Origin of the sequence: Sphingomonas sp. Leaf230 (assembly GCF_001421745.1) — a bacterium.
GTDB lineage: Bacteria > Pseudomonadota > Alphaproteobacteria > Sphingomonadales > Sphingomonadaceae > Sphingomonas.
The window spans coordinates 1-56175 of the sequence record NZ_LMKW01000012.1; the positions used below are offsets into that span (position 1 = coordinate 1).

Annotated in this window: 55 protein-coding genes, 1 tRNA gene and 1 pseudogene (1 of these 57 only partly in view); 24 read left to right on the plus strand and 33 right to left on the minus strand. The window is 65.4% G+C overall.

Annotated elements, in window-relative coordinates; all coding sequences use genetic code 11:
* Nucleotides 1-46 precede the first annotated feature (46 nt).
* The 3 genes and pseudogenes from ASE82_RS15950 to ASE82_RS20415 all read right to left on the minus strand — a co-directional run.
* Nucleotides 47-502, minus strand: a complete 456-nt coding sequence (locus ASE82_RS15950) for a hypothetical protein (protein WP_056065519.1) — start codon at nt 500-502, stop codon at nt 47-49.
* A gap of 75 nt (nt 503-577) precedes the next feature.
* The gene (locus tag ASE82_RS20165; protein WP_443025117.1) at nt 578-2629 is read right to left on the minus strand and encodes a TonB-dependent receptor domain-containing protein; all 2052 of its coding nucleotides are present in this window, start codon (nt 2627-2629) and stop codon (nt 578-580) included.
* Between the two features lie 656 nt (nt 2630-3285).
* Nucleotides 3286-3942, minus strand: a pseudogene (locus ASE82_RS20415) (carboxypeptidase-like regulatory domain-containing protein); the annotation flags it as partial.
* On the opposite strand from ASE82_RS20415, the gene ASE82_RS15960 reads away from it, so the two are divergent.
* Complete coding sequence (locus tag ASE82_RS15960; RefSeq protein ID WP_056066022.1) at nt 3889-4680, plus strand: enoyl-CoA hydratase/isomerase family protein; 792 nt, start codon at nt 3889-3891, stop codon at nt 4678-4680. The pseudogene ASE82_RS20415 and the gene ASE82_RS15960 sit on opposite strands and share 54 nt — an antisense overlap.
* 81 nt (nt 4681-4761) lie before the next feature.
* Here the strand turns inward: ASE82_RS15960 and gorA are convergent, their stop codons facing one another.
* From gorA to pgi, 3 genes are all read right to left on the minus strand, one after another.
* A complete protein-coding gene (gene gorA, locus ASE82_RS15965) occupies nt 4762-6135 on the minus strand; it encodes a glutathione-disulfide reductase (RefSeq protein ID WP_235524764.1) in 1374 nt (457 codons plus the stop codon).
* Between the two features lie 106 nt (nt 6136-6241).
* Nucleotides 6242-6619, minus strand: a complete 378-nt coding sequence (locus ASE82_RS15970; RefSeq protein WP_056065523.1) for a DUF4174 domain-containing protein — start codon at nt 6617-6619, stop codon at nt 6242-6244.
* A 179-nt stretch (nt 6620-6798) separates the two neighbouring features.
* Complete coding sequence (gene pgi, locus ASE82_RS15975) at nt 6799-8289, minus strand: glucose-6-phosphate isomerase (RefSeq protein WP_056065526.1); 1491 nt, start codon at nt 8287-8289, stop codon at nt 6799-6801.
* Nucleotides 8290-8414: 125 nt separating this feature from the next.
* Between pgi and lepB the strand changes: the two genes are divergently transcribed.
* The 3 genes from lepB (at nt 8415) to era (ending at nt 11092) form a co-directional block, all read left to right on the plus strand.
* Nucleotides 8415-9236, plus strand: a complete 822-nt coding sequence (lepB, locus tag ASE82_RS20175; RefSeq protein WP_056065529.1) for a signal peptidase I — start codon at nt 8415-8417, stop codon at nt 9234-9236.
* Nucleotides 9233-9895, plus strand: coding sequence for a ribonuclease III (gene rnc / locus ASE82_RS15985; protein WP_056065532.1), 663 nt, complete (start codon nt 9233-9235; stop codon nt 9893-9895). The genes lepB and rnc overlap by 4 nt, the downstream gene beginning before the upstream one ends.
* A gap of 273 nt (nt 9896-10168) precedes the next feature.
* A complete protein-coding gene (gene era / locus ASE82_RS15990; protein WP_435368543.1) occupies nt 10169-11092 on the plus strand; it encodes a GTPase Era in 924 nt (307 codons plus the stop codon).
* A gap of 284 nt (nt 11093-11376) precedes the next feature.
* Here the strand turns inward: era and ASE82_RS15995 are convergent, their stop codons facing one another.
* A complete protein-coding gene (locus ASE82_RS15995; protein ID WP_056065535.1) occupies nt 11377-12108 on the minus strand; it encodes an NAD-dependent deacylase in 732 nt (243 codons plus the stop codon).
* A 172-nt stretch (nt 12109-12280) separates the two neighbouring features.
* On the opposite strand from ASE82_RS15995, the gene ASE82_RS19560 reads away from it, so the two are divergent.
* The 5 genes from ASE82_RS19560 (at nt 12281) to ASE82_RS16015 (ending at nt 16710) form a co-directional block, all read left to right on the plus strand.
* Nucleotides 12281-12694 carry a hypothetical protein gene (locus ASE82_RS19560; RefSeq protein ID WP_156348934.1) on the plus strand — a complete coding sequence of 138 codons (414 nt, stop codon included), beginning with the start codon at nt 12281-12283 and terminating at the stop codon, nt 12692-12694.
* A 250-nt stretch (nt 12695-12944) separates the two neighbouring features.
* Nucleotides 12945-13739 carry a hypothetical protein gene (locus ASE82_RS16000; RefSeq protein ID WP_056065538.1) on the plus strand — a complete coding sequence of 265 codons (795 nt, stop codon included), beginning with the start codon at nt 12945-12947 and terminating at the stop codon, nt 13737-13739.
* Between the two features lie 217 nt (nt 13740-13956).
* Nucleotides 13957-15474, plus strand: coding sequence for a fumarate hydratase (locus tag ASE82_RS16005; RefSeq protein WP_056065541.1), 1518 nt, complete (start codon nt 13957-13959; stop codon nt 15472-15474).
* A 44-nt stretch (nt 15475-15518) separates the two neighbouring features.
* Nucleotides 15519-16145: a hypothetical protein gene (locus tag ASE82_RS16010; RefSeq protein ID WP_056065544.1), complete on the plus strand. Its 627-nt coding sequence runs from the start codon at nt 15519-15521 to the stop codon at nt 16143-16145.
* Between the two features lie 70 nt (nt 16146-16215).
* Nucleotides 16216-16710 carry a DUF2501 domain-containing protein gene (locus ASE82_RS16015; protein WP_056065547.1) on the plus strand — a complete coding sequence of 165 codons (495 nt, stop codon included), beginning with the start codon at nt 16216-16218 and terminating at the stop codon, nt 16708-16710.
* Between the two features lie 788 nt (nt 16711-17498).
* Here the strand turns inward: ASE82_RS16015 and ASE82_RS16020 are convergent.
* The gene (locus tag ASE82_RS16020; protein WP_235524765.1) at nt 17499-18080 is read right to left on the minus strand and encodes a hypothetical protein; all 582 of its coding nucleotides are present in this window, start codon (nt 18078-18080) and stop codon (nt 17499-17501) included.
* A gap of 112 nt (nt 18081-18192) precedes the next feature.
* On the opposite strand from ASE82_RS16020, the gene ASE82_RS16025 reads away from it, so the two are divergent.
* A complete protein-coding gene (locus tag ASE82_RS16025; RefSeq protein WP_056065550.1) occupies nt 18193-18570 on the plus strand; it encodes a PRC-barrel domain-containing protein in 378 nt (125 codons plus the stop codon).
* A 51-nt stretch (nt 18571-18621) separates the two neighbouring features.
* Here ASE82_RS16025 and uvrB read toward each other — a convergent pair whose 3' ends face one another.
* A complete protein-coding gene (gene uvrB, locus ASE82_RS16030; protein ID WP_056065553.1) occupies nt 18622-20820 on the minus strand; it encodes an excinuclease ABC subunit UvrB in 2199 nt (732 codons plus the stop codon).
* Between the two features lie 166 nt (nt 20821-20986).
* On the opposite strand from uvrB, the gene ASE82_RS16035 reads away from it, so the two are divergent.
* Nucleotides 20987-21817, plus strand: coding sequence for a ferredoxin--NADP reductase (locus ASE82_RS16035; RefSeq protein ID WP_056065556.1), 831 nt, complete (start codon nt 20987-20989; stop codon nt 21815-21817).
* Nucleotides 21818-21992: 175 nt separating this feature from the next.
* Nucleotides 21993-22379: a VOC family protein gene (locus ASE82_RS16040; protein WP_056065559.1), complete on the plus strand. Its 387-nt coding sequence runs from the start codon at nt 21993-21995 to the stop codon at nt 22377-22379.
* A gap of 273 nt (nt 22380-22652) precedes the next feature.
* Here the strand turns inward: ASE82_RS16040 and ASE82_RS16045 are convergent, their stop codons facing one another.
* The 7 genes from ASE82_RS16045 to ASE82_RS16075 form a co-directional block, all read right to left on the minus strand.
* Nucleotides 22653-23831, minus strand: coding sequence for an MBL fold metallo-hydrolase (locus tag ASE82_RS16045; RefSeq protein WP_056065562.1), 1179 nt, complete (start codon nt 23829-23831; stop codon nt 22653-22655).
* Nucleotides 23832-23892: 61 nt separating this feature from the next.
* Nucleotides 23893-24315, minus strand: coding sequence for a DUF4345 domain-containing protein (locus ASE82_RS16050; RefSeq protein ID WP_056065565.1), 423 nt, complete (start codon nt 24313-24315; stop codon nt 23893-23895).
* On the minus strand, nt 24312-24770 hold the full coding sequence (locus ASE82_RS16055; protein WP_056065567.1) for a DUF2721 domain-containing protein: 459 nt from the start codon (nt 24768-24770) through the stop codon (nt 24312-24314). The genes ASE82_RS16050 and ASE82_RS16055 overlap by 4 nt, the downstream gene beginning before the upstream one ends.
* Before the next feature lie 111 nt (nt 24771-24881).
* A complete protein-coding gene (locus ASE82_RS16060) occupies nt 24882-27221 on the minus strand; it encodes a TonB-dependent receptor (RefSeq protein ID WP_082441614.1) in 2340 nt (779 codons plus the stop codon).
* An 88-nt stretch (nt 27222-27309) separates the two neighbouring features.
* Nucleotides 27310-28569: an MFS transporter gene (locus ASE82_RS16065; protein ID WP_056065570.1), complete on the minus strand. Its 1260-nt coding sequence runs from the start codon at nt 28567-28569 to the stop codon at nt 27310-27312.
* A 347-nt stretch (nt 28570-28916) separates the two neighbouring features.
* On the minus strand, nt 28917-29984 hold the full coding sequence (locus ASE82_RS16070; RefSeq protein ID WP_056065573.1) for an LLM class flavin-dependent oxidoreductase: 1068 nt from the start codon (nt 29982-29984) through the stop codon (nt 28917-28919).
* Nucleotides 29981-30874: an aldo/keto reductase gene (locus ASE82_RS16075; protein ID WP_056066039.1), complete on the minus strand. Its 894-nt coding sequence runs from the start codon at nt 30872-30874 to the stop codon at nt 29981-29983. The genes ASE82_RS16070 and ASE82_RS16075 overlap by 4 nt, the downstream gene beginning before the upstream one ends.
* Nucleotides 30875-30916: 42 nt before the next feature.
* Between ASE82_RS16075 and ASE82_RS16080 the strand changes: the two genes are divergently transcribed.
* From ASE82_RS16080 to ASE82_RS16090, 3 genes are all read left to right on the plus strand, one after another.
* The gene (locus ASE82_RS16080) at nt 30917-32005 is read left to right on the plus strand and encodes a Gfo/Idh/MocA family protein (RefSeq protein ID WP_056066042.1); all 1089 of its coding nucleotides are present in this window, start codon (nt 30917-30919) and stop codon (nt 32003-32005) included.
* Between the two features lie 42 nt (nt 32006-32047).
* On the plus strand, nt 32048-33061 hold the full coding sequence (locus tag ASE82_RS16085; protein WP_056065576.1) for a zinc-binding alcohol dehydrogenase family protein: 1014 nt from the start codon (nt 32048-32050) through the stop codon (nt 33059-33061).
* A 71-nt stretch (nt 33062-33132) separates the two neighbouring features.
* Complete coding sequence (locus ASE82_RS16090) at nt 33133-34164, plus strand: aldo/keto reductase (RefSeq protein ID WP_056065580.1); 1032 nt, start codon at nt 33133-33135, stop codon at nt 34162-34164.
* A 2-nt stretch (nt 34165-34166) separates the two neighbouring features.
* Here the strand turns inward: ASE82_RS16090 and ASE82_RS20290 are convergent, their stop codons facing one another.
* Nucleotides 34167-34295 (minus strand): hypothetical protein, encoded by a 129-nt coding sequence (locus ASE82_RS20290; protein ID WP_268795441.1) that lies wholly within the window; start codon nt 34293-34295, stop codon nt 34167-34169.
* Nucleotides 34268-34342 (minus strand) — tRNA-Thr (locus ASE82_RS16095). Before ASE82_RS16095 ends, ASE82_RS20290 begins: the two co-directional genes overlap by 28 nt.
* An 89-nt stretch (nt 34343-34431) precedes the next feature.
* Here ASE82_RS16095 and ASE82_RS19890 point away from each other — a divergent pair.
* Nucleotides 34432-34569, plus strand: coding sequence for a hypothetical protein (locus ASE82_RS19890; RefSeq protein ID WP_165895508.1), 138 nt, complete (start codon nt 34432-34434; stop codon nt 34567-34569).
* Between the two features lie 6 nt (nt 34570-34575).
* On the opposite strand, the gene ASE82_RS16100 is transcribed toward ASE82_RS19890, so the two are convergent.
* Nucleotides 34576-36384 (minus strand): aminopeptidase P family protein, encoded by a 1809-nt coding sequence (locus ASE82_RS16100; protein ID WP_056065583.1) that lies wholly within the window; start codon nt 36382-36384, stop codon nt 34576-34578.
* A gap of 621 nt (nt 36385-37005) precedes the next feature.
* On the opposite strand from ASE82_RS16100, the gene ASE82_RS16105 reads away from it, so the two are divergent.
* Nucleotides 37006-39060, plus strand: coding sequence for a S9 family peptidase (locus tag ASE82_RS16105; RefSeq protein ID WP_056065586.1), 2055 nt, complete (start codon nt 37006-37008; stop codon nt 39058-39060).
* Nucleotides 39057-39479: an acyl-CoA thioesterase gene (locus tag ASE82_RS16110; protein WP_082441616.1), complete on the plus strand. Its 423-nt coding sequence runs from the start codon at nt 39057-39059 to the stop codon at nt 39477-39479. The genes ASE82_RS16105 and ASE82_RS16110 overlap by 4 nt, the downstream gene beginning before the upstream one ends.
* A gap of 152 nt (nt 39480-39631) precedes the next feature.
* Here the strand turns inward: ASE82_RS16110 and ppc are convergent, their stop codons facing one another.
* From ppc to ASE82_RS16125, 3 genes are all read right to left on the minus strand, one after another.
* Nucleotides 39632-42307, minus strand: a complete 2676-nt coding sequence (ppc, locus tag ASE82_RS16115; RefSeq protein WP_056065592.1) for a phosphoenolpyruvate carboxylase — start codon at nt 42305-42307, stop codon at nt 39632-39634.
* Nucleotides 42308-42412: 105 nt separating this feature from the next.
* The gene (locus ASE82_RS16120; protein ID WP_056065595.1) at nt 42413-42787 is read right to left on the minus strand and encodes an EF-hand domain-containing protein; all 375 of its coding nucleotides are present in this window, start codon (nt 42785-42787) and stop codon (nt 42413-42415) included.
* Between the two features lie 25 nt (nt 42788-42812).
* A complete protein-coding gene (locus tag ASE82_RS16125) occupies nt 42813-43379 on the minus strand; it encodes an HNH endonuclease (RefSeq protein ID WP_056052248.1) in 567 nt (188 codons plus the stop codon).
* A 92-nt stretch (nt 43380-43471) separates the two neighbouring features.
* On the opposite strand from ASE82_RS16125, the gene gluQRS reads away from it, so the two are divergent.
* Nucleotides 43472-44323 (plus strand): tRNA glutamyl-Q(34) synthetase GluQRS, encoded by an 852-nt coding sequence (gene gluQRS, locus ASE82_RS16130; protein ID WP_056065599.1) that lies wholly within the window; start codon nt 43472-43474, stop codon nt 44321-44323.
* Between the two features lie 290 nt (nt 44324-44613).
* Here gluQRS and ASE82_RS16135 read toward each other — a convergent pair whose 3' ends face one another.
* Nucleotides 44614-44964, minus strand: coding sequence for a DUF3147 family protein (locus tag ASE82_RS16135; RefSeq protein WP_056065602.1), 351 nt, complete (start codon nt 44962-44964; stop codon nt 44614-44616).
* An 83-nt stretch (nt 44965-45047) separates the two neighbouring features.
* Here ASE82_RS16135 and ASE82_RS16140 point away from each other — a divergent pair, with 83 nt between their 5' ends.
* The 4 genes from ASE82_RS16140 to egtD all read left to right on the plus strand — a co-directional run bounded on the left by ASE82_RS16140 (nt 45048) and on the right by egtD (nt 48317).
* Entirely contained in the window at nt 45048-45278 is a 231-nt protein-coding gene (locus ASE82_RS16140) for a twin transmembrane helix small protein (protein ID WP_056052241.1), read from the plus strand.
* A gap of 160 nt (nt 45279-45438) precedes the next feature.
* A complete protein-coding gene (locus ASE82_RS16145) occupies nt 45439-46023 on the plus strand; it encodes a cob(I)yrinic acid a,c-diamide adenosyltransferase (protein ID WP_056065605.1) in 585 nt (194 codons plus the stop codon).
* A gap of 48 nt (nt 46024-46071) precedes the next feature.
* Nucleotides 46072-47340 carry an ergothioneine biosynthesis protein EgtB gene (gene egtB, locus ASE82_RS16150; RefSeq protein ID WP_082441618.1) on the plus strand — a complete coding sequence of 423 codons (1269 nt, stop codon included), beginning with the start codon at nt 46072-46074 and terminating at the stop codon, nt 47338-47340.
* Entirely contained in the window at nt 47340-48317 is a 978-nt protein-coding gene (gene egtD, locus ASE82_RS16155; protein WP_056065608.1) for an L-histidine N(alpha)-methyltransferase, read from the plus strand. The genes egtB and egtD overlap by 1 nt, the downstream gene beginning before the upstream one ends.
* 39 nt (nt 48318-48356) lie before the next feature.
* On the opposite strand, the gene ASE82_RS16160 is transcribed toward egtD, so the two are convergent.
* The 4 genes from ASE82_RS16160 to ASE82_RS16175 form a co-directional block, all read right to left on the minus strand.
* Nucleotides 48357-48578 carry a hypothetical protein gene (locus tag ASE82_RS16160; protein WP_056065611.1) on the minus strand — a complete coding sequence of 74 codons (222 nt, stop codon included), beginning with the start codon at nt 48576-48578 and terminating at the stop codon, nt 48357-48359.
* Nucleotides 48579-48660: 82 nt separating this feature from the next.
* Nucleotides 48661-48963: a hypothetical protein gene (locus tag ASE82_RS16165; RefSeq protein ID WP_056065614.1), complete on the minus strand. Its 303-nt coding sequence runs from the start codon at nt 48961-48963 to the stop codon at nt 48661-48663.
* A 146-nt stretch (nt 48964-49109) separates the two neighbouring features.
* Nucleotides 49110-49481: a hypothetical protein gene (locus ASE82_RS16170; RefSeq protein ID WP_056065616.1), complete on the minus strand. Its 372-nt coding sequence runs from the start codon at nt 49479-49481 to the stop codon at nt 49110-49112.
* A complete protein-coding gene (locus tag ASE82_RS16175) occupies nt 49478-50167 on the minus strand; it encodes an EI24 domain-containing protein (RefSeq protein ID WP_056065618.1) in 690 nt (229 codons plus the stop codon). The genes ASE82_RS16170 and ASE82_RS16175 overlap by 4 nt, the downstream gene beginning before the upstream one ends.
* A gap of 540 nt (nt 50168-50707) precedes the next feature.
* Here ASE82_RS16175 and ASE82_RS16180 point away from each other — a divergent pair.
* On the plus strand, nt 50708-51706 hold the full coding sequence (locus ASE82_RS16180) for an adenosine kinase (RefSeq protein ID WP_056065620.1): 999 nt from the start codon (nt 50708-50710) through the stop codon (nt 51704-51706).
* A 130-nt stretch (nt 51707-51836) separates the two neighbouring features.
* Here ASE82_RS16180 and ASE82_RS16185 read toward each other — a convergent pair whose 3' ends face one another.
* From ASE82_RS16185 to hisA, 6 genes are all read right to left on the minus strand, one after another.
* On the minus strand, nt 51837-53447 hold the full coding sequence (locus ASE82_RS16185; protein ID WP_056065623.1) for an amino acid permease: 1611 nt from the start codon (nt 53445-53447) through the stop codon (nt 51837-51839).
* A gap of 111 nt (nt 53448-53558) precedes the next feature.
* Nucleotides 53559-53936 carry a histidine triad nucleotide-binding protein gene (locus ASE82_RS16190; protein ID WP_056065626.1) on the minus strand — a complete coding sequence of 126 codons (378 nt, stop codon included), beginning with the start codon at nt 53934-53936 and terminating at the stop codon, nt 53559-53561.
* Between the two features lie 115 nt (nt 53937-54051).
* On the minus strand, nt 54052-54369 hold the full coding sequence (locus tag ASE82_RS16195; RefSeq protein WP_056065630.1) for a phosphoribosyl-ATP diphosphatase: 318 nt from the start codon (nt 54367-54369) through the stop codon (nt 54052-54054).
* Between the two features lie 32 nt (nt 54370-54401).
* Nucleotides 54402-54578, minus strand: coding sequence for a hypothetical protein (locus ASE82_RS19895; protein ID WP_200910741.1), 177 nt, complete (start codon nt 54576-54578; stop codon nt 54402-54404).
* A 4-nt stretch (nt 54579-54582) separates the two neighbouring features.
* Complete coding sequence (gene hisF, locus ASE82_RS16200; protein WP_056065634.1) at nt 54583-55356, minus strand: imidazole glycerol phosphate synthase subunit HisF; 774 nt, start codon at nt 55354-55356, stop codon at nt 54583-54585.
* A 217-nt stretch (nt 55357-55573) separates the two neighbouring features.
* Nucleotides 55574-56175 carry the 3' portion of a 1-(5-phosphoribosyl)-5-[(5-phosphoribosylamino)methylideneamino]imidazole-4-carboxamide isomerase gene (hisA, locus tag ASE82_RS16205; protein WP_056066049.1) on the minus strand. Its footprint extends 136 nt past the window's final position, so only the last 602 of its 738 coding nucleotides appear in the window; its start codon lies off the right edge, out of view; it ends in the stop codon at nt 55574-55576.

The window sequence follows — 56175 nt, forward strand, 5'->3', positions numbered from 1 at the left end:
CCCGGCCCTTGCGGGAAGCTGTAGCGGTGGTGGCCGGTGCGCTCGGTCAATCGCTCTCACTCCTTCCCTCGATGCACGAGGTCAGGTCGACCCCGATCCAGGCATCGTACGTGAAGGGGCTGCAAATCTCATCTGCTGTCAAAATGCAGCCGCCGCGATACACCATCTTGCGCGCCTGTTCGCGCGTGATCCAGCCGTTGACGACGCCGATCGGATAGGCGGTCAACGCGAACCCGACGGCGGCGATCGACGAGAAGGACGGCGTCGGCCAGCGATCGAGCGCCAGCCCGGTGACCGGGTCGGTCGTGTCCCAGAAATACAGGAACGCACGCTCCTGCAGATTGTCGATCAGCGGGTTGGCGGACGGCGGCGGTGCAGGCGGCGCCGTGCCTGTAACGCTCTCGATCGCCTTGACCAGCGGCCGCCCGACCGATGTGCATCCCGCGGTAAGTCCACCGAGCGAGATCGCCCCGGTGCCGAGAAACTGCCGTCGATCGAGCATCCGAACTCCTGATCAGGGTACGCCACGACCATTAGGTCAGGCGGGCAACTGGAAGGGTCGCCCGTCCATAACGCATCAGAACCTGTAACCAACCCTGAACTGGATCCGCCGCGGGAGCGTCAGCGTGCTCGTGCCGATCCGTGCAGGCTCGAGCGGATCGGTCGCCTGGCCGGTCGCCGGATCGATCGTGTTGTTGAACGACGCGTCGAACCCTTCGAAGTTCTTGTTGTTGAACGCGTTGAGCAGGTCGACCGCTGCCTCGAACTGATCCTCCTTGCCGAGCACGCTGAAGCGCTTGGCAAGCGTCAGGTTGACCTCGCAATAGGCGAACACGCCCTTGATGCAGTTCTTCCGCGGATAGCGCGCGGTGAAGCGGTTGAAGCCCGAATCCGCGCCGTTGGTCGCATCGGTGACCTGGAACGCCTGGCCGCTGCCCAGCGTGTTCAGCATCGAGAACTGGAAGCCGAGCGGCAGGTCGACCATGCCCGAGATGACGACCCGGTGACGTTCGTCGCCGGCACGCGGGCGCCAGCCATAGGCGTCCGGCGTGATCGCATCGAGGCTGAACAGGTCGCCGCCGTCCTGCTCGCCCTTCGAGAAGGTGTAGGCGACGTTCAGGCCCCAGCCCGACGACTTGGTGTAGTTCTTGTCGAGCGTGAAGTAGATCGCCTTGTACCGCGTATCGAGTCCGTCGAGGCCCACGATCGCGTTCGCATAGCCGAACGGTTGCAGCGGCGCGGTGTTGCAGCAGCCACCGAGCCCGTTCAGGGTCCGCGTCGCAAAGATGTTGGTATAGCCGTTGCGCCCGCGGATGTAGGATGCGGTCAACGCGGCCTGGAAGATTCCGACCTTCTGGCGAATGCCGATGCTCGCCTGGTCGTTGACCGGTGGGCGCGCGTCGTTCTTCACCGCGAACAGTTCCGGCAGCCCTTGCGTCGAGGTGGCAGCGAGCTGCAACAGCCCGTCGCGCGTCATATAGGCGGGGTTCCACTGGACGGTCGGTAGGCCCTCGCGCGGCGCGCCGTTTGGCGAGAAGCGGAACACGCCGATCGGGTTGATCGTGCGGCTGACCTCGTCGACCGTGTTGTTGAAGTTATTGCGATCGTAATAGCGCCCGATCCCGCCGAAGATGACCGTCGTCTGGTCGTCCTTCAGATCGTACGAAAACCCGAATCGGGGGGCGATTGCGCCAGCGAACGGACTGCGGTTGCTGCCGTCGGTGATGTAGTTTTCTGGATCGAAATACGACGTCGTGGGCAGCGCGCGCAGCGCGGCGGCGGCGTTGGCGGGCGTACGATACTCGTTATTGAAGCCGTTCGTTTCGTAATCCCAGCGGACGCCGACGTTGAGCTGGAGCTTGCTCGTCACGTCCCAGTCGTCCTGCACGTACAGACCGATCTGCGTGTTCGAAGCGAGGATTTTGCCGCTGCCGAGGCCCAGTCGTGCTTCGGCCGGCGACGCGAAGGTCAGCCCGTTCTGCGGCTCGCGCCGATAGGTGTAACGCGGCTGGATGAACGACTGGTTGTCGAACTCGATATCGGTGATCTCGACGCGGGCGCCTGCCTTGAACGAATGGTTCTGAAGGCCGGTGTAGGTGACGTCGTCGCGCAGCGTGTAGCCCTGCTGGACCTCACGGCGGGTCGAATCCTTCCCGCCGAAGATGATCACGCCATCATAGTCGTAGGTCGGAAGATCGGGATTGAGCGACGTCGGATTGAACGTGTAGCTCAGGTAATTGGCGTTGAACTCGTTGATGAAGTTGCTGCCGGTATAGGTCCATTTGTACAGATAGGTGTCGACGACGTTGATCTTGTTCTCGGCGTTTTCATACGAGACGTTGCCGCCGAAATTCTGGATGTCGGTTTCCTGGCGTCGGCTGAACGACAGGTCCATCACCTGGTTGCTGTCGGGAGTCAGCGTCAGCTTGCCGAAGTAGAAATCGCCACGGAACGGACTGACGAACGCGCCTTCGAAGTCGCTCAGGCGACGCCCGGAATTGGCCTCGAAATCGGCGACCGCCGCGGTCGATCCGGTGCTGTCGACGTTGAACGCGCGATCCTGGTCGTTGCCTTCGTAGGTCGCGAAGAAGAACAGCTTGTCCTTGATGATCGGGCCGCCGAGCGACACGCCGTATTGCTTGCGCTTGAAGGCGGTTCGGGGCGATTATTGGCCTTGTCGAGGTAGGATTTCTCGCCGAGGCTCTTGTCGGTATACTGGCCGAACGCCTCGCCGTGGAACTCGTTGGTGCCCGACTTGGTGACGGCGGTGATGATCGCGGCGCCGGCCTGCTCGTACTCGGCCTTGTAGTTCTGCGTCAGGACGCGGAATTCCTGCACCGCCAGCTGGCCGAACGGGTTGCCGCGGCTGTTCTGCTGGCCGGCGACGCCGCCCTCGCGCAGCTTGTTCTTCAGGCTGACGCCGTCGATGAACACGTTGACCTGGCTGGCGGTCGACGCGCCCGACTGGAACCCCTTGTTGGTCTCGCTGTCGTTGTATTTCACGCCCGGCGCCAGCGCTGCGAACGACAGGAAATTGCGATCGGTCTGCGGCAGGTTGCGAATCTGCTGCTGGCTGACGTTGGTCGCGACTTCGCTGGTCCTGGTCTCGACCAGCCGCCCGCCGGTAACCACGATCTCCTGGCCGTCGCCTGTGGCCGGAGCCGAGCCGCCGGTCGTGGCGCCGGTTGCGTCGGTGTTCGCAGCCGGCGCCGCCGCCGCCGGGGCGAGCGTCGCGTCGAGCGTCGCGGACTGGCCGATCGAGACGATGATGCGCTGTACCGATACGTCGCCGTTCGTACCCGTGACGGTGATCGTGTACTGCGCCGGCCGCAGCCCGTTGAGGATGTAACTCCCGTTCGCTGCCGTCACCGTGCGGAAGCTCTGGTTGGTCCCCCCGTTCACCGCCACCACCGCCGCGCCGGCCACCGCCGCGCCCGCCGCATCGCGGACCTGTCCGCGGATCGCGGCGGTCGTCGTCTGCGCGGTTGCGGTGGTCGGCAGGGCGACTGCCGATCCGAGGATCGTCGTCGTCACCAGCGCAGCGCGCAGCGCCGCGACCATCGTGGTCTTCATGTCGAATAGTCCCCTGTGCTGGACGGGATCGGCAAATGGCTGGGCACAATCGGGGCTGTCCTGCCGATGGCAGTGCCGAATGCTGCTGTTCGCGACGGTCGCGACCCCATGCCCTGGACCTCTCCGGTTGCCGCTCCCGATGAAGACGGCCCCGGCGCCATGATCTTTGTCGCGCTGCCGGGATCGAGGCTCTACGCTCGCTTCTCGAACTCTGCCAATGGCTGGACGACGTTGGGCGTGGATTCGGCGACGGTCCGTGTCATAATCGCCACAATCCATGTTTGTGGCCCATGTTCGACAGTAATGAGGCTGAAGATGACCAATGATCCCTTGGGTTTTTCCGGCGTCGACGTCACCCGCGACGGGCATGTCGCCATCGTCACGTTCGCGCGGCCGCCGCACAACTTCGCCGATCTCGCGCTGATCGAGGCGATCGGGGCTGCGTTCGCCGCCGCGGATGCCGACCGCGAGGTGCGCGCGATCGTGCTACAATCCGAGGGCAAGGTGTTCTGCGCGGGGGCGGACCTCGTCAACGCCAATCCGGTCGCCGCGGACCGGGCTGAGGGCGAGCGCAACCCGTTCTACGTCGCCGCCGCCAAGCTGTTCGCCGTCGAGACGCCGGTCGTTGCCGCGATCCAGGGTGCAGCGGTCGGGGCAGGGCTCGGCCTCGCGCTCGTCGCCGATTTTCGCGTGGCCTCGCCCGAGGCGAAGTTCGTCGCCAACTTCGTCCAGATCGGCTTCCACCCCGGCTTCGGTATCTCCGCGGTCCTGGAACGTGTGATCGGACGCCAGCGCGCGCTGCTCATGACCCTGACCGCGCGTCGTATCCGCGCCGAGCAGGCGGAGGCCTGGGGGCTGGCGGACGCGGTGGTACCCGCGGACCAGTTGCGCGCGGAGGCGTTGTCGCTGGCAAGGGAGATCGCGGCAGGCGCGCCACTCGCGGTCGGCTCGACGCGAAAGACGATGCGCGGAGACCTGTTCGCGCTGGTCCAGTCACAGACCGATCACGAACTCGCTGAACAAGCCTGGTTGCAGAAGACCAACGACTTTGCCGAAGGTGTCAGCGCGGTGAGCGAACGCCGTCCGGGCAATTTCACGGGCACCTGAAAAAATGTTCCCCCGCGAAGGCGGGGGCCCAGACTGGGCTACCGCCTTCGCGGCAGAACAAGCTTGAAGCGGGGCCGCCCCTCACTTCATCAAGACAAGCTCTTCCGCCATCGTCGGATGCAGCGCGACCGTCGCGTCGAAATCGGCCTTGGTCAGCCCCGCCTTCACCGCCACCGCAGCAGATTGCAGGATCTCCGGACAGTCCGGCCCGATCATGTGAATGCCGACCACCCGGTCGGTCTCGCCATCGCAGATCATCTTATACAGCGAACGCTCGTTGCGGCCCGCCAGCACGTTCTTCATCGGCCGGAAATCGCTCGAATACACCCTGACCGAGCCGAGTGCTTCCCGCGCCTGCGACTCGGTCATCCCGACACCCGCCATCGGCGGGTGGCTGAACACCGCGGCGGGCACGTTGGCGTAATCGACGCGTGTCGGCTTGCCACCAAAGAACGTGTCAGCAAACGCCTGCCCCTCGCGGATCGCGACCGGAGTCAGCTGAATCCGGTTGGTGACGTCGCCGACCGCGAAGATCGACGCGCAGCTCGACATGTTGTCCTCGTCGACGACCACGGCGCCCGCCGCGTCCATCTCGACGCCCGCGGTTTCGAGCCCGAGGCCCTTTGTGTTCGGCAGGCGCCCGGTAGCGAACAGCACAAGGTCGACGACGATCGGCTCATGACCGCTCATCTTGACCGTCAGGCAACCGTCCGAATCCTTCTCGATGCTCTCGAACGCGGCATTGAAGCGGAAATCGATGCCCTTGCTCATCGAGATCTGGAGCAGGCGGTCGCGGATCGATTCGTCATAACCGCGCAGGATCACATCGGTACGGTTCACGAGAGTGACGTGCGATCCGAACTGGTGAAAGATCCCTGCGAACTCGTTGGCGATATACCCTGCGCCGGCGATCAGCACGCGCTTCGGCACGTCGTCGAGGTGGAAGACTTCGTTCGAAGTGATGCCGTGCTCGGCACCGGGGAATTCGGGCACCAGCGGATGCGCACCAACCGCGATCAGGATCTTCGCCGCCGTCTTCACATTGCCGTCGGCAAGCGTGACTTCGTTCGGCCCGGAGACGACCGCACGCTGGTGGATGATGTCGACGTGATTGTTCTGCAGCGTGGTCGTGTAGGCGCCGTTGATCCGGTCGACCTCCTCCATCACGTTGTCGCGCAGCGTCGGCCAGCTGAACGCGCAGTTGTCGGGCACCTGCCACCCAAACCGCTTGGCGTCCTTCAGGTCCTCGGCGAAATGCGCGCCGTAGATCAGCAGCTTCTTTGGCACGCACCCGCGAATCACGCAGGTCCCGCCGACCCGGTATTCCTCGGCGACCGCGACGCGGGCACCGTGCGCAGCGGCAACGCGCGATGCCCGCGTGCCGCCCGAGCCGGCGCCGATGACGAACAGGTCATAGTCGAATTGGGTATCGGTCACGGATGTGGTCTCGGTCACGGGCAGTCCTCGTAGGTCGCGTGCCGCGGGGCGGCTTTGCATGCCATCTGGGGCAGGGGGCGCGGGGCGGCAACCCCGGCGCGGCGATCACGCTGATCGGCTCAGCCTATCGCTGCCCCGCCTTGCGCATCGGCATCGCATCGATCGTCGCCTCCAGCGCGGCGGCGGGGAAGGGCTTGGCGCTACGCAGTTTCTCGCCGCCGTCCTTGCCGACCAGGATCGCCATGAACCCATCGGGGAGGCGGTATTTGTGACGGATCGATGCGGGGGTGTCGCCCGCCCCGCGGACTTGATCGCCGACAACCTCAACGACGGTGAGGTCTCGCTTGTCGGCGTTGCTCTTCCATCCGGCGAGGATGCGGCGTTGCTCAGCGAGCGTGGGGTCTCCCGGGCTCGGGGCGGAGACGATCAACACGCGCCGCTCCCACTTCATCTGCGCAATGGTGGGAGAGGCGGCGAGCGCTACGGCAAGGAAGATCGACATGAAGGTGAAACGCGCGAGTAACGCGAGCGCTCCTCCCCCATACCACCCCGGCGAAGGCCGGGGCCCAATTGGGTGAACCGTGGTGGATCAAACCCGAGCCTTCCCAATTAGGCCCCGGCCTTCGCCGGGGTGGAGTAGCTGAGGGCAACTTCAAATAAAGGGGTAGGCCCCCCAAAACCTCACCCGAACGCGCGCTTGATCAGATCGTCCGTCGAAGGATCGAACGTCTGCCCGCCCTTCTCCGCGGCCTTCGCCATTTCCTTCCCCAATTCCACCCCGAACTGGTCGAACGAATTTATCCCCAGCAGCACCCCGTTCACGAACACCCGGTGCTCATAGAACGCGATCAGCGCCCCCAACGTCCGCGCATCCAGATCATCCAGCAGCAACGTCGACGAAGGCCGATCGCCCGAATAGCTCCGCGCCGGATCCTCGACCTGCTTGCCCGCCATCAACGCCGCACCCTGCGCGAACGCATTCAGCAACAGCGCCCGGTGATGCTCTTCGGGCAACGTATCGCCCGGCTCGATCACCGCGATGAACTCGACCGGCACGAGATGCGTGCCCTGGTGGAGCAACTGGAACACCGCATGCTGCGCCTCGGTGCCGACGCCACCCCAGGTGATCGCCGCCGACGGCCGCCCGAGCGGCTGACCGTCGACCGTCACGGACTTGCCGTTCGACTCCATCTCCAGCTGCTGGAGATAGCTCGGCAGCAACCGCAACCGCTCGTCATACGCGAACGGCGCGCGCGTCTCGGCATGGCGGATCTGCGTGTAATACAGGTCGGCGAACGCCGCGAGCGCAGGCGCATTCTCATGCAGAGCCGATAGCCGGAAATGCCGATCCATCTCGGCCGCCCCCTCGAGCAGTTCCTCGAACCGGTCCCACCCCAGCGCGATCGCCGCGGGGAAACCGATCGTCGACCACAGCGAATACCGCCCACCGACGCTCTCCGCGAACGGCAGGATACGCGTCTCGTCGACACCCCATTCCATCGCCTTCTCAGGGGACGCGGTCAGCGCGATCACGCGGCCATACGGGTCCTCGACATTATGCTCGGTCATCCACTGCAGCACGCTTTCGGCGTTCATCAGCGTCTCGGTCGTGGTGAACGTCTTCGACGCGACCACCAGCAACGTCGCCGCCGGATCGAACTTCGCGAACACGTCCTCCAGCGCCACGCCGTCAACATTGGCGACGATCGCCACGTCGTAGCGCTTGTCGTCACGCCCCAGCGCATCGACCAGCAACTGCGGCCCCAGCGCCGACCCACCAATTCCGACATGCAGGATATGCCGCACCGGACCCAGCGCCTCCGCCTCGATCGCATCGATCAGCGTCCGCATCCGCGCGTGGCTCGCCTGCGCGATCGCGACGCTCTCGGGCTTGCCCTCGCCGCGCTCGGCAGTGTGCTCGACCGCGCGGCCCTCGGTGACGTTGACGACCTCGCCCGAGAACAGTGCCTGGCGCTTGCCCGACAGGTCCTGCGCCTTCGCCATCTCTTCGAACGCGGTGACCATGTCCGTCGTCAGATGCGTCTTCGACCAGTCGAAGTGGATCCCCGCGACATCGAGGCTTAGCTTCGAGAGCCGCTCCGAGTCGGCCGCGAACAGGTCGGTCAGCTTGGTGGCGGGCAGGGCTTCGATCTTGGACCAGTCGGCGGTCATGCTACTTCTCCGAATAGACGTGCGCGCCGGTCATGCTGCAAGCGCGAGACCGCGACAACGCTCTTTCGGTGACACGTATCCCGCACACGCTTGACGATAGGCGCGGTCTGGGCAAACCCGCGCACATGGCAAATGACGTGAAGACACCCGCGCGGTCAAAGACACCCCGTTCGGAAACGAGCGAGACCTTCCGCTTTCTCCTGAAGCTCGCGGTGGTCGTGCTGATCCTGCGCAGCTTCATCTTCGCGCCGTTCAGCATTCCGTCCGAATCGATGCTCCCCCGCCTGCTGATCGGCGACTATCTCTTCGTGTCGAAGTGGAATTACGGATACTCCCGCTGGTCGCTGCCCGCCGGCATCCCGCTGATCCCCGGTCGCATCTTCGGCAGCACGCCGACCCGCGGCGACGTCGTCGTCTTCCGCGCGCCCGAAGTGCTCGACCACGACGTCATCAAGCGCGTCATCGGCCTGCCCGGCGAGACCATCCAAATGCGGCAGGGCACCGTCTACCTCAACGGCAAGCCGATCCCGAAGCTCCGCATCGCCGACTTCACGATCCCGCTGACCGAGAATTTCAACGCCGAGAAATGCGGCGCGCCGTACGTCGACGTCGTCGCAAACGTCCAGATCTGCCGTTACCCCCGCTTCCGCGAAACCCTCCCCGGCGGGCGCAGCTACGAAGTCCTCGACCAGGCCGAACTCCCCGACCGCGACGACACCGGGCTCTACACGATCCCCGCCGGCCACATCTTCGTGATGGGCGACAACCGCGACGACAGCGGCGACAGCCGTTTCCCCGCGCCGCAAGGCATGGGCTACGTCCCGCTCGAAAACGTCGAGGGCAAGGCGGTAGTCAACTTCTTCTCCACCGACGGCAACGCGGAGTGGCTCAAGCCCTGGACCTGGGTCAGTGCGGCGCGCTGGAGCCGCATCGGGGAAGGCTTTTGAGTGATCTCGCCGGCTGGCTGAAGACGCTCTTCGGCCGCGCACCGACCAACCTCGCCCCCTATGAGCGCGCGCTGACGCACGGCAGCCAGGCCGCGGCGAACTACGAGCGACTCGAGTTCCTCGGCGACCGCGTCCTCGGCCTGATCATCGCCGAATGGCTGTACGAACTGTTTGCCACAGACCCCGAAGGCTCGCTGTCGAAACGCCTCAACGCGCTCGTCACCGGCCCGGTCTGCGCCGATGTCGCGCGAGAACTCGGCGTCCGCGCGCACCTCAAGCTCGGCAAGCAGGCGCGCGACGACGGCGCCAGCGACAGCGACAACGTGCTCGGCGACGTAATGGAAGCGCTGATCGGCGCCTGGTATCAGGAAGCCGGCCTAGACGCCGCCCGCAAGTTCGTCCGCGGCGCCTGGGGAGACAGGGTGCAAGCCGGCGCCAAGGCCCCGCAACATCCCAAATCCGCCCTCCAGGAATGGGCCGCCGCCCACAACCGCAAGCCCCCCGAATACACCATCGTCGAACGCACCGGCCCCGGCCACGCCCCCAAATTCACGATGCTGGTGTCGGTCGGCAAGCTCGCCGAAGCGACCGCGACGGGCTCCAGCAAGCAGGAAGCCGAAACGGCGGCGGCCAAAGCGCTGCTGGAGAAGCTGGGCTGAGAAGAATGGTTCACGCGGAGACGCGGAGCCGCGGAGGTGTTGCGGTTGGAACTCCGGTCGTGCCCCGAACGCCTCCGAGATAATCGGCGGCGCATGATCGCACACGGCGCGAGCCCCATTCACACAATCTCCGCGTCTCCGCGTGAACCAACTTCTCTTTCCTAAACTGTGAACCGCGCGACGACGGGCAGGGCCGCAATTCGGCGGGAATGACGCGAGGGCGTTTTGTCTGTATGACCGCCCCCGAATATCCCGATGCCGAAAAGAGCCTAAGTGACCGAACCTGCTACTTCTGAAATCTCCGCCCCCAAGCATTGCGGCCTGGTCGCCATCGTCGGCGCGCCGAACGCGGGCAAGTCGACGCTCGTCAACGCGCTCGTCGGCCAGAAGGTCGCGATCGTCAGCCCGAAGGCGCAGACGACTCGCGCGAAGCTGATGGGCGTTGCGATCGAGGGCGACACGCAGATCCTGCTCGTCGACACCCCCGGCATCTTCGAGCCCAAGCGCCGCTTCGACCGCGCGATGGTCGCCGCCGCCTGGGGTGGCGCGGAAGGGTCGGACATCATCGCGCTTGTGGTCGACGCGAAGGGCGGGATCGGCGGCAAGGTCACGACGATCGTCGAGTCGCTGGTCGGCCGCACCGAGCCGATCTGGCTGATCCTCAACAAGGTCGATCTCGCCGACAAGACCAAGCTGCTGATCCACGCCGAGAAACTCAACGCACTGCTCCCGTTCGCCGAGACGTTCTTCATCAGCGCCGGCACCGGCGACGGCCTCGCCCACTTCAAGACGCAGCTCGCCAAGGCGATGCCCGAAGGCCCGTGGCACTACCCCGAGGACCAGGTCTCCGACTCGACCGAGCGCGCGCTGGCGTCCGAAGTGACGCGCGAGCAGCTTTACCTCCAGCTCCACGCCGAACTCCCCTATGCGAGCACGATCGAGACCGAGCAGTATATCGAACGCCAGGACGGGTCGTTGGAAATCCACCAGCAGATCCTCGTCGAACGCCCCACCCAGCGGGCCATCGTGCTCGGCAAGGGCGGCGTCCGCATCAAGGAAATCGGCGCCCGCTCCCGCATCGAACTGTCCTCGATCACCGGCAAGCCCGTCCATCTATACCTGCACGTAAAGGTAAAGCCGGGCTGGGACGAAGACCGCGAAGTCTACCGCGACATGGGCCTCGACTGGGTCGACTGACCCTCGTCAAAAAGACTGTTCCCCCGCGAAGGCGGGGGCCCAGACTGGACTCCCGCCTTCGCGGGAGAACAATCTTCCGTGGTTCACGAGGGGCACTGAAGTCCCCAATCCACCACCACCCCGGCGAAGGCCGGGGCCCAATTGGGGGACGCCCATAACGGCGGGCAGTGCATCGTTACTGCGACCTCTCCAATTGGACCCCGGCCTTCGCCGGGGGGGAAGCGGTGTGGCGTAACGTCTGGAAAAAAAGCAGGATGTCCCCCCGCCTTCGCGGGGGAACAAGCTTATGACAGAAGCTCGTCCACCCAAGCCGGCACCAAGACCCCAGCCGCCCCGATCCGCGTCTCCTCGAAGAACACGCTCCCCATCGAAGGATCGAGGTTCAACTCCAGCGTCCGCGCCCCATGATACGCCGCGGTCTGCACGAACCCCGCCGCCGGATAAACCGCCCCAGAAGTCCCGATCGAAACGAACAGATCGGCCTTCGCCAACGCCGCCTCGATCCGCTCCATCTGGTACGGCATCTCCCCAAAGAACACGATGTCCGGCCGCAACGCCGCCGCCCCGCACGCCCCGCACACCGAACCCTCCGGCAACGCCCCCGACCAAGGCTCACGCGCCCCACAAACGGCACACAGCGCCGACAACAACTCGCCATGCATATGCAGCATCCGCGTCGCCCCCGCCCGCTCGTGCAAATCGTCGACATTCTGCGTGACGATCAGCAGCTCGCCCTCCCAAGCCGCATCCAGCCGCGCCAGTGCGTGGTGCGCCGCGTTAGGCTCGACCGTCGCCAGAGCCGCGCGCCGCAGATCGTAGAACCGGTGCACCAGTTCCGGATCCGCCGCGAGCGCCTCGGGCGTGCAGACATCCTCGATCCGATAGCATTTTGGAGCCAGATCGTTTTCGTAAACATCCCAATAGGTTACGCCGCCCTTAGAGCGAAATGTCGGGACGCCGGACTCGGCGGAAACGCCCGCGCCCGTCAGGATTACAATGTTCTGGATATCGCGCATGGCGACAGAATACGCGAGTGACGGAATGTCGGAAAGTGGTGGAAAGCAGCCTTTCCGCTTTGGTGCGGAGCAATACCAAGTCTCGCCAACTCGGCGGCGGCAATAGCCAAGTATTGTCGATAGACTGCAATCAGGATAAGCTGGAAGTATAAAATGTTTAGGGGAGGAAGAAATGCGTAGATTCCTGCTTAGTATGATTGTCTCAATCATCGCATCGGCGGCCGGAGTACAGGCACAACAAGGGGGCGCGGGAGCGGGGCCGAACAACAGCGGTCCTGGAGACTTAAACCGCCAGCGGGTTTTCGAAGAGTTCCAAGTAGGCGTTGCCGACTCCAATCGATTGACGACGCGGCCTGTTCCGACGCTGCCGGGAGAAATTAGGCAGGGGCTGGACGTTCACGATTCAAAGGGATTGGTGATCGGCAAAGTCGAGTCCGTCGGTAAAAGCTTTGCGACGGTATCGAGCGCGATCGGTAGCGTCGAGGTAGACTTCACCTCCTTTGCAAAAAACAAGAACGGGCTTTTGATCAATATGCCCAAGAGCAAGATCGACGTGCTGATGGCGCGCGGTCATCCGGCATCGTGAGGGGCTGATAGGCTCAGCCCCCCCCCGTCGCCTCTTCACATGGCGGAGTGTTCCCCGCCGCACCCCGCCGCGCTGACGTCAGACTTTGAAAAAGCGGACCGGCCGCAATCGCGTGATCCGATCGGACCGATGCGTCCGGTTTCCCCTGTCGGACGTTGAGCAGCATCGACCACGCCACCATGGCCGTGCGCGACCCGTTCGCAGGTGCCGTGTCGGCGTCTAGGCCGGCAGAACTGAAGGATCCGATGCGATGTTGACGAAGAAACTGGTGCTGCTGAGCGGCGTGGTCGCGGTCCTTGGCGGCTGTGGTCAGACGACTTCGACCGACTCGAACACCTCGACCGCAAACATCGCCATGGGCAACACTAGCGCCGCGGCGAGCGTGACCCCGGCCGTAAACCGCGTCCGCGGCGTCATCACCGCGATCGGCACCGACGCGCTGACCGTCCAGACCTATGACGGCAAGTCGGCCACCGTGCCGCTCGACGCCAACACCAAGTTCGCCTGGGTGGTGAAGTCCGACCTGTCGACGCTCAAGGATGGCGACTTCATCGGCACCGCGACGACTGGTCCCGACAACGCGTTGCGCGCGGTCGAACTGGTCATCTTCCCCGAGGCGATGCGCGGCACCGGCGAGGGGCATTATCCTTGGGATGTCCCCGGCGCGGTCGCGGCTGCAGGCGGCGGCACGAATGGGTCCAGCGCAATGACCAACGGTACCGTCGACGGGCAGAGCGCGATGACCAACGGCACCGTCGATGGCCAGAGCGCAATGACGAACGGCACGGTCGCGCAGCAGAGCGGCATGACGAATGGCACCGTCACCGGCGGCGCAGGCAAGCCCGGTGAGACCAAGCTGAGCATCTCGTACAAGGGCGGCAAGGCTCAGGTCGTCGTTCCCGTCGGCACGCCGATCGTCCGGTTCGAGCCGGCCGAGCGCACCGTCCTCGCCAAGGGCCAGAAGCTGTTCGCTATCATCTCGCCGGGCTCCGCGGGCGCCAGGTCGGTCGCCGTAGGCAAGGACGGCCTGACGCCGCCGATGTAATCGCACTAAGCCTGTGATATAACTAGGAAAGGTCGGGGTGGCGCGAAGGCTATCCCGGCCTTTTCCATTTGGTGGCATCGGATACGCCAGGGCCCGTTGGTGTGACCTTATCGTAACCTTTAGCCGTTTGCGCCCCGATCACCGGCACGACCCCGTCTTCAAAAATCGCACGATCGCCGCTAAGACCCCTGCAAACCTGTATCCGTAAAGGCGCTGCATGACCGTCATCACCGAAGCCGACCTGATCGAAAGCGTCGCCGACGCACTCCAGTTCATCAGCTACTACCACCCGATGGACTACATTCGCGCCTTGGGCGTCGCGTACGAGGCCGAGCAATCGCCCGCCGCCAAGGATGCGATCGCGCAGATCCTGACCAACAGCCGGATGTGCGCCGAGGGCCACCGCCCGATCTGCCAGGACACGGGGATCGTCACGATTTTCGTCAAATGGGGCCAGGATTGCCGCCTGAACTCGACCCGCTCGCTCCAGGAAGTGATCGATGAGGGCGTGCGGAAAGCCTATCTCAACCCCGAGAACAAGCTGCGCGCGTCGATCCTCGCCGACCCCGCCTTCACGCGTCGCAACACCAAGGACAATACGCCGAGCGTGATGCATGTTGAGATGGTGCCCGGCAACACGGTCTCGATCGACGTCGCGGCGAAGGGCGGCGGCAGCGAGAACAAGTCGAAGTTCAAGATGATGAACCCGAGCGATTCGATCGTCGACTGGGTGCTCGAGATGATCCCGCAGATGGGCGCCGGATGGTGCCCGCCCGGCATGCTCGGCATCGGCATCGGCGGCACTGCCGAGAAGTCGATGATCCTCGCCAAGCAGTCGCTGATGGGCTCGATCGACATGGCGCAGCTGAAGGCGCGCGGGCCGAAGAACGACATCGAGGCGCTGCGGATCGAGATCTACGACAAGGTCAACGCGCTCGGCATCGGCGCGCAAGGCTTGGGCGGGTTGTCCACCATCCTCGACGTGAAGATCTTCGACTGGCCGACGCACGCCGCATCGAAGCCGATCGCGATGATCCCCAACTGCGCCGCCACCCGCCACGCGCATTTCGTGCTCGACGGCTCGGGCCCGGTGTATCTGGAAGCGCCGAAGCTGGAGGAATGGCCCGACGTCAACTGGACGCCCGACAAGGCCGCGATCCGCGTCGACCTCGACACGCTGACGCCCGACGTCGTGCAGACGTGGAAGCACGGCGACCGCCTGCTGCTCAACGGCAAGATGCTGACCGGGCGCGATGCGGCGCACAAGCGGATCAAGGACATGCTCGATGCGGGCGAGCCGCTCCCGGTCGATTTCAAGGGTCGTGTGATCTATTACGTCGGGCCTGTCGATCCGGTCGGGGAGGAAGTTGTCGGCCCGGCGGGACCCACTACGGCGACGCGCATGGACAAGTTCACGCGGATGATGCTCGACCAAGGCCTTCTGGCGATGGTCGGCAAGGCGGAGCGCGGCGGCGATGCGACCAAGGCGATCGCCGAGGCCAAGTCCGCGTATCTGATGGCGGTCGGCGGCGCGGCGTATCTGGTCGCGCGCGCGATCAAGGGATCGAAGGTCGTTGGCTTCGCGGATCTCGGGATGGAAGCGATCTACGAGTTCGAGGTCAGCGACTTCCCAGTGACCGTCGCGGTCGATTCCGCGGGTGAGAACGTCCACCAGCTTGCACCGCTGGTGTGGCGTGAGAAGATCGCGCGCGAAGGGTTGCTGACGCCGGCATGACGACCCGCGCACGCAGAAGGGGGCAGCGCCCAGTCCGGTGGATCGTGGCCATCTTCCTTCTGCTTGTCGTCGCGATCGTCTACGCGCCGCAGTTGCTCGCGTTTCCATATAAGCAGCACGTCGGCACCGTCACCGTCTATGCCGAGCGTCCGATCGATCCGCGGATCGGCAGCGAACTGGCGCGCGCGGAAGGGTTGCTGCGCGCCAGTCCGATCTACACCGGCCCGCTCGATCGGTCGCTGTTCCTGACGGACGGTGGCTGGCGGTGGCGCCTTCTGGCCATCCAATCGCCGGGCGCCTTTGCGTTCCGCCGGCGCTTCAGTTCGGCGATCGTCTTCAACCGCAGCGACGTCGGCGCGGATCGCGTGACGAACGGTCGTGCGATCGGCGGCACTCGCACGCTGTCCGGCGTGATCGCGCACGAGACGACGCACATCATGATCGCCAACCATCTTGGCGAAGTGCGCAGTGCTATGCTCCCGACCTGGCAGCAGGAGGGGTATGCGGATCATGTCGCGCGCGAGAGCAGCCTGACGGACGCGGAGGCCGCACGCCTTCGCAACACCGATCCGGCCGCGCCGGCGCTGGTATATTACGATGCCCGCCGAAGGGTGGCGGCGGCGTTGGTCGCGAAGCGCGGATCGGTCGACGCGTTCTTCGCGGGCGGCTGAACGAAGCCGAGCCCGGAACGCACCCCGGCCAGTCCTGTTGGTAATACGACCTTATCGGAGCACGCTCATCATGCCCAAGACCGCAATCGCCCTCGTCGCAGCCTTCGCCCTCGCGACCACGGCCTCGGCCCAGACCACCGCGCCGCAATCGGCGTCGACGCAAAACGGTCTTGGCGGTCTTGGTGGACTCGGCGGCCTGGGTGGCTTGCTTGGGGGTGCGTTGCCGAGTGTCGGATCGATCGGTGCCGGTAACGCCGCCGGCCTGCTCGGATATTGCCTGAAGAACAATCTGCTCGGGCAGGGTGGTGCGCTTGGCGCGCTGACCGGCGGACGGAATGCACCGCGAGCAGGCAGCACCGCGAGAGCCCCGGCTACTGGCGCGCAGTCGATCCTCCAGCGTCTGACCGGGCGACAGGGGGTGCAGACGTCGCCGGGCTATGCCGCTGGACAAGACGGCGAAGTGCAGGCGCCGAACGGCCAGGCGTTTTCGCTCGACGACCTCGGCGGGCAGGTGAAGACACGGATGTGCAGCATCGTCCTCAACCGGGCGAAGTCGTTCCTGTAGGTGAGGCCGCGACGGAATAAGGGAGGGGCGCGGACACCACGCGTCGCAAATCGAGGTGTTTGCATCAGCAGCCCGCTCGGTCCTGCCTATTTCCCGTCATCCTGACAAAAGTCAGGATCCAGAGTAACCCAATGCAGCCCTTTGCGACCCTGGATCCTGACTTTCGTTAGGATGACGGCAAGGGTGGAGCATTCACTTGTGATGCATCGGCTGCTTCAGCATTGGCCCGATGCACGTTTGATTGCCTGTTCCTCGACCTTAAAGGGGCACAGCGATGACCGGTGAGGAGGGAAAGTGAGTACCCGATCGCCTGCGCCTGCCAATATCGTCAGTTAGGCGCAGCGAGGGTGGCTTCAACGATTGCCGTCATCGTCAGCTCATGCAACGTCGTAAATGGCACTGTGTCGACCACCATCGCCACCCTAACACTCCCACAAACGAAAAGAGGCTGCCGGACCGTCTCACGACGAACCGACAGCCTCCTGACATGGTCAGCGGCCGGAGAGCTCCAGCCCGGAGGACCATGCGTACCGCATATCCTATGACACGCGCGTTGACTGGGAGAGGATACTCCCCACGCATGTCGGCGGCGTTAGCGGTGCGTCCCCCGAACGAACCGAACCGAACTCACTGCTGAACCATGAGACATCGGATCACCTCCTTTCGCTTGTTGAAACAACGCGGCCAAGCCTGACCGCAACGCCAATGTGTGCCGACCGCGCCTGCGATACAAGCCTTGTTTTACGGAAGTTTTCGGTCAATTCTGTGCGACTGCCGGTTCAACGAAGTCAGCCGCGGCAATCCTCGGTGACGCGCTCGATCTCGGCCCAGGCGGGCACGACGAGCGGCGGCAGTCCGGCCTGCTGGACGACGAACCGCCCGCGACTGAACCCCATCGCTTCTAGCAACGAATCGTTCGGCATCAGCGCAGCCGCGACATAGGGAGGCGTGCCTCCGGTCGGCTGTACGGACACGGCGCGCGTCACGCTCGACGTGCGGATCGTCAGCGGCGCCGGCGTGCTGCCTGCGCGCGACAGATAGACCTGGCGCGCCGCGGTGTCGCATCGCACCGTCAGCGAAGCATCGGCATTGGCAGGCCCGAACAACGCGATCGAACCGCGCGCATCCCGGCGATACACCCACGTCCCCGGCGAATACGGCCAGTCGCGCCAGTCGGCAGCAATCGGTGCCGGACGCGGTGCCAGAGTAGGGGCCGGGGCCACGGTGCGCGGCGGGGGCGGCGCTTCGGCCCGCGGTGGCGGCACGCAGCCCGCGATCGACGCGAGCGTCGCCAGACCGGCAAGCCGCGCTAGGACGAGAGGGCGGGCAAGCGATCGCAAGCCGACGAGGTGAGGGGACGGAGTGCGCATCGCATCGCTATGCGGCACGCCCGGCGGTCGCTCAAGTACGACGAAGAGCGCCCGGCGGGAACCGCCGCACGGTGATACCGGTTCAACGACGGAAGAAATCAGGAGAACGTCCATGTCCGATACCGCCGCCCAGACGCCCACCCAGCTGCTTGTCCAGTCGAACATCTCCGGCACGATGAAGGTCGAGAGCCGCGACGGCGACAATGTCGGCTCGGTTCACGCGTTCATGGTCCACAAGGGCACCGGCCGCGTCACCCACGCCGTGCTCAGCCTCGGCGGATTCCTCGGCATGGGCAAGAGCTTCTACCCGCTGCCCTTCGCGCTCCTCCAGTTCGACGCCGTCCGCGACCTTTACGTCGTCACGATCGACAAGCGCGTCCTCGAAGGCGGCCCGAGCTGGGCGAACAACGCGCCGGTGTTCGACCAGGCCTATGCCGACCGCGTCGCAAGCTACTACGGGTCGAGCAGCGAGGACCTCGTCGTCGGCTAAGCTACATTTCGACCGGTGCGGGTAAGTTGCCTGCACCGGTGACGTCCGCGATCACCGCGACCGCGATCCCCCCATCCGCATTTTCTGGCTCTTGCCGTAACGCGTTTTCCGCGTGCCCGGCTTGCCCTCGTTCGACCGCCCCATGACCGGCGCCTTCTGCTGGTCGACGGGTAGGCCCAGTTCCTCGTTCTCTAACTGCCGGATCTCGTCGCGAAGTCGCCCGGCGGTCTCGAACTCCAGGTCGCTCGCCGCCTTGCGCATCTGCTTCTCGAGGTCCTCGATATACGCGCGCAGGTTGTGGCCGACCATGTGAGGGCGGTCCTCGTCGATCGGGATCGTCACCTGATCCTGGCTCGCGACGTGCGCGATGATATCGCCGATGTTGCGGCGGATCGTCGTCGGGGTGATCCCGTGCTCGGTGTTGTACGCGACCTGCTTCTCGCGGCGGCGCGACGTCTCGTTCATCGCGCGTTCCATCGATCCGGTGACGCGGTCGGCGTACAGGATCACACGGCCGTCGACGTTGCGCGCGGCACGCCCGATCGTCTGGATCAGCGACGTCTCGGAGCGCAGGAAGCCCTCCTTGTCCGCATCGAGGATCGCGACCAACCCGCATTCGGGAATATCGAGCCCCTCGCGCAACAGGTTGATGCCGATCAGCACGTCGTACACGCCGAGCCGGAGGTCGCGGATCAGTTCGATGCGTTCCAACGTCTCGACGTCGCTGTGCATGTAGCGGACCTTGATCCCCGCCTCGTGCATATATTCGGTCAGATCCTCCGCCATCCGCTTGGTCAGCGTGGTGACGAGCGTGCGGTAGCCGAGCGCCGTCGTCTTCCCGACCTCGACGATCAGGTCCTGGACCTGTTCTTCAACCGGCTTGATCTCGACGGGCGGATCGATCAGCCCGGTCGGGCGGATGACCTGTTCGGCGAACACGCCGCCCGTCTGCTCCATTTCCCAACTGCCGGGAGTCGCCGAGACATAGGTCGTCGGCGGCCGCATCGCGTCCCATTCGTTGAAGCGCAGCGGCCGGTTGTCGATCGCCGAGGGCAGGCGGAAGCCATATTCGGCGAGTGTCAGTTTGCGACGGTGATCGCCGCGCGACATGCCGTTGATCTGGCCGATCGTGACGTGGCTCTCGTCGACGAACAGCAGCGCGTTGTCGGGGAGATATTCGAACAACGTGGGTGGCGGCTCGCCCGGCATGCGCCCGGTGAGGAAGCGCGAGTAATTCTCGATCCCCGCGCAGGAGCCGGTCGCGGCGATCATTTCCAGATCGAAGTTCGTCCGCTGTTCGAGACGCTGCGCCTCCAGCAGCTTGCCCTCCAGCACCAGCTCCTTCAGCCGCTCGGCGAGCTCGTGCTTGATCGCCTCGCCCGCCTGCTTGAGCGTCGGGCCGGGCGTCACGTAATGCGAGTTCGCGTACACGCGCACCGAGTTCAACGATGCGACCTTCTTGCCGGTCAGCGGATCGAACTCGATGATCTCCTCGATATCGTCGCCGAAGAACGAGATGCGCCACGCGCTGTCCTCGTAATGCGACGGGAAGATCTCCAGCGTGTCGCCCTTCACGCGGAAATTACCACGCTGGAACGCCGCGTCGTTGCGCTTGTACTGGAGCGCAACGAGCTTCCGCACAATCTCGCGCTGGTCGACCGTCGTGCCCTTCTTGAGGTCGAAGATCATCGCCGAATAGGTCTCGACCGAACCGATGCCGTACAGGCATGACACCGACGCGACGATGATCACGTCGTCGCGTTCGAGCAACGCGCGGGTGGCGGAATGCCGCATCCGGTCGATCGACTCGTTGGTCGACGATTCCTTCTCGATGTACGTGTCGGAGCGCGCAACATACGCCTCGGGCTGGTAATAATCGTAATAGCTGACGAAATATTCGACCGCGTTGTCGGGGAAGAACGACTTCATCTCGCCGTACAGCTGTGCCGCCAGAATCTTGTTCGGCGCGAGGATCAGCGCGGGCCGCTGGACGCGGTTGATGACGCTGGCCATCGTGAAGGTCTTGCCCGAGCCGGTGACGCCGAGCAGCACCTGGTCCTTCTCGCCGTCGCCGATCGCGGAGACGAGTTCGGCGATCGCGGTGGGCTGGTCGCCCGCGGGTTCATACTCGCTGACGAGGTTGAACCGCTTGCCACCCTCGACCTTGTCGGGGCGGGCGGTCGGGCGGTGCGGGACGAAGCTTTCGCCGGTTTCGGGCTCGGCGAGGCTGGTGCGGATCTGAATGGCCATCGAGGGGGAATATGGGGAACATGGCCTGAGTCGGCAACGGCCACGGGACCTGTTTGGCCGATGCCAAGTTTAGCTGTTGTTGACCCGTCCGGCTCGCGCCCATAATGCGACCGTTTCGCAAGCCATCGATCCGCCAGCGCCCGCGCGTAGGCCAAGGAATAGACGCATGACCGCCCCGACCGTCGAAGCAACCCGCGCGCCCGCGCTGATCCCCGAGACCCCCGCGTTCCTCAACGCCAAGGTGCTGTGGGTGCGTCACTGGAACGAACATCTGTTCAGCTTCGCGATCGAGCGGCCCTCGACCTTCCGCTTCCGCTCGGGCGAGTTCGTGATGATCGGTCTTCCGCAGGAAGGCGGCAAGCCGATCATGCGCGCCTATTCGATCGCGTCGCCGCATTATTCGGAGGAACTCGAGTTCCTGTCGATCAAGGTCGAGGACGGCCCGTTGACCTCGAAGCTCCAGCTGATCCAGCCCGGCGACGAAGTGTATCTCGGCAAGAAGCCGACCGGTACGCTGGTGCTCGACGCGCTGCTGCCGGGGAAGCGGCTATTCATGTTCTCGACCGGCACCGGCCTCGCGCCATTCCTCAGCCTGATGCGCGATCCCGATGTGTATGCGGCGTATGAGCAAGTGATCGTCGTGCACAGCGTGCGCCGCGTGAGCGATCTCGCCTATCACGACGAGATGGTAGGCCTGCTGGCGGAGGATCCGCTGATCGCCGACGAAGCGCAGACGCAGTTTCATTACATCCCGACCGTGACGCGCGAGCCGTTCCGCACCACGCGGCGGATCGGCGCGCTGATCGAGGACGCGTCGCTGTTCGGCCACCCGGTCCGCGGCGAGCAGAAGCTGAACCCCGAGACCGACCGCGCGATGCTGTGTGGCTCGACCGAGATGATCAAGGAGTTCGCGGTGATGCTCGAGGCGCAGGGCTTCGAGGAGGGCGCGAATTCGAAGCCGGGTACGTTCGTGATCGAGCGCGCTTTCGTCGGCTGATCCACGACCGCAACGCTAGCTGCTCCCCCGCGAACGCGGGGGCCCAGGGACTCATTTGCGCCGAACTCCGGGAGGGTGCGGGCCTGGACCCCCGCGTTCGCGGGGGAACGGTAAAGGCGGATTGTCTCCGCCGCTGAACCCGTCGATAGGCCTCTCCACCAAACAGGAGAGACCCATGATCGGTTACGCGACGCTCGGCACCAACGACATCGACTCGGCGCTGGCGTTTTACGACGCGCTGTTCGCGACGGTCGGCGGCAAGCGCCTTATGCAGATGCCCGACGCACGCCAACTGACCTTCTACGGCGCGGGCCCCGACAAGCCGATGCTCGTGATCGGCAAGCCCTATGACGGCGCGCGCGCGACCGCGGGCAATGGCACGATGGTCGCGCTAGCGGCGGACTCGCGCGAGCAGGTCGACCAAGTCTACGCCAAGGCGATCGAACTCGGCGGCGCGGACGAAGGCGCTGCCGGCATGCGTGGACCTGAGGAAATGGGCTTCTACGGCGCGTATTTTCGCGATCCGGACGGCAACAAGCTCTGCGTGTTCAAGATGGGGTGAGGTGCGGGCGCGATTAAGGGAAATACCACCCCGGCGAAGGCCGGGGCCCAATTGGAAAGGTGGCAGTAACGGGGGGCTGTCCACCGTTAGCAGCCTTCCCCAATTGGGCCCCGGCCTTCGCCGGGGAGGTCGGATGTGGAGCCGGCGTTACCCTTCATCCTCCTTGTTCTCCCGCGAAGGCGGGAGCCCAGTCTGGGTCCCCGCCTTCGCGGGGAAACAGGCTTACTCGCTCGAAGAGAATACCCTCCGAGCAGGCCCGAGGTGACCGAAAATCTAGCGCAGAGCCCGAACCGCCGGCGTATTGAGGCACTTTAGCAACGCCTCCCGCGACATCGTCACACCCGCCGCCGGCTTCACATACCCCGCAACCTCCGTCGGCCGCCCGATCGTCACGGGCGCGAACCCAGTCTGCCCCGTACACCGCATCGCCGCCGCCAGCAGTTTCGGCGGCGTATCATACCCCTCGAACGACAGCCGGAACGTCCCCCAGTGGATCGGGATCGCGTGCGCCGCGCCCAGCCGGCGATAGACCTCGACCGCGTCCACCGGTCCGATATGGCTGCCCGACTCCATCTGCCCATCGACGAACCGGAACGCACCGATCGGGATAAGCGCCAGCCGGATCGGCCCTAGCGCCGCCGCCTCGCGCGGCCATTGACCGTCGCCCATCCCGGTATCGCCCGCAAAGAACACGTTTCCGCCCGACAGAGTCACGACGAAGCTCGACCACAAGGCGCGGTTGCGATCGGTGAACCAGCGGCTGCCCCAATGATGGTTGCGCGTCACGACGACGTCGACGCCCGGCTTGATCGCCACCCGCTGTCCCCAATCGAGCGCAGTGGCCTGCGCGCCGGTCTGGCCGATCACGCTGTCGTTGCCCAGACTGGTGACGATGCGCGGCCGATCGCGCTGCCAGAGCCGCTTGAGGGTCGCCTTGTCGAGATGATCGTAGTGATTGTGGCTGACCAGCACGAGGTCGATCTTGGGCAGCGCATCGAACGCGATCCCCGGCTCGGCGACACGACGTGGTCCCGTGCCGAGCGGTCCGGCCTTATCCGCCCAGACCGGATCGGTGAGGATGTTCAGCCCCTGCGTCTGGATCAGTACGCTGGCATGGCCGACCCACGTCACGACCATCCGCTCGCCCTCGACGCGGACGGGCGGCGCGATGCGGTTCACTGCGACCGACTTCGGCCACACAGGCCGGCCATCGCTGCCGGTGAAATACTTCCAGAAGAAGCTCGCCCGGCCACCGCCACTGCCCTTGGGCTGGATCTGCTTGGTATCCGCGTCGCCGTCGGGATTGAAGAACCGCGCACCGTCGAAATGCCCCGACGTCGCCCCACGATAATAGATTCGGTCGAGAAATTGCGGCACGATCGTCACGATCAGCGCACCGATCACGACCAGCAACAGGATCGCACCGCCGACGATCTTCAATAGTCTCGTCACGGCGTTCCTGTCTGCATGGATTGGATGTCGCCCTAACGCACGCTGGCGATCATCGTTCAGATCAAGCGTGCGATGCGGTCCGCCGTGCGAAATTCCGCCGTTCGAAATTCCATTGCCACAGCATCAGCAACGGCACGACGATCGTCTCCATGCCCAGCCCGAGCACATGACCGTGCGATGGCACGCCGACCGCGATCAGCGATATCAGCCGCGACACGCCGCCAACGAAGATCAGCCCGCCGAGCAACCGGAACCGCGGTCCCTTGCGCTCGATATCCGGGATGCAACTCACGAACCCGAGCCCGGTCGCGAAGAATATCCCCGAGATATACCGGAAATGGCTGTCGAGATCCCGCGGCACGTCGGCCAGATGCCCGAATGGCGCAGGTCCGTGCAGGATGCCCTGGCCGCCGACGATCAGCGGCAACAGGCACGCCGCCGCGATCACGGCCTGCAACAGGCGCTTCTCGATCGAGCCGGTCATGGCAGGGGCCTCAGCAATTCGGGGCGGATGCGGAAGGCGCGGAGCGAAATCCGCACCTCGAAGATGAACGAGATCAGTGCGGCGATCAGCAGGATCATCGCCAGGATGAAGCACACCGCGACGTAGGTCCCGAAATGCAGCTTCGCGAGTTCGGCGATGAACAGCAGCGCGATCAGGATACACGTCATGATCGCGCTGGAGACCGCGAGGAACAGCGCGGCGTTGATGATCGTCATCCGGCGGTCGAGCAGGCGCAATTCCCAGACGAAGCGGACATGCTCCGGCCCGGTACTGCTCGCGTGCAGGTGCTCCAGCTTCCTAGCGCGGTCGATCACCCGTGACAGGCGACCGGCGAGCACGTTCAGCAACTGGCCGATACCCGCCAGCATGAACACGGGTGCTAGCGAAAGCTGGATCGTCTGGGCGATCGTCGAGACGGCGGGGATCGTCGGCATGCGGGCACCATGTGGTAAAACGCGCTCGATAGGAAGAACGCGCGTACCGCATGGCGCCGCAATTACAGCGGCTTGCCGCTGCTTGCCTCGCGCAGGCCTCCAGGGCGGCGGTCAGAAGTCCTTGCGCAGCAGCAGCCCGGCATAGCGCTTGTCGTCGCGCGGCACGAACCGCACCGTGCCCGCAAACGTGCCCGCGGTGAGGAACGACGAATAGGACGTGTTCGTCAGGTTCTTCACATACGCGCGCAGCTGCCAGCCGGAGGTATCGCTCAGCACCGCGACGCTCGCGTTCCAGATCGCGTAGGATGGCTGGACCGTGCTCGGCGTCTCGGCGAGCGAATATTGCACCTTGCTGCTGAACGTCACGTCGGTCTGCAACTCAAGCGCCAGCGTGTCGGTCAGCCCGAACTTGTACGCCGCATTCTCGTACAACTTGATCTTCGGCGCATAGGGGAGCGGCTGGCCGTTGATGTTGCAGCTCGTCGGCGCGCCGGTCGGGCAGAGGAAGTTGCGCACCGTCGCGTCGGTATAGGCGGCGGAGATGTCGAGCGTCAGGCCCTTGGTCGGGCGCAAGGTCACATCCGCCTCGACCCCGCGCGAGCGGACCGATCCGGCGTTGATCAGCCGGCTGACCTGCGCCCCCGCGACGACGTCGTTGAAGCTCGCCTGATACCCGTCGAAATTGGTCGTGAACGCCGCCAGACTGTAGCTCAGCGCACGGTTCGCAGTGCTGCCCTTCAGCCCGATCTCATAGGAATTGGACGTCTCCGGGCTCAACGGCACTTCGTCGAGCGGCGTCGTCGCGTTGAGCGAGCGCATGTTGAAATACACGTTGTACGCCGGGCCCTTATAGCCGTGCGAATAGGTGAAATAGGTCTGCGCATGCTCGCCGAGATCGTACTGGAGCCCGAGGCGATAGCTGTCGCCGCGCTTGTCGATCCCGCCGGTCGCGTTGTGATAGGCGCGAACGCCGGGCCGATCGAGCGCCGCCGCGCCGGTGTTGAGCGGATCCGCGGTCGACGTGCGGACGTGGTAGAAATCCAGGCTGTCCCAGGTCGAGCGATAGCCCGCGATACCGCGGAATTTCGGCGTGAAATTGACGTTGGCCTCACCGAACAGCGCGTAATTGTCGTTGGTGATGCCGTAGTTTGCAACGCCCGTGGTCGTCGTTTGCGCGCCGCCGGCCGCGAGCGACGTCAGCGTGCGCTGATACTGCTCGTCGGTCGTCGCGTGCAAATAATAGGCGCCGATGACGTAGTCGATGAGGCCACCCTTGGGCGACGTCAGCCGCAGTTCCTCGGAGAATTGCTTGGTGTTGACGCTGCCCGCATCCTGGCCCGACGGAAACGCGGTCGAGAGCGCGGCGACGCTGTCGTAATCCTGGCGCTGGTTGTTCAGCCATTGCCGCCAACCGGTGATCGAGGTGATGTGATAGTCGCCGAGCGCGAGTTCGCCGGTGAACGACCCGCCGTAATTCTCGTCCTTCACGTCGGTGATCGAGTTGTTGTTGGTCCGGCGATTGCTCGGCCCCGCGACGATCCCGCTAGCGCCCAGCGCGGCGGCGAGGTCGGGTGAATTGGTGACGACACCGGTCGGATAGGCGGTGCGGCTGGTGGCGGCATAGACGCTGGTCGGGGTGGTATCGTGCGAGTTGAGATAGTCGCCGATGATCGTGAACTTCAGGTCGTCCGACGGCGTGACGACCAGCTTGCCGCGCGCGCCATAGCGTCGATAGCCGTTGACGTCCTGGTTGCGCGCGACGTTGCGGACGTTGCCCTTATAGTCGTCGTACAGCCCGCCGATCAGCGCCTGCACCTTGCCGGGGACGAGCGCGCCCGAGATGCCGGCCTTGATCCGGTATTCCTCGTCGGAGGTGATGCCGGCCTCGCCGAACGCGCGGAACTCGTCGGTCGGGTTGCGCGTGACGATGTTGACCACGCCTGCCGAGGCGTTCTTGCCGAACAACGTACCCTGCGGTCCGCGCAACACCTCGATCCGCTCGACTTCGCCGAGGTCGAGCGTCGACTGGCCGGGTCGGGTGAGGACGACGCCGTCGAGCACGGTCGACACCGATGGCTCGACGCCGGGCGAGGTCGTGATCGTGCCGACGCCGCGGATGAAAATCGTGCGATCCTTATTCGACGCGCCGCTGCGGAAACCGACCGAGGGGATCGTCGCGGCGATGTTCTCGACCGTGTTCAACTGGCGCTCGGCGAGCGACTGGCCGCTGACAGCGGTGATCGCGATCGGCACCGACTGGAGCGTCTCGTTGCGGTAGCGCGCGGTGACGATCACCTCGTCGCTCTGCGCCGCCGGGGCGGGCGTGGTGGTCGGCGCAGTCACCGGTGTCGTCGCGGGAATATCCTGCGCAGTCGCTGGAGTGGCGAGCGCGACGAGTGCGGTGCCGGCGAACAACGCGACATGGCGCCGCTGGATGCGTGGGTCGATCATGGGTTCCCTCCCCGAAATTGATGCCGCCTTGTAAATCCCATTCGCGTGACGGGTATAAAGAACGATATGCAGGTGCGTCGTATCAGCTTTAGCGCGCCTCGATCGGTCGCAGCGTCGGCAGCAGCAGCTGGATCCATCCGACCGCGAGCAGGTACGAGACGCTCGCGAAGAGGAACAGCGGGAGATACCCGAGCCCTGCGGTGAGTACGAGCCCCGCGACCTTGGCGATCACCATGCCGCCGACATTGCCGCTGAACGATCCGAATGCGGTCACGCGACCGAGCTTGTCCTGTGGCACGACGTCGGCGATCAGCGCGAAGAGATTGGTCGAGAATGCCTGATGTGCGGCGAGCGTCAGTGCCATGAGCCCGATCGTGATCGCGTAATTGCCTGCGTAGAGCACCAGCGGGATCGGCAGCACGCACAGCGCGGCGACCAACAAGATGCCTTTGCGTACCGCATTGACGCTGTAGCCGAGGCTCAGCAGCCGCGTCGAAACACCACCGCCGAGCAACGACCCGATCGCCGCGCCACCATAGGCAATCGCGAGCGGGATGCCGAGCGCGACGCCGGTCAGCCCATATTGCCGGTGGAAGAAGTCGGGCAGCCAGAACAGCAACAGCCACCACGTCGCGTCCGAAAGGATTTTCGCGCCCGCGACTGCCCAGGTCTGGCGGTTGCGGAGGATCGGTCCGTACTCGGTGAGCGGCGTGGCGCCCGTTTCGACCGGCATCTCGACCGGCTGGGGCGGGGAGAAGCGCACGCGCCGCGTCGCGATCAGCCAGACTGCAGCCCAGATAAGCCCCAGCGCACCTGCCGCCACGAACGTGCCCCGCCAGCCGACCAGGAGCGCGACGCCGGGAATCGCGAGCGGCGCCAGGATCGCACCGATGCTGTTGGCGGCATTGGTCGCGCCGAACCCGCTCGACCGCCAGTTCCTAGGCAGCACCGACGCGATCGTCTTGATCCCGGTCGGCGTCCCCATCGCCTCGGTCGCGCCGAGGCTGACGCGGATCATCACGAATTCGGTCATCGACCGCGCCCAGCCATGTGCCATCGCCGCGATGCTCCACGCCGCGACGCCGATCGGGTTCGCCCATTTGACGCCGAGCTTGTCCACTATCCAGCCGGTGAACAGGAACGCGAACGCCGCGCCGCCCTGGAACCACGCGGCGAGCGTGCCGTAGTCGTCATCACTCCAGCCGAGGTCGGTGGCGATGATCGGCTTCAGGACGGAGATGATCTGGCGGTCGACGAGGTTGAGGATGCCGGCGGTGACGACGAGCGCGAACAACAGCGCGCGGGCGCGGGCGCTGAGTTGCGCGACGGTCCTGGTAGGCTTGGTCATACGCGCTTAGCATGGACGAGGTGCGCGCGGTGGCCAGCCAGTTTCTCTTCGCCGAGCCGGTTATTTGGTTGCAGGGGGTGGGGCTCACTCCGGATTGGCTTGGCAGCCATCTCCTTCGAGCACCCTTGTTTCCCCGCCAAGGCGGGGATCCAGACTGGGCTCCCGCCTTCGCGGGAGAACAAGGAAGGGGACGGGGAAAGGGCATCGCCAACCCAATGCCACCCCGGCGGAGGCCGGGGCCCAATTGGAACGTCCCCAGTAACGACAGACCTTCCTACGTTACTACCGTCCCCCAATTGGGCCCCGGCCTTCGCCGGGGTGGTCGATTGTTGGAGGGGTCGAGTTGCTCAGATCACCAAAGGCCCATGCGCGATCCGCGGCAACACATGCCGCGCAAACAGATCCGCCTCAGCCGCATGCGGATAACCAGAGAGAATAAACGCATCGATCCCCTCCGCCCGGTACGCATTCAGCTTAGCCAGTACCTGATCCGGATCGCCGACGATCGCCGCGCCGCAGCCCGAGCGGGCCCGTCCGATCCCGGTCCACAGGTTAGCCTCGGCATACCCATCGTCCGATCCTTCGCGCAGCTCGGCCTGACGCCGCACGCCAGCCGATTGCGAATCCAGCGAGCGCTCCCGAATCGCGCGACCCTCGGCATCGTCGAGCTTCGAGAGAAGCCGGTCGGCGGCAGCACGGGCTTCCGCCTCAGTCTCGCGCACGACGACATGCACTCGGTATCCGAACCGCAAAGTCCGACCGTGCTTTGCCGCCCGCGACCGTAGATCCGCAACGATCGCGCGGACCGCATCCATCGTATCCGGCCACATCAAATACACGTCGGCATTGGTCGCCGCCGCATCGCGCGCCGCTTCCGACAGCCCCCCAAAATACAGCGCCGGACACGTCCCCGACACCGTCGTAACCCGAGGCGGATCGACCTTCAACTTCCAGAACTCGCCATCATGATCGAGCGGCTTGCCATCGAGCAACGTCCGCAAGATATGCATCGCCTCGACCGTGCGCGCATACCGCGGTGCGCTCTCCAGTTTCTCGCCCGGCAGGTCGCTGGAGATGATGTTGATTGCCAGCCGCCCGCCGAGCATCCGGTCGATCGTCGCGATTTGCCTGGCGAGTTGCGGCGGCCAGCTCTCACCGATCCGCACCGCCATCAGCAGCCGGAGCCGCTTCAGCATCGGCGCGATCCCCGCCGCGAACGCGGTCGTGTCGATCCCCAGCGCATAGCCCGACGGCAGCAGGATATTGTCATAGCCCGCGGTTTCGGCCTGCATGACGATGTCGCGACAATGCTCCCAGTTCGATTTCAGCGCTTCGTCGGGCACGCCGAGAAACTCGTAGTCGTCGTCGCACAGCGCGGAGAACCAGCTGATTTCGCAAGGGGGCAAAACGGTCATGGCAGATTCTCACCCATCCCGGCTTGCAGCACCGCATACCATTCGGGACGCGTCCACTCGACCTTGTACGCGTCCGCCGACGCCGCGATCCGCGCCGGGGTCTGCGACCCGACGATCGGAATGATCCGCGCGGGATGCGCCATGATCCACGCCAGCGTCGCGGTTGCAGCATCGACGCCGTAGCGCGCGCCATGCTCGGCCAGCAGCTTGGCCGCCGGATGATCGCCCTGCGCCAGCCGCCCGCCCCCGAGCGGCGACCACGCCATCACCGCGACATCGAGCCGTATCGCCTGGTCGAGCGTCCCGTCGAACAGCGGCGCAGTCCGCAGCGGCGAGAACTCGGGCTGCGTGCTGACGATCGGCTGGCCCAGGAAAGCCTGCAACGCGTCGAACTCGTCCACGCTGTAGTTCGACACGCCGATGCTGCGGATCTTGCCCGCCTCGACCATCCGCGTCAGCGTTTCGGCCACCTCGTGCGGATGCGTAAGGAAATCGCGACGGTGGATCTGATACAGGTCGACCTGCTCGACGCCGATCCGCGTCAGCGACGCCTCGAGCGCATCGGCTAGATACGTCGCGCTCGAATTATACGGGATGCCGGGACGGATGCCCGCCTTGGTTGCGATCACCATTTTCGCACGCAATGACCGGTCTTCGGCCAGCGCACGCCCGAACAGCGCCTCCGCCGAACCGAACCCGGCGGGCACGTCGCAGCCATAGATGTCGGCGGTGTCGAAGAAGTTGATCCCCGCCCCCAAGGCTGCCTCGATCATGGCGTGGACCGGCGCGACCTCTCCGGCCAGCCGCCACATGCCCCAGGCTATCGGCGAAACAAGGATTTCGCTCTTGCCGAGCGGGCGGAGGTCGTTGGAAAGGCGGATCGTCGTCATGCAGGCGGCCATGGCATAGGGAATGACAGCTTGGTAGCCACGATCAGATACGGCGTCGTCGGAACGGGCATGATGGGCGTCGAACACCTTCGCAACCTGGCGATCCTGCCGGGCGCGGAGATCGTCGCGATCGCCGATCCGGTCGCGACCTCGATCGACTGGGCGACGGATGCACTGGGCGAAGCCCTCGGCGACCGTGCCGCCAATGTCGCGCGGTTCGACAGCGTCGAGGCGTTCGCGAAGAGCGCCGACGTCGACGCGATCATCATCGCCTCGCCCAACAACACGCACCGCGACGTGCTCGAGCGGCTGTTCGACATGAACGCCGCGATCCTCTGCGAAAAGCCGCTGGCGACGACGATCGAGGACGCCCGCTGGATGGTCGAGCGCGCCGCCACTCACGCAAAGCCGTTCTGGACCGGGATGGAGTATCGCTTCATGCCCCCCGCCGCCGCCTTCATCGAGCAGGTTCACTCAGGACGCGTCGGTCGGCTCCAAATGCTCTCGATCCGCGAACACCGCTTTCCGTTCCTCCCCAAGGTCGGCGATTGGAACCGCTTCTCGGCCAATACCGGCGGCACGATGGTCGAGAAATGCTGCCACTTCTTCGACCTGATGCGACTGATCGTCGGCTCGGAAGCGGTCCGCGTATATTGCTCGGGCGCAATGGACGTGAACCATCTCGACGAACGCTATGACGGCCAGCGGCCCGACATCATCGACAACAGTTTCACGACCGTCGACTTCGCCAACGGCGTGCGCGCAATGCTCGACCTCAGCATGTTCGCCGACGGTGCCGAGAACCAGGAGGAAATGTCCGCCACCGGCGACGCCGCTCGCCTCGACGTGCTGATCCCCGCAGGCGAACTGGTCTACTCCCCCCGCGTCGGTTTCCTGAACCCGAAGCAGGTCGAGCGTACCCACGTTGCCGTAGACCCCGCCGCCAAAGCCGCCGGCTCGCACGAAGGCGCGACCTACTACCAGCACGCTGCGTTCGCTGCAGCGGTCCGCGGGGAGGGGCCGGTCCAAGTCACCGCGGAGGACGGCCTGCGCGCCGTAGCGATCGGCACCGCTGCCGAGATCAGTGCCCGCGAGCACCGCGTCGTGCAAATGACCGAACTGGGGCTATAGGATCTACTCCGACAGACCATCGCCACGCCGAGGAAGACCGTCATGAAATCGCTGGTTTGCGCCGCGCCGGGATCGCTTATGGTCGCCGACCGGCCGATGCCCCGTCGCGAGGAGGGCGACGTCCTGATCAGGATGCGCCGTGCCGGGCTCTGCGGGACGGACTATCACATCTATGCCGGGACGCAGCCTTATCTGTCCTATCCGCGCCTGATCGGCCACGAGCTGGCGGGCGAAGTCGTCGAAGCACCGACCGGCTCCCGCTTCACGCCCGGACAGATCGTCACGGTCAATCCGTACGGGGCCTGCGGTCACTGCATCGCCTGCCGCCGCAACCGACCGAATTGCTGCGTCAACATCGCGGTGCTCGGCGTCCATACCGATGGCGGCATGTGCGAATGGCTTGCCGTTCCCGAGGCATCGGTCGTCGATGCGCAGGGATTGTCGCTGGACCAGGCAGCGATGGTCGAGTTCCTGGCGATCGGCGCGCATGCGGTACAGCGCGCCCAGCCCACACCCGATGCGCGGATATTGGTCACGGGGGCAGGCCCGATCGGTGTCGCCACCGCGCTGTTCGCCCGGATCATGGGCGTCGCGTCGGTCACTTTCCTCGATACGCGTGCAACCCGGCTCGCGTTCGTTCGTGATCAACTGGGTTTCGAGACCATCGTGGTCGCCGACGGCGGCACGACCGAGGCTCTTCGCGCAATGAGCGATGGCGACATGTTCGATGTCGTGTTCGACGCCACCGGCAACATCCACGCGATGCGCGGCGGCCTGATGCACGTGGCGCACGGCGGCACCTATGTCCTGGTCGGACTGTGCAAGGACGATCTGATCTTTTCCGATCCGGAATTCCACAAGCGCGAGACGACGTTGCTCGCCAGCCGGAACGCGCTGTCGAGCGATTTCGACCACGTCATCGCAAGCATCCGCGACGGCTCGATCCCGACTTCGGTCCTGCAGACGCACGCGTTGACGCTGGAGGACGCACCACGGCGCGTTCCAGCCTTGATCGCCGAAGCGGACAGCGTGATGAAGGCGATCATCTCGATCTAGCCTGGCCATGCTTCGAGAGGCATGGTTTCGATCGATCCGGAGCGCGAGAGGAAGTGCCGATCTCCCCGAACATGTGCATCGCTTCTCGTCCCGTCGGCGGTACCGGACTGTCCGTGGCCGAACTCGGGTTTGGTTCGGCAACGCTCGGTAATTTGTACGATCCGGTATCCGACGCCGACGCACAGGCCGCCATTGCCGCGGGGCTGGAGGCAGGCCTGCGCTATTTCGATACCGCGCCGCACTATGGTCGCGGCCTGTCCGAGCGACGGCTTGGCGACGGATTGCGCCAGCAGCGCGACGTCACCGTGTCGACCAAGGTTGGTAGGTTGATGATGCCGGACGCGAGCATCGGCGACGACCGCGAACGCGACGGGTTCCGATCGCCGATGCCGTTCCGCATGCACTATGACTATAGCTACGACGGCATCCTGCGCAGCCACGACCACAGCCTACAGCGCCTGGGCCTTGCCCGGATTGACCTGCTCTATGTCCACGACATCGGCCAACGGACCCACGGCGAAGCTGCGGCGCATTATTGGGAACAACTGACGGCCGGCGGCGGCTTGCGGGCGCTCGATCGCTTGCGGACGGAAGGGCTAATCTCGGGCTTCGGCGTGGGCGTCAACGAGATCGCCATATGCCTGGACGTGATGCGCGAGATGCCGATCGACGTGATTTTGCTGGCCGGGCGGTACACGTTGCTGGAGCAGGATGCGCTGGACGTGCTGTTCCCGGCGTGCGCGGAAGCGGGAACGTCGATTGTGATCGGTGGGCCGTATAACAGCGGGATACTCGCGACCGGCACGAAGGCGGGCGGTCCGCTCCATTACGACTATGCCGCCGCACTCGACGGCGTGATTGCGAAAGTCCGCGCGATCGAGGCGGTCGCGGATCGGCATGCGGTTCGCCTGCCCGCCGCGGCGTTGCGCTTCTGCCTTGCCCACCCACGCGTTGCGAGCGTCATTCCCGGACTCGGAAGCGCGCAGCGGGTCGCCGAGACCGTCGACCTCTACTACGAGGTCATTCCCGACGATTTCTGGCTAGAGTTATGCCATCTGAACCTGCTGCGCGAGGATGCCCCGGTGCCTGTCGCCGCACCTTGAGATCAGGCGATCGTCACGTCGCCAGCGCGCGAGCTTTGCCGAGCCCGACCAAGGTCGGTGTCCCCGCAGGGAATGGTCGTCACGGTGACATACAGGAAGAAAATGGTGCTGCCGGTGAGGATTGAACTCACGACCTCAGCCTTACCAAGGATGCGCTCTACCACTGAGCTACGGCAGCACTCGCTGGCATCGCTGCCGGCGGAGTGGGGCTAAGAGACGAGGGCGGGATGATTGTCAAGGCACCGCACCGCAATGTAGGGCATATTTATGGATGATCGGGATCGAAAGGCGGCGGAGAAGGCCGAGCGCATGGCCGCCGCGCTGCGCGAGAACCTGCGGCGCAGGAAGGCGCAGGCGCGCGCCGTCGGGGCGGCGCCTGCGACCAAGGATGATTCCTCTAGTTGACCGCCCTTAAGACAATCGCGCGCATTTGGCGGTGAGCCAGGCGCGATCCGCCGCGTCGGTCATTTCCGGGGTCAGGACCGCCAGCACCTGTGCATGATAGTCGTCGACCCATTGGCGCTCTTCGGACGTCAGCAACGCCGGCTCGATCAGCGTGCGTTCTATCGGGCAGAAGGTGAGCGTCTCGAAGCCCAGCATCTCCCGGTCGGCGCCGGGAATGGCGCGCGGTTCGATCAGGATCAGATTCTCGATGCGGATGCCGTATTCACCCGCCTTGTAATAGCCGGGCTCGTTCGACAGCATCATGCCGGCACGCAGGGGCTCCATCGCCGCGCCGCCGGGATAATTGGGCGAGGCAATCCGCTGCGGACCCTCGTGCACCGCGAGATACGCGCCGATGCCGTGACCGGTGCCGTGCGCGAAATCGAGGCCAGCTTCCCACAGCGGACGGCGCGCGAACGCATCGATCTGGCCACCCATCGTGCCGTCTGGGAACACCGCCGTTGCGATGCCGATATGCCCCTTCAGGACGCGCGTGAAGCGGTCGCGCATCTCTTCGGTCGGTTCGCCGATTGGCATCACGCGCGTCACGTCGGTGGTGCCGTCCGCATACTGGCCGCCGGAATCGATCAGGTAGAGCTGGCCGGGTTCGATCGGCGCGCTCGATTCCTCGGTGACGTGGTAGTGCGGGATCGCACCGTGTGGGCCGGTGGCGGAGATCGTGTCGAACGAGGTGTCCTTGAGGACGCCGGTCTGTTCGCGGAAGGCTAGCAGCTTGGCGGCGGCGCTGAGTTCGGTCTGGCCGCCTTTCACGCATTCGCTCTCGACCCAGCGGAGGAAGCGTGCGAGCGCGGCGCCGTCGCGGGCGGAGGCCGTACGATGCCCGGCGATCTCGACCGGGTTCTTGATGGCCTTGGCGAGGACGACGGGGTCGCGCAGGGGAAGGATCTTCGCGCCGCCGGCCTGCAGCGCCTGGGTGATCGCCGCGACTGCTCGCTCGGGGTCGGCGGCGACGCGCTTGCCGGCATAGGTGGCGAGCGCGGCGGCGAAAGCGGTGCGGTCGTGGAGGCGGACCGCGTTGCCGAGATGCTGGCGGACCGCGTCGTCGAGCTTGTCGGGGGCGACGAACAGGTCGGTCGTGCCGTCCGCGCCGACGATCGCATAGGACAGCGCTACGGGGGTGTGGTCGACGTCGCCGCCGCGGACGTTGAGCGCCCACGCGATCGAATCGAGCGCGGTGAGGATGACCGCGTCGGCGAGGTGCTCGGAGAGCCAGTCGGCGATTTTTGCACGCTTTTCGGCAGACGAGGCGCCGGTGAACTCGTCCGGCTGGACCGTCAGTTTTGCAGGCGAGGGGGCTGGGCGATCGGTCCAGATCGCATCGATCGGGTTGATCTCGACCGCGACCAGCGTCGCGCTGCGGTCTGCTAGGGCGGTGGTGGCGTCGGCGACCCAGGTCCCGGTGTGCAGCCACGGGTCGTAACCGATCCGACCGCCCTCGGGAGCGTATTTGCCGAGCCACGCGGCGGGGTTGGTCTGCGGCACGGGCTCATAGTCCCACTGCGCACCATCGACCTGCTCGCGGACCTGGATCGTGTAGCGACCGTCGGTGAAGATCGCGGCGCGATCGGCGAGGACGACCGCGGTGCCGGCTGAGCCGCCGAAGCCGGTGAGCCAAGCGAGGCGCTGCGCGTAGCCGCCGACATATTCGCTCATGTGTTCATCGGTGAGCGGGATGACGAAACCGTCGAGAGTATCGGCAGTTAGCTGGGCGCGGAGGGCCGCGAGGCGGTCGGCTAAGCGGGCGGTAGGGGTCATCGGTTCGGTCTCTCGTCAAAAGTGAAGTATAGAAAGTGCAGACGCTGGCGAGGTTTCATTACATGCATCTGGCTGGCGTTGCGGACGGGTGCGACGGCATGGATAGGGGCGCGGATCCGCGGTCATGGTCCATGCCAGGCGTTGTGACAGAAAGCCGATGTGTAGGACAGCGGGTGCGGGCGGGTGAGGGAATGCGCTTGCGGCGTTGGCCGGCACTTTCGACCATTTTCCCGAGTTAGGACGTGGCTAGTTGGAGCGGTGATGGCGGAGGACCGCGCTTCGTTACGGTGACCTTTCCAACTGGGCCCCCGCCTCCGCCGGGGTGGTGTTCTTGGCGGCTATCGCGCGGTCCTGCTCCTTGTTCTCCCGCGAAGGCGGGAGCCCAGTCTGGGTCCCCGCCTTCGCGGGGAAACAGGGTTAGGGGCGCCACCAAAGTTTTGTACCACCCCGGCGGAGGCCGGGGCCCAATTGGGGGACGACGGTAACGAGGGATTGCGCGCAGTTACTGCGACCTTTCCAATTGGGCCCCGGCCTTCGCCGGGGTGGTGGTTGTGGCGGGGATCGGTTCCCCCCAACGCCACAGCGTTTGGCATCCTCCCCCCGCACGGCTAACACACCGGCATGACCACGCCCCCCATCGCCGAACAGCGCCCGCACAGCTTCACCACGCATGGCGTGACGATCGAGGATCCCTATGCGTGGCTGAAGGATCCGAACTATCCGGAGGTCGATGACGCCGCCGTGCTCGCGTATCTCGCCGCCGAGAATGTGTATTTCGAAGAGCAGATGGCGCCGCATAAAGCGCTCACCGACACGATCTACGAAGAGATGAAGGCGCGCATCAAGGAGGATGAATCCTCGGTGCCGCAGAAGGATGGCGATTGGCTCTACTGGACCGCGTACGAGACCGGCGGGCAGTACAAGAAATGGTGGCGCAAGCCTGTGGCCGGCGGTGACGACGAGTTGTTGCTCGACGAGCCGGCGCTGGCGGAGGGGCATGAGTATTTCCGGCTCGGGGCGTTCTCGATCAGCAATGACGGGCGCTATCTCGCCTATGCGATCGACGACAATGGGAGCGAGCGGTTCGAGGTTCGGGTCAAGGACCTGGATACCGGCGAGCATCTGCCCGACGTGATCCCGGGGATGCTCAGCGAGATCGTCTGGACCGCGGATGACGCGGGCTTCCTGTACGGGCTGGCGAACGAGCAGTGGCGGACTGACAACGCGCGGTTCCACCGGTTGGGGACGCCGATCTCCGAGGACGTCGTGCTGTTCCACGAGGAAGACGAGGGCTTTCGTGTCGGCGTCGGCGAGACGAGTTCGCGCAAGTGGATCGTGATCGCGACCAGCGATCATGTGACGAGCGAGCTGTATCTGCTGCCTGCGCACGAGCCTTTGGCGGTGCCGATCCTCGTATCGGCGCGGAAGGTGGGCCGCGAATATGATGTCGACGAGCATGACGGGACGCTGTTCATCCATACCAACGACGTCGATCCGAATTTCCGGCTTTGCACCGCGCTGGTCGAGGAGCCGGATGCGTGGAGCGAGCTGATTCCGGCCTCGCCGCATTTCTACATGACGGGCGTGGAGTGCTATCAGGACTTCTTCGTGGTCGATGGGCGCGAGGATGGCTTGGATCAGATCGCGATTCATCGGTACGAGACGTCGACCGAGGGCAAGCGGATCGAGTTCCCCGAGGCGAGCTATGTCGCCGGGCTGGGGGATAATCCCGAGTACGACATGACGGTGTTGCGGCTTGGGTATGAGTCGATGGTCACGCCTGGCACCGTGTATGATTACGACGTCGATACCGGCGAGCGGACGATGCTCAAGGTGCAGGAGATCCCGAGCGGCTATGACGCGGCGAAATACGCGACCGAGCGGCTCAAGATTACCGCGCGGGACGGGACCGAGATTCCGGTCTCGATCGTGTATCCGGCGGGGTTCGTGCGCGACGGGTCTGCGCCGTTGTTCCTCTATGCGTATGGCGCGTACGGCTATGCGATTCCGCCAGGCTTCTCGACCGGGCGGATGAGCTTGCTCGATCGCGGGTTCGCTTATGCGATCGCGCATATCCGGGGTGGCGATGATCTTGGCCAGCAATGGTATCTGGATGGCAAGCTGGAGAAGCGCGCGAACACGTTCAACGATTTCGTCGATGTGGCGAAGGCGCTGGTCGACGCGAAGTGGACGTCGGCAGGGAAAATCGCGATCGCCGGGCGGTCTGCCGGTGGCGAGCTGATGGGGGCAGTGGTCAATTCGGATCCCGAGCTGTGGGGTGCGGTGATCGCGGACGTGCCGTTCGTGGACGTGCTGAACACGATGCTGGACGAGAGTTTGCCGCTGACGCCGGGCGAGTGGCCGGAGTGGGGCAATCCGATCGAGGATGAGGCGGCGTTTAAGCTGATCCAGTCGTATTCGCCGTACGACAACGTGAAGGCGCAGGCTTATCCGCCGATGTTCATTAGCGGTGGGCTCAACGATCCGCGCGTGACCTATTGGGAGCCGGCGAAGTGGGCGGCCAAGCTGCGGTTGATGAAGACCGACGACAATGTGTTGCTGCTCAAGACCAACATGGGCGCGGGGCATGGCGGCAAGTCGGGGCGGTTCGAATCGCTGCGTGAGGGCGCGGAGGAGCACGCGTTCGTGCTGTGGCAGCTGGGCGTCGCGGGGTGAGCCGGTTCACGCTCTCGATCACGGCGCAGGACGCGGATATCGACGAGCTTGGGCATGTGAACAATGCGGTCTGGGTGCAGTGGATCCAGGCCATCGCGACCGCGCATTGGGAGGCTGTGGCGCCGGCCGAGCATAAGCTGGCGTATGTGTGGGTCGTGACGCGGCATGAGATCGATTACCGCGGGAGTGTTGTCGCGGGGGAGACGGTCGTTGGTGAGACCTGGGTCGAGGGGGCGCCGAAGGGGGCTCGGTTCGATCGGCATGTTCGGTTTTTGAGCGATGATGGGCGGGTGAAGCTGGAGGCGGTTACGACCTGGGCTTTGCTGGATCGGGGGACCGGGCGGTTGATGCGGGTGCGCGAGGATGTCGCTGCGCCGTTTTATCCTCCCCGGAACGGGGAGGGGGACCGCGACGCGTAGCGGCGGGGTGGAGGGGGAGTGCCGCAAGCGTTACGGCTGTGTCGGAGCGGTACTGGGCGCTGCGATCGGGTAACGCGAGTCTCACGGCTGGTACTTTTGTCGCACGCCCCCTCCACCAGCTTCGCTGGTCCCCCTCCCCGTGCCGGGGAGGATTAGCCGCTGTTTCTGAGCGCCGTGGCGATGGCGTTGATGGATAGGAGGATGCCTTCGCCTATCCGCGGGTCTTCCTCGCCTGCTCGGCGGCGTTTGATCAGTTCGATCTGGAGGAGGTTGAGCGGCTCGATATAGGGGAGGCGGAGGCGGATCGAGGCGTCCAGCGCCGGGTGCTTTTCGAGCAGGCGGGACTGGCCGGTGACCTGCAAAAGGCCGTCATGCGTCTGGTGCCAGCCATCGCGGATCGTGGTGAAGATCTCGCGGAGTTTGTCGTCCTCGACTAGCCCGGCATAGCGTTCGGCGATGCCGATGTCGGACTTGGCGAGCACCATCTCCAGATTGGCCAGTGCGGAGGCGAACAGCGGCCAGCCTTGTGCCATGTCCTTCAACAGCGCCTTGTCCTCGAAATCGGCGATCGCGCGGCCGACCCCGTACCAGCCGGGGAGCATCACGCGCGCCTGCGCCCAGCTGAACACCCAGGGGATCGCGCGGAGGTCTTCGATGCGGTCGGACTTGGTGCGACTGGCGGGGCGGCTGCCGATCTTGAGGCCGGCGATCTCGGCGATCGGGGTCATCTGGCGGAAGAAGGTGCGGAAGCCTTCCGTACCGTAGACGAGGTCGCGATAGCTGTGGAACGCGGTGTCGCTGAGCTTGTCCATTGCCGCGGAGAAGCTGGCGTTGTCGGCGTTGGAGAGGCGTTCAGGCTCGAGGCTGGCGAGCAGCGTGGCCGACGCGATCGCCTCGAGATTGGTCATCGCGGCGTCGCGCGTGCCGTATTTGGCGGCGATGACTTCGCCTTGCTCGGTGATGCGGATGCGGCCCTGGACGGTGCCCGAGGGCTGCGCGCGGATTGCGCGGAACGCCGAGCCGCCGCCGCGCCCGACTGCGCCGCCGCGGCCGTGGAACAGCTGCATGCCGACGCCGGCGGCGGCGAAGACGGGTTTGAGCGCGGTCGAGGCTTTCGAGAGCTGCCAGGTCGAGGTGAGGTAGCCGCCGTCCTTGTTGCTGTCGGAATAGCCGATCATCACTTCCTGATGGCCGCGCGCCTTCGAGATCGTGGCAATCTCGGGGAGCGCGAACCACGCGGTCATGACGGCGGGGGCGGCTTCGAGATCGCCGATCGTCTCGAACAGCGGGACGGCCATGATCGCTGCGGTCGGTGTTTCGCCGGGGCGGTAGAGGCCGACTTCCTTGAGCAGGAGGTTCACTTCGAGCAGGTCGCTGACCGACTGCGCCATCGAGACGATGTAGTTGGTGATGCACGCGGGGCCGTAGGCGGCGTGCGCGTCGGCGGTGGCCTGGACGATCGCGAGTTCGCCCGCGGTCTCGTCGGTGTATTCGGCGAAGCGCGAGGTGAGCGGGCGGGCGTTGGCGAGTTCGCGGCGGAGCAGCGCGACGCGGGCGTCTTCGTCGAGCGCGAGGTAATCGTCTTCTACGCCAGCGACCTTGAGCAGTTCGGCGACGACGCGTTCGTGGACGGCGCTGTTCTGGCGGAGGTCCAAGGTGGCGAGGTGGAAGCCGAACGTCTCGACCGCGCGGATCAGTCGGCCGAGCGCGCCGCCGGTCTTCAGCGCGATGCCGAGGCCGTGCGCGAGCGTGACGAGGTCGGCGCGGAAGTCGGCGGGGTTGGCATAGGGTTCGCCGACGAGGCGGCCGGGGCGGGGGGCGTGCTTGCCCGTAAGCGCGTCGTGCGTCGCGGACAGCCGGGCGTAGATGCCGGAGAGCGCGCGGCGATAGGGCTCGTCGCTGCGGCTGGCGGCATCATCGCAGCTGGCGTCGGCGAGCGCTTGTACCGCGGCATCGGCGGGGGCGTGCTCGGTCGAGATCGAGAGCTCGGCCCCGAGTGCGTGCACCGCGTCGCAGTAGTAGCCGAGGACGGCCTCACTCGCCTTCGACAGCGCGGTCTTGAGCGAGTCGGCGGTGACATAGGGGTTGCCGTCGCGGTCGCCGCCGATCCAGCTGCCGGGGCGCAAGAAACTGGGGGTGCGTTCGCCGAGTGCGCGGTCCCAGCGCTGGTAGAGCGCGGGCAATGCGGGGAGGAACACGTCGCGCAGGTAGCTGAGCGCGGTGTCGACCTCGTCGGTGACGTAGAGGCGGTCGCGGCGCAGGACGCGGGTTTGCCATAGCAGCGCGATCTGGCGGAGGATCGCGTCATCGACGCTGTCGCCATCCGGCGTGGTGTCGCGGCCGAGATCGCGCAGGCCCATCAGCTCGGCGATGCGGTTGCGGTGGTCGATCATGCTTTTTCGCCGCACTTCGGTCGGGTGCGCGGTGAGCACGGGGGCGATCAGCGCGTGGTCGAGCAACGTGCGGATCTGCGCTCGATCGATGCCCTCGGACTCGAGCTGGGCGATCGCCGAGGCGAGGTCGGCGCCGTCCTCCGCGGCGATGCCCTGGCGGTCCTCGGCGAGGTTGGCGAGCATCGAGAACAGCATGAAGCCGCGCACGAAATCGAGCGTCTCGTCTAGGCTGAGCTTTTCGAGGCTGAGGTCGACGGCAGTGTTGTCGGCGGCCTTGCCTTCGGACACGTCGCGGTGGCGCTCGACCGATGCCCTGCGGATCGTCTCGGTCGCCTCGAACAGGCGCTCGCCGCCATAGGCGCGGATGACGTCGCCGAGCAGTTTGCCGAGGAAGCGGATGTCGGAATTGTTCGCGATTGCGGGGAGGCTTGCCATGATTCCCTGCTGCGCTGCGGCAGGGATCAGGTCAACCGTGAACGCTAGGCGACACGCTTAAATAGTCGCCTCGAAGAACCTCAGAGCGACAGATTGTTGCAGCGATCAGCGCTTCCGCGACTCCGCCCGCTCTTCCGACGTGACCGTGCCGTCATGGTTCAGGTCCATCCTATCGAACCAGGCGAGCGTGCCTTCGCTCCATTCGATCGCGGTGATGACGCCGTCCTTGTTGCGGTCGAATGCCTTGATGCGCGCGTTCGGCGAGGGGAGTTCGTCCTTGGTAACGCGATCGTCGCCGTTGCGGTCGAGCGTGCGGAAGCGGCGTTCCATGCTCGCGCCGAAATCGAGCCGTGACGTTACCGACGGGGGCACGAAGCCGACCGCGTTGGCGTCGGCCTGCGCGCGCTGCTCGTCCTTGTTGCCGCACGCGGACACCAGAATTCCCGTCGCGGCGAGCGCCGCTACCAGTTTCACCTGCATAGAATCTCCCGTCGTATCGACGCCGTCAGGCCTCGAGTTCGATGTCCCAATAGAGCCAGTCGTGCCACGTGTCGTGCAGGTAGTTGGGTGGGAAGCTGCGGCCGTGTTCTTGCAAGTGCCAGTTGGTCGGGCGGATCGCCTCGATATGGAGCGGCATCGCCGCCTGTTTCGGCGTGCGCCCGCCTTTCTTGAGGTTGCAGGGGGAGCAGGCGGTGACGACGTTCTCCCACGTGGTCCGACCGCCTTGCGCGCGGGGGACGACATGGTCGAAGGTGAGATCGCGCAGCTTGCCGCAATATTGGCAGGTGAACTTGTCGCGCAGGAACAGGTTGAAGCGGGTGAAGGCGGGAAATTGCGACGGTCGGACGAACTGCTTGAGCGCGATCACCGAGGGCAGCTTCAGCGCGAAATTGGCGCTGCGGACTTCGCGTTCATAGGTGGCGACGATGTCGACGCGGTCGAGGAAGACAGCCTTGACCGCGGTTTGCCACGGCCAGACGCTGAGCGGATAGTAGGAAAGCGGCGTGTAATCGGCATTGAGCACGAGCGCCGGACAACCATCCGGATGACGCATCAGATCGGGGTGAAACACGGCTCCTCCCACTCAAGCTTCGCAGAGCGCCCTATGGACGACAGCGATGACAGCGGCATGACAGCACGCCGCGTGGCGGTCGGTCAAGCGTGGTGAGCGACGGACCGGTCGTAACGCGGTTCGCGCCGAGCCCGACGGGGCGGTTGCATCTGGGCCACGCGGTGTCGGCGATCCGCGCGCACGACTACGCGCGCGAGCGGGGCGGGCGGTTCCTGCTGCGGATCGAGGATATCGATGGGACGCGGAGTCGGCCTGAATTCGTGGCGGGGATCTTGGAGGACCTGGCTTGGCTTGGACTTCGCTGGGATTCGCTGGTGTTCCAGTCGGAGCGGCTGGCGACGTATGATGTTGCGCTGGAGACTTTGAAGGCGCTCGGGCTGGTTTACCCCTGTTTCTGTACGCGGGCGGAGATCGCGGCAAGCGCGTCGGCGCCGCAGGGGGATGTCGGGCCGGTCTATCCGGGGATGTGTCGGCATTTGAGCGCGGACGAGGTCGCGGCGCGGGCGCATCTGGCGCATTGCTGGCGGCTCGACATGGCGAAGGCGGTGGCGATTACCGGCGTGCTCGCGTGGCATGACGCGATCGCCGGGACCGTCGTGGCGGATCCGTTGGCGCAGGGGGACGTCGTGCTGGCGCGGAAGGATGCGCCGGCGAGCTATCATCTCGCGGTGACGCTCGACGACGCGGCGCAGGGCGTGACGGACGTGGTGCGCGGGGTGGACCTGTTCGCGGCGACGGATGTGCACCGGGTGTTGCAGGCTTTGCTGGGGTTGCCGGTGCCGACGTATCATCATCACCCGCTGGTGGTGGATGCGGCGGGGCGGCGGTTGGCGAAGCGGGATGGGGCTTTGTCGCTGGCGGAGATGCGGGCTGCGGGGGAGGATGGGGTGGCGTTGGCGGCTCGGGTGCGGGGTGGGGTCATCGCGGCCGTCTCGCGCTGCTGATCGTCAACGTCCGAGTCAGCGGCAAGGTGTGCTGAGAAACGGATGGCAGCCCATGCCTCCTTGTTCTCCCGCGAAGGCGGGAGCCCAGTCTGGGTCCCCGCCTTCGCGGGGAAACAGTGTTGGTTCACGGTAGCTCAACCCAACCACCACCCCGGCGAAGGCCGGGGCCCATTTGGGGCACGTTGCCAATTAAACGCTGCGCTTCGTTACTGCGACCTTTCCAATTGGGCCCCGGCCTTCGCCGGGGTGGTGTTTCTTCTGGGGGGGGTGCTTTTCCTTGTATGGGTGCGCTAAAGCTCGATCCCCAACCTCGGCGCCGCCCAGGTCATCCCAACATACAACACGATCGTCAGCACGCACCCCGCCACCAGCGACACCCAGAACGGCGCGCCATGTCGCAACAGCGCCGGGATCAGGAGGAACATCGGCAGCGACGGCAGCACATACCAGAACGTCGCGCCGGCATGCGCAGCCATCGTCTGTGGGTCAGGTTTGTCGCGCCAGAGCCAGATCATGCCGAGCACCGACACCAGCGGCAGCGACGCCACGAGCGCGCCGAAGCCAGGGTAGCGCTTGGCGATCTCCGAGGCGGCGGCGACAAGAATGCCGGAAATCAAGGCTTTCAGCGTCAAGTATAACATGCAGCATTTGCGCGCATCACAAGCGTGTCCGCAACACTATCCTTGCCATTGCTAGCGTCGGCGCGCGCGCTTACATTCCGTCTATGAACACATTCCTCGTCATCCTCCTGATCGCGGCGATGATCGCGACCGTCGTGGCTCTGGTGCGGGGCGTCGTGTCGTTCCTGCAGGAGGGGACGGCGCAGGTTCGCGACGGCAACGGCCCGAGCGCGGCATCGCTCAAATCGAATCGGATGATGCAGCAGCGGATATTCTTCCAGGCGCTGGCGATCCTTATCGTCGTCGTGATCCTGTTCGCGGCGGGACGGAACTAAGGATAGAGGCTGCGCCCACTTACGCGGTTCGGTCGCTGCTGGCGTTGGTATGCGTCCGTCATCCTGACGAACGTCAGGATCCAGAGTAATTAGCGATGCGCTTTGGGCTCTGGTTCCTGACTTTCGTCAGGACGACGAGTCCTGGGGTTGGTGGATAAAAATGGTCAAGCTCAACAAGATCTACACGCGAACCGGTGACGACGGCACGACCGGGCTGGTCGATGGATCACGCGTGTCGAAGGCTAGCGCGCTGATGCAGGCTATCGGCGATGTCGACGAGGCGAATTCCGCCATTGGCGTGGCCGTGGTGGCGCTTGGCGACGATCCGCTCGCCGTCGCACTGGAGCGGATCCAGAACGACCTGTTCGATCTTGGTGCCGACCTCGCAACGCCTGCGACCGATGACGGGTTCGCGCCATCGGAGATGGTGTTGCGCATCGTGCAGGCGCAGGTCGAGCGACTCGAGCGCGAGATCGATGCGATGAACGTGCACCTCGCGCCGCTACGGAGCTTCATCCTGCCGGGCGGATCGCCGCAGGCCGCCGCGTTACATCTGGCACGAGCGGTTTCGCGGCGGGCGGAGCGATCCGCGGTCGCGGCGACGCACGATATGCCGCTGAATCCGGCGGCATTAGCGTATGTTAACCGGCTATCGGATTTCCTGTTCGTGGCGTCGCGGGCGGTGAACCAAAACGGGGCCGGCGACGTTCTATGGCGACCGGGGGCTACGCGCGCGCAGGCGTGATCGGCGTTCGCGCGTTGCGGTACTGGGCGACGCATTGAAGGATAATCGATGCCGCAACCTGTTCGTCCCGAACTCACCCCCGCTCATTCGTCGGATTTGAGCGAGCGTTTCTCGACCGTACGCGCGCTGTCGCTCGCCTTGGCCGCGCCGCTGTCGGATGCCGATGCGACGGTGCAGTCAATGGATGACGCCTCGCCAACCAAGTGGCATCTGGCGCATACGACGTGGTTCTTCGAGACGTTTGTGTTGCGCGATCACGTCGCGGGCTATGCGCTCCACGACGAGCGGTTTCCGTTCCTGTTTAACAGCTATTACGAGGCCGAGGGGCGGCGCCATGCGCGCGACCGGCGTGGGATGGTGACGCGGCCGTCGCTCGACGAGGTGCGGGCATACCGCGCACATGTCGATGCGGCGTTGCTCGACGCGCTGCCTGGGTTGTCGGCGGATGCGCAGGCGCTGGTGGCGCTTGGGTGTCATCACGAGGAGCAGCACCAGGAACTGCTGGTGACGGACATCCTCCACATGTTTTCCGAGAACCCGCTGGAGCCCGCGATGTGGCCGGCGCCGCGGAAGGTGCCTGTCGAGATGCCGGGGCCGATCGGCTGGATTGCGCGCGAGAGCGGGATCGTCGAGGTCGGGCACGGCGGCGACGGGTTCGCGTTCGATTGCGAGGGACCGCGGCACGCTGCCCTGCTGGTGCCGCATGCGATCGCCGACCGGACCGTGACGAACGGCGAGTGGGCGGCGTTCATTGCCGATGGCGGCTACACCGAAGCGCGGCATTGGCTTGCGGATGGCTGGGCGTGGGTGAAGGCCGAGGGCATCGTCGCGCCGCTGTATTGGGAGCAGGGCGAGGCGGGTTGGACGCGGTTCGGGCTCGATGGCCGGCGCGCGATCGATCCGGCGGCACCCGTGACGCATGTGAGCTTCTTCGAGGCGGATGCGTATGCGAGCTGGGCTGGCGCACGGTTGCCGACCGAGTTCGAATGGGAGGCCGCGGCCGCTACGCACAACGCGAACGGCGGCAACCAGATGGACGTCGCGGGTCCGGTCGAGCCTCGGCCTGCGACGAATGACCCGGCGTTCTTCGGCGACGTATGGGAGTGGACCGGCAGCGCGTACCGTCCGTATCCCGGCTTCGTGACCGCAGCCGGCGCCGTCGGCGAATACAACGGCAAGTTCATGAGTTCGCAGTTCATTCTGCGCGGTGGAAGCTGCGCGACGCCGCGTGGTCATGCCCGGACGAGCTACCGCAATTTCTTCTATCCGCATCAACGGTGGCAGTTCACCGGTGTGCGTCTCGCGAAAGATATCTGATGTTGAAGCCTGAGATCGAGGACGGCCAGCAGACGCTCGCCAACCCGCAATTCCGCGCGGACGTGCTGGACGGCCTCGCGCGGCGTCCGCGGGCAATCCCGGCACGGTGGTTCTACGACCGGCGCGGCTCGGAGCTGTTCGAGAAGATCACCGATCTGCCCGAATATTATCCGACGCGGACCGAGCGTTCGATCCTCGAGGCGGCCTGCGCCGAAGTGGCGACGCTTGCGGGCGCAGGGCGTGCGGTCGTCGAGTTCGGCTCGGGATCGTCGACCAAGACGCCGATCCTGCTCGATGCCGTAGCGCCGTCGGTATACGTGCCGATCGACATCTCCGGGGACTTCCTGCGCGAATCATCGAAGGTGTTGGGCGACCAGTTCCCCGACCTGCTGGTGCTGCCGTTCGAGGCGGACTTCATGCGGCCCTTGAGCTTGCCGAAGACGATCGCGGATACGCCTAAGCTCGGCTTCTTTCCGGGATCGACGATCGGCAACATGATCCCGTTGATGGCGGTCGATCTGCTGCGCGCGATGCGGTCGTCGCTTGGCGTCGGCGCGATGCTGTTGATCGGGATGGACCGGATCAAGGGCGAGGACGTGCTGGTGCCGGCGTATGACGATGCGCAGGGCGTGACGGCTGCGTTCAATCTGAACCTGCTCGAGCGGATCAACCGCGAACTGGACGGCAATATCCCGGTCGACGCGTTCCGGCACAAGGCGGTGTGGAACGACGATCGCGCGCGGATCGAAATGCATCTGGAGGCGGTGCGCGATATCGCGTTTACCGTCGACGGGCGGTCGTTCGAAATGACTGCGGGGGAAACGATCCACACCGAAAATTCGCATAAATATGGCGCGCGGGATGCGCGGATACTGCTGCGGTCGGGCGGATGGACGCCGGTGGCGGCGTGGACCGATCCCGAAGGTTTGTTCGGCGTGTATCTGGCCGAGGCTCAGGTGGAGCGGCCAGCGCCCTGAGGCCGGGCCTGTTCCGGACGAGTTGCCCGCCGCCTAGACTCAGGCGGGAATGCCCCAGTTCGCCTCATCGTCAGCCGATGCGGCGGTGCGGACAAGATGCTCGACATAATGCTGGAAAATCGGAACCGTGAAGGTGACCAGCGTCGGCTCGCCCCCCGGTTCCTTGAATGTCAGCACGACGAAGCGCTGGCCGTCTTCGTCGAGAATTAGGCCGGCTTCCATCGCGCCGGGGCCGCTCGGGGTAATTACCGTCGTTGCCATGATCGTCTTTCGCTATCAGGTCTCCAGGCGCCCATAACGCTCCGCCGCACCAAGTCCATGACCAGCGGGATATCTACGCTGGTCAGTCCCCCGCACTCTTGGCCTCGATACGCCGAAGGTCCCGGATTTCGTCCCAGGTGATCGGCCGGTCGCGGCCCGCGCACTGTATGATCAGGCCCGCCGCTTCGGCGTCGTCATAGCCGTCGAAAGCCCGGACCATCTCTTGCAAAGAGCCGCTGGCGACGGACTTGCCGATGTCCTCTTCGTTCGCCGCATGCTCGCGCACTACCTTTGCGGGCATATTCCACATGGTCTTCAACACGATCACTGACTCCGGCCCCCCGGGTGGATCGCCGTCGTGCGGCGTGATGGAGCGCGCGTCCATAGTGTCGGCAGGTCGTATGCGATCGCCTTACGCGACGGCACGGTGAACCGATCTCGCGCAGCCGTTGCTTATCGACGAGGCCGGCGCGGTTAATCCTTATCGGATGAGTCGGAGGCGGAAACCTTAACCTACCGCACGACCGTGCGTTACCTTCCGCCTTCTCGTCGTGTCAGCGCCGCAACGCAACTTGCCCGGTCGATCGTGCTGCCGTCGGGTTCTCGCGCGTCGAGATACGTCACGCGGGGGGCATCGGACCCCTTGGGATACAGATACGCGTCGAGCACGCAGATCCCGCTCTGGAACTGAAGCTTTCGCGCGCTACCCTCACGCACGTCGGCGTCGGGCTGGCCGAAAAGCTTGGTCAGGCCCGCGGCATCCTGGCCCAGCACCCGCTCCAACCCGACACTGGTATAGGGAATGGCCGGGCGGCCGACCGCGGGTTTTGCTACCGGGGCCGCGCAGCCTGCCAGTCCGCCGCCGAGTGTCATCGCGATGGCTATAGTGGTCAATCGCGTCATGGTCGGCCTTTGCGAGAATACTGGCTGTGGAAGAAATGCGTCGCCATCGCGGCCCCCAGCACGGGCGCGGCGATGTTGAGGACCGGAACCACGAACAGCCCGGTGTTCGCAAGCCCCAGCACGAACCGGCTCCCCTTGGTCGTCGCACGCCAGCCTCGCATCGCCGTTGCGTCCATGTGTCGTGCCGCAACCATGTCACCAAGATCGCGTCCCAGCAGCCAGCCATTGACGACGAAGAACGCGGCCGCCGTGCCGACACCGGTGACGAGCAGCGCGATGTAGACGGGCAGCATCAGCACGTTGACCAATATCACACGTGCGGCGGAGCGTAGCCCCATCGCGAGGCTGCGCGCGAACGCGACAGGGCGGGCGGTCATCAGCGCGTCGGGATAATGTCGAGCCTCGACCGCCTCCACGACCTCATCCGCGAAGATCCCGACGACCGCGATCGCGACGGCGCGGAACAGCAGCCACAAAGCCAGGATCGTGACGAACAACGCGAACGCCGCGGCCAGCCCGTCCGCATCCCAACCAAGCCACGCCGCCAGCGCTGCTTGCGTTCCCCACCATGCGCCGACGCCGAGCAGCGCGAAGACGAGCAGCGTGACGACCATCGACTTGACGAACACCCGGAGCACGGGCGGATCGGTAAGCTGGCCAAGCGAGAGGAGAAGCGCGCGGAGCATGGCTGGGAATGCCGTGGGGGCAGGCGAAGGTCAACGCGCGTTTCCGCCGTATCTCCGTCGTTTTGGCTTTTTGGCGGCCCGACTTTCCCCGTTCCCCCGCGGACGCGGGGGCCCAGCTAAACCACGAGCACCGCCCGAGACCCTGGCCCCCCGCGTTCGCGAGGGAACAGCAGAGGGCGTCGTTATGACGACCTATTCCAACTGCATCTACCGAACCGCCGAACCGCCGAACCGCCGAACCGCCGAACCGCCGAACCGCCGAACCGCCGAACCGCCGGAGTTTCGCCCTCAACCAAAGACACCACCCCGGCGGAGGCCGGGGCCCAATTGGGAGACGGTGGTAACGACGGACTGCGCGTCATTACCACGGCCTTTCCAATTGGGCCCCGGCCTCCGCCGGGGTGGTAGTCTTTCCCAGCTATCAATCGGCACTTCGATCATCGCGTTCGTTGTGGCCAATCATTCCCACCCCCCACACCAGTTGCACCAATCCCCCCCGCGATTTACGGCAGGGCTTTCCCGCACCCCCGGAGTTTCCCCTTGAGCACACCCACTTACGACGTCGTCGCGATCGGCAACGCCATCGTCGACATCCTCGCCACCGCCGACGACGCGTTCATCGCCGAGATCGGCGTCGCCAAGGGCTCGATGCAGCTCATGTTCTCGTCGGAAGAAGCCGACGCGCTCTACGCCAAGATGGGCCCCGGCATGGAAATTTCCGGCGGGTCGGCCGCCAACACCGTCGCGGGCATCGCCGCGCTCGGCGGCAAATGCGGGTTCATCGGCCAGGTCGCCGACGACCAGCTCGGCCAGGTCTTCGCGCATGACGTCCGCAGCATCGGCATCGAGTTCGCCACGCCCGTACGCGCCGGCGACCCGACCACCGGCCGCTGCCTGATCTTCGTGACGCCCGACGGCCAGCGCACGATGAACACCTTCCTCGGCGCAGGGCAATTTCTCCCCGCCGCCGCGATCGACACTGCGATGATCGCCGACAGCGCGATCCTGTATCTCGAAGGCTATCTCTGGGATCCCGAAGAGCCACGCGCCGCGATGCGCGCTGCGATCGATTGCGCGCGCGGGGCAGGGCGGAAGGTCGCGTTCACGCTCAGCGACGTGTTCTGCATCTCGCGCCATGGCGGCGATTTCCGCCAGTTGTTGTCGGACGGCCTGATCGACATCCTGTTCGCCAACGAGAGCGAACTCGCCGCGCTCGCCGAGACCGACGACTTCGACGCAGCCGTCGCCAAGATCTCGGCACAGGTCCCGACCCTGGTCGTCACCCGCGGCGAGCACGGCGCCTGCGCGATCCAGAACGGCGCGCGTGCCGAGGTCAAGGCCGAGCCGATCGCCAAGGTCGTCGATACCACCGGCGCCGGCGACCTGTTCGCGGCGGGCTTCCTCCACGGTCAGGCGCAGGGCTATGACTTGCACGCATCGCTCAAGCTCGGCGCAGTCTGCGCGGCCGAGATCATCAGCCACGTCGGCGCCCGCCCGATGGTCGACATGAAGGCGCTCGCCGCCAAGCATATCGGCTGAGGCATGCGTCCCCGCGAAGGCGGGGACCCAGACTGGGCTCCCGCCTTCGCGGGAGAACAAGCTTGGGTGCGAAGACACAAAAAAAGGGCCGCGGGAGTTTCCTCCCGCGGCCCTTTTTCCTTCGGCTCGATCAGTGGCTGGCCGGAGGTGCTCGATCATCCTCGGCTACACCATCGTCGAGCCCCAGCCCGACATGGCTGCGCGAGCGGCTATACAGGAAGTAGATCGCCAACCCGATCGCACCCCAGCCCGGCAGGACCAGCTTTGCGGTCAGCGGCAGCGACAGGTACAGCCCGACGCAACCGATGATCGCGAGCGGCGCGACGATGTACACTGCGGGCGTGCGGAACGGACGCTTGCGGCCGGGATCGGTCTTGCGCAGCACCATTACAGAGATCGCGACCATCATGAACGCGAACAGCGTGCCCGCGTTCGAGTAATCGGCGAGCTTGCCGACCGGCAGCACCGCCGCCGCGATCGCTGCGGCGATGCCCGTCACGACCGTGACGACGTGTGGCGTACGGAACTTCGGGTGGATCGACGCGAGCTTGGCCGGCAACAAACCGTCGCGCGCCATCGTGAAGAACACACGGGTCTGGCCGAACATCATCATCAGCACGACCGACGGCAGCGCCAGCACCGCGGCAAGCCCGACCAGCCGGCCCATGATCGGCCAGTTGATGACCTGAAGCACATGGACGAGCGCTTCCTTCGAGCAAACCAGGGGCTCCATCGCGCCGCCTGCGACGATCGCCGCGCAACGCCCGGCCATCTCGGCCGAGCCCGGCGCCAGGATGCCGCCCTCGGCGGTCGTCACCGGGGCCGCGCCGATCGCGCCGATCGCACCCGATGCGACCAGCAGGTAGAACAGCGTACAGATGCCGAGGCTGGCGATCAGCCCGATCGGCACATTTCGTTGCGGATTCTTGGTCTCCTCCGCCGCAGTCGAAACCGCATCGAAACCGACATAGGCGAAGAAGATCGACGCCGCCGCACCCAGCACGCCGACGCCCGACGAGCTCAGCGGATTGCCGACGCCGTAGGGCAGGAACGGATGGAAATTATCCGCCTTGAGGACGGGAATGGTGAGCGCGATGAACGCAGTCAGGGCGGCGATCTTGATCAGCACCAGCACCGCGTTGACGCGCGCGCTCTCGGTCGTCCCGACGACCAGCAGCCAGGTCACGAGCGCAATGACGATCACCGCGGGCAGGTTCATGAACCCGCCGACAGTCATCGCGGTCTGCAGATCGGCGTTTGGCGTCGCGCCAAACGCGACCTGGACGTTCGCCATCAGCGCGTCGGCGTTGCGCAACCCGTTGGGAATATGGAAGCCGATCCCGTCGAGCAGTCCGGCCAAATGGTTCGACCACCCGACCGCAACCGCACTCGCGCCGACCGCATATTCGAGGATCAGCGCCCAGCCGACCATCCAGGCGAGCAGCTCGCCCGTGACCGCATAGGTGTAGGTGTAGGCCGAGCCCGACACCGGCACCATCGACGCGAGTTCGGAATAGCAGAGCGCCGCCACCGCGCAGACGAAGCCCGCGACGACGAAGCTCAGCAACATGCCCGGCCCCGCCTTCTGCGCGGCCTCGGACGTCAGCACGAAGATACCCGTGCCGATCACCGCGCCGACGCCCAGCAGCGTCAGCTGGAAGGCGCTGAGCGTTCGCGCCAGACCCTTTTTCTCTGCCGTCGCCAGAATGGCATCCAGCGATTTTACGCGACCAAAAATCAACGCGGTGTCCCCCGGGGATAGCGAGGGCCGGGTCAAATGGCCCCCTTGCTCAATCCCGCGAGCCTAATGGCAATTTTATTACGCGCAATCCTTTAGTGCGGTGAAGCTGGCCTATCGCGCCAGCATCGGCCCGAGCGGGCGGCCGCCGAAGACATGAACATGCAGATGCGGCACCTCTTGGTGTCCGTCCTGTCCGATGTTCGCGAGCAGCCGATAGCCCGGTTCGACGAGGCCGGCGGCGCGTGCGACGGTGCCGACAGCCCGGATGAAACCTGCGATCTCGGCATCGGGTGCGCGGGCGGAAAAATCGTCCCACGAGACATACGCGCCCTTGGGAATCACCAGCAGATGCGTCGGTGCCTGCGGGTTGATGTCATGGAACGCGATCGCGAAGTCGTCGTCGTACACCCGCTGCGACGGGATTTCGCCGCGCAGGATCTTCGCGAAGATGTTCTGGTCGTCATACGGCTGGGTGGCGTCGATCGGCATATATTCCCCTCCCGCTTGCGGGAGGGGTTAGGGGAGGGGCTGGCCATCCCGATCCCGGCGGAGCCTGCGCGTCATGCCCTCCCCCGGCCCCTCCCGCAAGCGGAAGGGGGGCAGGTCAGCCCGTCCGCCCGGCCTTCTCGACCAAGCCGCCAACACCCTCGCGCCGCTCCAACTCGGCTCGCACGTCATCTAGGCTGAGCCCCGCATCCGCGAGCAACACCGCCAGATGGAACATCAGGTCCGCCGCTTCCGGCACGATGCTCGCCTCGTTGCCCGAGCACGCCGCGATCACCGTCTCGACGGCTTCCTCGCCGAGCTTCTGCGCAATCTTCGGGCGACCCTTGGCGAACAGGCTTGCAGTATAGGAGGTGTCGGCGGGCGCATCGCGGCGGGCGCGGATGGTCGCCTCGAGGCGGTCGAATACGGGGTCCATGCGCTGCGTGCTGACGCAGCAGGGCAGGCGGGTCAATCCTCCGCGGGCGGTTTGGTCTTGGCAAACCGCTTCCGCAACGCCCGCCGCACGAGGAACACGCCCATCGCCGCGAAGACGAACAGCACTATGTCCGACAGTTCGGGTCCGGTGCGAGGGTGAACGATGCCGCTATGCCCCGACTGCACCGCGAGAAGGGGCAGCGCGATCATCGGATCAGGCTGACCGACCCGGCGAGCGCACCGGAATCCCCGCCGCCGCCAGCGCGGCATGCGCATCGCCGATCGAGGCCTGTCCGAAATGGAAAATCGAAGCCGCCAGCACCGCACTCGCATGCCCGTCGCGGATGCCCGCCACCAGATCGTCGAGCCCACCAACGCCGCCGCTAGCGACTACGGGCACGCTCACCCGGTCCGAAATCGCCCGGATCAGGTCGAGGTCGTAGCCACTCCGCGTCCCGTCGCGGTCCATCGACGTGACGAGCAACTCGCCAGCTCCGAGTTCGGCGAGCTTCAAGGCATGCGCGATCGCATCGATCCCGGTCGCGCGTCGGCCGCCATGCGTGAACACTTCCCAGCCTTCACCCGACCGCCGCGCATCGACACTCGCGACGCAGCACTGGCTGCCGAACCGCTCGGCGATATCCGCCACCAGCTCTGGCCGCTCGACCGCCGCGGAATTGACCGCCACCTTGTCCGCCCCCGCCAGCAACAGCGCGCGCGCATCGTCCGCCGTCCGCACGCCACCGCCGACCGTCAACGGCATGAAACACACCGCCGCGGTCCGTCGCACGACGTCGAGGATCGTACCCCGACCTTCATGGGACGCCCCGATATCGAGAAAGCACAGCTCGTCCGCCCCGGCCGCATCATACGCCCGCGCCTGCTCGACCGGATCGCCGGCGTCGCGCAGCTCGACGAAGTTCACGCCCTTCACCACGCGCCCGTCGGCGACGTCGAGACACGGAATGACGCGCGCACGAACCGTCATGCGCTGCGCCGCAGAATTGGTTCACGCGGAGGCGCGGAGACGCGGAGACGCGGCGGAGCCGCTAAGAAGAATATTTCGCGCAGAGGCGCTGAGGCGCTGAGAGAGAGGAAGGGAGCAAGGCCTAACTTCTTGCTCTCCGCGCCTCTGCGCCTCTGCGCGAACAAGTTTCTGCCTGCGGCGCTCAACTTCTCTCCGCGTCTCCGCGTCTCCGCGTGAATCATCCTGCTGCCTTCGCCACGCTCATCGCCGCCGCGAGATCGAGCCGGCCATCATACAACGCCCGCCCGGTAATCACGCCCTCGACGCCATCCCGCACATGCAACGCGAGAACGTGGATCTCGGCAATGCCCTTCACCCCGCCACTAGCGATCACAGGAATGTCCACCGACCGCGCCAGATCGACGGTAGCGTCGACGTTGCACCCCTTCAGCATCCCATCACGCCCGACATCGGTGAACAGCAAAGACGCCACCCCCGCATCCTCGAACCGCCGCGCCAGATCGACCGCGCTCGTGGTCGACACGTCCGCCCAGCCCTTGGTCGCGACCATGCCGTCCTTCGCATCGACCGCCACGACGATCCCGCCCGGAAAATCCTTCGCCACGCCGCGCACGAAGTCGGGATCCTCCAGCGCCGCCGTCCCGATCACGACACGCGACACGCCCAGATTGAACCAGCCCTCGACGCTGGCCCGCGTCCGGATGCCGCCGCCAAGCTGCACATGCCCCGGAAACTGCGCGACGATCGACCGCACCGCATCGCCATTGACCGAAGCCCCCGCAAACGCGCCGTCGAGATCGACCACGTGCAGATGCTCCG

Coding starts and splice junctions, on each gene's coding strand:
- ASE82_RS15950 (WP_056065519.1), bottom strand. CDS start 502: ATGCTCGATCGACGGCAGTTTCTCGGCACCGGGGCGATCTCGCTCGGT.
- ASE82_RS15960 (WP_056066022.1), top strand. CDS start 3,889: ATGACCAATGATCCCTTGGGTTTTTCCGGCGTCGACGTCACCCGCGAC.
- ASE82_RS15970 (WP_056065523.1), bottom strand. CDS start 6,619: ATGTCGATCTTCCTTGCCGTAGCGCTCGCCGCCTCTCCCACCATTGCG.
- pgi (WP_056065526.1), bottom strand. CDS start 8,289: ATGACCGCCGACTGGTCCAAGATCGAAGCCCTGCCCGCCACCAAGCTG.
- lepB (WP_056065529.1), top strand. CDS start 8,415: ATGGCAAATGACGTGAAGACACCCGCGCGGTCAAAGACACCCCGTTCG.
- ASE82_RS15995 (WP_056065535.1), bottom strand. CDS start 12,108: ATGCGCGATATCCAGAACATTGTAATCCTGACGGGCGCGGGCGTTTCC.
- ASE82_RS19560 (WP_156348934.1), top strand. CDS start 12,281: ATGCGTAGATTCCTGCTTAGTATGATTGTCTCAATCATCGCATCGGCG.
- ASE82_RS16000 (WP_056065538.1), top strand. CDS start 12,945: ATGTTGACGAAGAAACTGGTGCTGCTGAGCGGCGTGGTCGCGGTCCTT.
- ASE82_RS16005 (WP_056065541.1), top strand. CDS start 13,957: ATGACCGTCATCACCGAAGCCGACCTGATCGAAAGCGTCGCCGACGCA.
- ASE82_RS16015 (WP_056065547.1), top strand. CDS start 16,216: ATGCCCAAGACCGCAATCGCCCTCGTCGCAGCCTTCGCCCTCGCGACC.
- ASE82_RS16020 (WP_235524765.1), bottom strand. CDS start 18,080: ATGCGCACTCCGTCCCCTCACCTCGTCGGCTTGCGATCGCTTGCCCGC.
- ASE82_RS16025 (WP_056065550.1), top strand. CDS start 18,193: ATGTCCGATACCGCCGCCCAGACGCCCACCCAGCTGCTTGTCCAGTCG.
- uvrB (WP_056065553.1), bottom strand. CDS start 20,820: ATGGCCATTCAGATCCGCACCAGCCTCGCCGAGCCCGAAACCGGCGAA.
- ASE82_RS16035 (WP_056065556.1), top strand. CDS start 20,987: ATGACCGCCCCGACCGTCGAAGCAACCCGCGCGCCCGCGCTGATCCCC.
- ASE82_RS16040 (WP_056065559.1), top strand. CDS start 21,993: ATGATCGGTTACGCGACGCTCGGCACCAACGACATCGACTCGGCGCTG.
- ASE82_RS16050 (WP_056065565.1), bottom strand. CDS start 24,315: ATGACCGGCTCGATCGAGAAGCGCCTGTTGCAGGCCGTGATCGCGGCG.
- ASE82_RS16055 (WP_056065567.1), bottom strand. CDS start 24,770: ATGCCGACGATCCCCGCCGTCTCGACGATCGCCCAGACGATCCAGCTT.
- ASE82_RS16060 (WP_082441614.1), bottom strand. CDS start 27,221: ATGATCGACCCACGCATCCAGCGGCGCCATGTCGCGTTGTTCGCCGGC.
- ASE82_RS16065 (WP_056065570.1), bottom strand. CDS start 28,569: ATGACCAAGCCTACCAGGACCGTCGCGCAACTCAGCGCCCGCGCCCGC.
- ASE82_RS16070 (WP_056065573.1), bottom strand. CDS start 29,984: ATGACCGTTTTGCCCCCTTGCGAAATCAGCTGGTTCTCCGCGCTGTGC.
- ASE82_RS16075 (WP_056066039.1), bottom strand. CDS start 30,874: ATGACGACGATCCGCCTTTCCAACGACCTCCGCCCGCTCGGCAAGAGC.
- ASE82_RS16085 (WP_056065576.1), top strand. CDS start 32,048: ATGAAATCGCTGGTTTGCGCCGCGCCGGGATCGCTTATGGTCGCCGAC.
- ASE82_RS16090 (WP_056065580.1), top strand. CDS start 33,133: ATGTGCATCGCTTCTCGTCCCGTCGGCGGTACCGGACTGTCCGTGGCC.
- ASE82_RS19890 (WP_165895508.1), top strand. CDS start 34,432: ATGGATGATCGGGATCGAAAGGCGGCGGAGAAGGCCGAGCGCATGGCC.
- ASE82_RS16100 (WP_056065583.1), bottom strand. CDS start 36,384: ATGACCCCTACCGCCCGCTTAGCCGACCGCCTCGCGGCCCTCCGCGCC.
- ASE82_RS16105 (WP_056065586.1), top strand. CDS start 37,006: ATGACCACGCCCCCCATCGCCGAACAGCGCCCGCACAGCTTCACCACG.
- ppc (WP_056065592.1), bottom strand. CDS start 42,307: ATGGCAAGCCTCCCCGCAATCGCGAACAATTCCGACATCCGCTTCCTC.
- ASE82_RS16120 (WP_056065595.1), bottom strand. CDS start 42,787: ATGCAGGTGAAACTGGTAGCGGCGCTCGCCGCGACGGGAATTCTGGTG.
- ASE82_RS16135 (WP_056065602.1), bottom strand. CDS start 44,964: ATGTTATACTTGACGCTGAAAGCCTTGATTTCCGGCATTCTTGTCGCC.
- ASE82_RS16140 (WP_056052241.1), top strand. CDS start 45,048: ATGAACACATTCCTCGTCATCCTCCTGATCGCGGCGATGATCGCGACC.
- ASE82_RS16145 (WP_056065605.1), top strand. CDS start 45,439: ATGGTCAAGCTCAACAAGATCTACACGCGAACCGGTGACGACGGCACG.
- egtB (WP_082441618.1), top strand. CDS start 46,072: ATGCCGCAACCTGTTCGTCCCGAACTCACCCCCGCTCATTCGTCGGAT.
- egtD (WP_056065608.1), top strand. CDS start 47,340: ATGTTGAAGCCTGAGATCGAGGACGGCCAGCAGACGCTCGCCAACCCG.
- ASE82_RS16160 (WP_056065611.1), bottom strand. CDS start 48,578: ATGGCAACGACGGTAATTACCCCGAGCGGCCCCGGCGCGATGGAAGCC.
- ASE82_RS16165 (WP_056065614.1), bottom strand. CDS start 48,963: ATGGACGCGCGCTCCATCACGCCGCACGACGGCGATCCACCCGGGGGG.
- ASE82_RS16170 (WP_056065616.1), bottom strand. CDS start 49,481: ATGACGCGATTGACCACTATAGCCATCGCGATGACACTCGGCGGCGGA.
- ASE82_RS16175 (WP_056065618.1), bottom strand. CDS start 50,167: ATGCTCCGCGCGCTTCTCCTCTCGCTTGGCCAGCTTACCGATCCGCCC.
- ASE82_RS16190 (WP_056065626.1), bottom strand. CDS start 53,936: ATGCCGATCGACGCCACCCAGCCGTATGACGACCAGAACATCTTCGCG.
- ASE82_RS16195 (WP_056065630.1), bottom strand. CDS start 54,369: ATGGACCCCGTATTCGACCGCCTCGAGGCGACCATCCGCGCCCGCCGC.
- ASE82_RS19895 (WP_200910741.1), bottom strand. CDS start 54,578: ATGATCGCGCTGCCCCTTCTCGCGGTGCAGTCGGGGCATAGCGGCATC.
- hisF (WP_056065634.1), bottom strand. CDS start 55,356: ATGACGGTTCGTGCGCGCGTCATTCCGTGTCTCGACGTCGCCGACGGG.